The 56,045-nt window shown below is 64.0% G+C and carries 57 protein-coding genes (2 of these 57 cut by a window edge); 46 read left to right on the top strand and 11 right to left on the bottom strand.

Annotated features, from left to right (window positions below; genetic code table 11):
- The 13 genes from aspS to O0881_RS17190 form a co-directional block, all read left to right on the top strand.
- Nucleotides 1-836, top strand: partial view of an aspartate--tRNA ligase gene (gene aspS, locus O0881_RS17250; protein ID WP_180278639.1) — the 3' end only. The gene continues 967 nt to the left of window position 1, outside the view; the window shows 836 of its 1,803 coding nt (coding positions 968-1,803); the start codon falls outside the window, past its left edge; the stop codon is at nt 834-836.
- A gap of 87 nt (nt 837-923) precedes the next feature.
- The gene (gene nudB, locus O0881_RS17245) at nt 924-1,388 is read left to right on the top strand and encodes a dihydroneopterin triphosphate diphosphatase (protein ID WP_289912341.1); all 465 of its coding nucleotides are present in this window, start codon (nt 924-926) and stop codon (nt 1,386-1,388) included.
- Nucleotides 1,389-1,407: 19 nt separating this feature from the next.
- Entirely contained in the window at nt 1,408-1,701 is a 294-nt protein-coding gene (locus tag O0881_RS17240; RefSeq protein WP_289912340.1) for a hypothetical protein, read from the top strand.
- A gap of 69 nt (nt 1,702-1,770) precedes the next feature.
- Nucleotides 1,771-2,073, top strand: coding sequence for a hypothetical protein (locus O0881_RS17235; protein ID WP_289912339.1), 303 nt, complete (start codon nt 1,771-1,773; stop codon nt 2,071-2,073).
- A 71-nt stretch (nt 2,074-2,144) separates the two neighbouring features.
- Complete coding sequence (locus O0881_RS17230; RefSeq protein ID WP_251349339.1) at nt 2,145-2,966, top strand: endonuclease/exonuclease/phosphatase family protein; 822 nt, start codon at nt 2,145-2,147, stop codon at nt 2,964-2,966.
- A 9-nt stretch (nt 2,967-2,975) separates the two neighbouring features.
- Nucleotides 2,976-4,139, top strand: a complete 1,164-nt coding sequence (gene clsB / locus O0881_RS17225) for a cardiolipin synthase ClsB (protein ID WP_099665671.1) — start codon at nt 2,976-2,978, stop codon at nt 4,137-4,139.
- Nucleotides 4,136-4,525 carry an RNA-binding S4 domain-containing protein gene (locus tag O0881_RS17220; RefSeq protein WP_077398991.1) on the top strand — a complete coding sequence of 130 codons (390 nt, stop codon included), beginning with the start codon at nt 4,136-4,138 and terminating at the stop codon, nt 4,523-4,525. The genes clsB and O0881_RS17220 overlap by 4 nt, the downstream gene beginning before the upstream one ends.
- A 259-nt stretch (nt 4,526-4,784) precedes the next feature.
- Nucleotides 4,785-5,387, top strand: coding sequence for a TetR/AcrR family transcriptional regulator (locus O0881_RS17215; RefSeq protein WP_070278980.1), 603 nt, complete (start codon nt 4,785-4,787; stop codon nt 5,385-5,387).
- A 78-nt stretch (nt 5,388-5,465) separates the two neighbouring features.
- The gene (locus tag O0881_RS17210) at nt 5,466-7,256 is read left to right on the top strand and encodes an acyl-CoA dehydrogenase C-terminal domain-containing protein (protein ID WP_034753387.1); all 1,791 of its coding nucleotides are present in this window, start codon (nt 5,466-5,468) and stop codon (nt 7,254-7,256) included.
- 14 nt (nt 7,257-7,270) lie between these two features.
- Nucleotides 7,271-9,670, top strand: a complete 2,400-nt coding sequence (locus O0881_RS17205) for a 3-hydroxyacyl-CoA dehydrogenase/enoyl-CoA hydratase family protein (protein ID WP_289912338.1) — start codon at nt 7,271-7,273, stop codon at nt 9,668-9,670.
- Nucleotides 9,671-9,732: 62 nt separating this feature from the next.
- Entirely contained in the window at nt 9,733-10,179 is a 447-nt protein-coding gene (locus tag O0881_RS17200) for a YiiD C-terminal domain-containing protein (RefSeq protein ID WP_099665668.1), read from the top strand.
- Nucleotides 10,180-10,239: 60 nt separating this feature from the next.
- Nucleotides 10,240-11,436: an acetyl-CoA C-acyltransferase gene (locus tag O0881_RS17195; protein ID WP_035824191.1), complete on the top strand. Its 1,197-nt coding sequence runs from the start codon at nt 10,240-10,242 to the stop codon at nt 11,434-11,436.
- A 73-nt stretch (nt 11,437-11,509) separates the two neighbouring features.
- Nucleotides 11,510-12,289, top strand: a complete 780-nt coding sequence (locus O0881_RS17190) for an enoyl-CoA hydratase (RefSeq protein WP_289912337.1) — start codon at nt 11,510-11,512, stop codon at nt 12,287-12,289.
- Here O0881_RS17190 and O0881_RS17185 read toward each other — a convergent pair.
- A complete protein-coding gene (locus tag O0881_RS17185; RefSeq protein ID WP_289912336.1) occupies nt 12,286-12,885 on the bottom strand; it encodes a helix-turn-helix domain-containing protein in 600 nt (199 codons plus the stop codon). The genes O0881_RS17190 and O0881_RS17185 overlap by 4 nt on opposite strands.
- A gap of 41 nt (nt 12,886-12,926) precedes the next feature.
- Here O0881_RS17185 and O0881_RS17180 point away from each other — a divergent pair, with 41 nt between their 5' ends.
- Nucleotides 12,927-13,454, top strand: coding sequence for a dihydrofolate reductase family protein (locus O0881_RS17180; RefSeq protein ID WP_289912335.1), 528 nt, complete (start codon nt 12,927-12,929; stop codon nt 13,452-13,454).
- Here O0881_RS17180 and O0881_RS17175 read toward each other — a convergent pair.
- Nucleotides 13,451-14,308 carry a metallophosphoesterase family protein gene (locus tag O0881_RS17175; protein WP_289912334.1) on the bottom strand — a complete coding sequence of 286 codons (858 nt, stop codon included), beginning with the start codon at nt 14,306-14,308 and terminating at the stop codon, nt 13,451-13,453. The genes O0881_RS17180 and O0881_RS17175 overlap by 4 nt on opposite strands.
- Before the next feature lie 86 nt (nt 14,309-14,394).
- Here O0881_RS17175 and bla point away from each other — a divergent pair, with 86 nt between their 5' ends.
- Both bla and O0881_RS17165 read left to right on the top strand, forming a co-directional pair.
- Nucleotides 14,395-15,351, top strand: coding sequence for a subclass B3 metallo-beta-lactamase (gene bla / locus O0881_RS17170; protein WP_289912333.1), 957 nt, complete (start codon nt 14,395-14,397; stop codon nt 15,349-15,351).
- A gap of 265 nt (nt 15,352-15,616) precedes the next feature.
- On the top strand, nt 15,617-15,790 hold the full coding sequence (locus tag O0881_RS17165) for a hypothetical protein (protein ID WP_289912332.1): 174 nt from the start codon (nt 15,617-15,619) through the stop codon (nt 15,788-15,790).
- Here O0881_RS17165 and O0881_RS17160 read toward each other — a convergent pair.
- On the bottom strand, nt 15,787-16,590 hold the full coding sequence (locus tag O0881_RS17160) for a metallophosphoesterase family protein (RefSeq protein ID WP_289912331.1): 804 nt from the start codon (nt 16,588-16,590) through the stop codon (nt 15,787-15,789). The two genes, O0881_RS17165 and O0881_RS17160, sit on opposite strands and share 4 nt — an antisense overlap.
- Nucleotides 16,591-16,636: 46 nt before the next feature.
- Nucleotides 16,637-17,542 (bottom strand): LysR family transcriptional regulator, encoded by a 906-nt coding sequence (locus O0881_RS17155; RefSeq protein WP_289912330.1) that lies wholly within the window; start codon nt 17,540-17,542, stop codon nt 16,637-16,639.
- 119 nt (nt 17,543-17,661) lie between these two features.
- Between O0881_RS17155 and O0881_RS17150 the strand changes: the two genes are divergently transcribed.
- Both O0881_RS17150 and O0881_RS17145 read left to right on the top strand, forming a co-directional pair.
- On the top strand, nt 17,662-18,528 hold the full coding sequence (locus tag O0881_RS17150; protein WP_289912329.1) for a pirin family protein: 867 nt from the start codon (nt 17,662-17,664) through the stop codon (nt 18,526-18,528).
- Between the two features lie 53 nt (nt 18,529-18,581).
- Entirely contained in the window at nt 18,582-19,283 is a 702-nt protein-coding gene (locus O0881_RS17145) for an isochorismatase family protein (RefSeq protein WP_289905699.1), read from the top strand.
- 6 nt (nt 19,284-19,289) lie between these two features.
- Here O0881_RS17145 and O0881_RS17140 read toward each other — a convergent pair whose 3' ends face one another.
- A complete protein-coding gene (locus O0881_RS17140) occupies nt 19,290-20,021 on the bottom strand; it encodes a transporter substrate-binding domain-containing protein (protein WP_289912328.1) in 732 nt (243 codons plus the stop codon).
- A 252-nt stretch (nt 20,022-20,273) separates the two neighbouring features.
- Here O0881_RS17140 and pnuC point away from each other — a divergent pair, with 252 nt between their 5' ends.
- Nucleotides 20,274-20,864: a nicotinamide riboside transporter PnuC gene (gene pnuC, locus O0881_RS17135; protein ID WP_289905697.1), complete on the top strand. Its 591-nt coding sequence runs from the start codon at nt 20,274-20,276 to the stop codon at nt 20,862-20,864.
- Nucleotides 20,865-21,196: 332 nt separating this feature from the next.
- Entirely contained in the window at nt 21,197-23,764 is a 2,568-nt protein-coding gene (locus tag O0881_RS17130) for a TonB-dependent receptor (RefSeq protein ID WP_289912327.1), read from the top strand.
- Here O0881_RS17130 and O0881_RS17125 read toward each other — a convergent pair.
- A complete protein-coding gene (locus tag O0881_RS17125; protein WP_289912325.1) occupies nt 23,761-24,564 on the bottom strand; it encodes a response regulator in 804 nt (267 codons plus the stop codon). The genes O0881_RS17130 and O0881_RS17125 overlap by 4 nt on opposite strands.
- 349 nt (nt 24,565-24,913) lie before the next feature.
- On the opposite strand from O0881_RS17125, the gene O0881_RS17120 reads away from it, so the two are divergent.
- From O0881_RS17120 to O0881_RS17105, 4 genes are read left to right on the top strand one after another with little or no spacing between them, the layout of a single operon-like run.
- The gene (locus tag O0881_RS17120; RefSeq protein WP_099665656.1) at nt 24,914-25,444 is read left to right on the top strand and encodes a spore coat protein U domain-containing protein; all 531 of its coding nucleotides are present in this window, start codon (nt 24,914-24,916) and stop codon (nt 25,442-25,444) included.
- A gap of 45 nt (nt 25,445-25,489) precedes the next feature.
- Entirely contained in the window at nt 25,490-26,185 is a 696-nt protein-coding gene (locus O0881_RS17115) for a fimbria/pilus periplasmic chaperone (RefSeq protein WP_257218765.1), read from the top strand.
- Nucleotides 26,186-26,242: 57 nt separating this feature from the next.
- Nucleotides 26,243-28,591, top strand: a complete 2,349-nt coding sequence (locus tag O0881_RS17110; RefSeq protein WP_289912324.1) for a fimbria/pilus outer membrane usher protein — start codon at nt 26,243-26,245, stop codon at nt 28,589-28,591.
- The gene (locus O0881_RS17105) at nt 28,591-29,598 is read left to right on the top strand and encodes a spore coat U domain-containing protein (RefSeq protein WP_289912323.1); all 1,008 of its coding nucleotides are present in this window, start codon (nt 28,591-28,593) and stop codon (nt 29,596-29,598) included. The genes O0881_RS17110 and O0881_RS17105 overlap by 1 nt, the downstream gene beginning before the upstream one ends.
- Here O0881_RS17105 and O0881_RS17100 read toward each other — a convergent pair.
- A complete protein-coding gene (locus tag O0881_RS17100) occupies nt 29,595-29,831 on the bottom strand; it encodes a hypothetical protein (protein ID WP_289912322.1) in 237 nt (78 codons plus the stop codon). The two genes, O0881_RS17105 and O0881_RS17100, sit on opposite strands and share 4 nt — an antisense overlap.
- Before the next feature lie 254 nt (nt 29,832-30,085).
- On the opposite strand from O0881_RS17100, the gene O0881_RS17095 reads away from it, so the two are divergent.
- The 3 genes from O0881_RS17095 to O0881_RS17085 all read left to right on the top strand — a co-directional run bounded on the left by O0881_RS17095 (nt 30,086) and on the right by O0881_RS17085 (nt 32,295).
- Complete coding sequence (locus tag O0881_RS17095) at nt 30,086-30,643, top strand: helix-turn-helix domain-containing protein (protein WP_034753667.1); 558 nt, start codon at nt 30,086-30,088, stop codon at nt 30,641-30,643.
- A 161-nt stretch (nt 30,644-30,804) separates the two neighbouring features.
- On the top strand, nt 30,805-31,242 hold the full coding sequence (locus O0881_RS17090) for a CHRD domain-containing protein (protein ID WP_289912321.1): 438 nt from the start codon (nt 30,805-30,807) through the stop codon (nt 31,240-31,242).
- A gap of 99 nt (nt 31,243-31,341) precedes the next feature.
- Nucleotides 31,342-32,295: an AEC family transporter gene (locus tag O0881_RS17085; RefSeq protein WP_289912320.1), complete on the top strand. Its 954-nt coding sequence runs from the start codon at nt 31,342-31,344 to the stop codon at nt 32,293-32,295.
- Nucleotides 32,296-32,562: 267 nt separating this feature from the next.
- Here O0881_RS17085 and O0881_RS17080 read toward each other — a convergent pair whose 3' ends face one another.
- Entirely contained in the window at nt 32,563-33,216 is a 654-nt protein-coding gene (locus O0881_RS17080; RefSeq protein ID WP_289912319.1) for an FMN-binding negative transcriptional regulator, read from the bottom strand.
- Nucleotides 33,217-33,678 (bottom strand): OsmC family protein, encoded by a 462-nt coding sequence (locus O0881_RS17075; RefSeq protein ID WP_289912318.1) that lies wholly within the window; start codon nt 33,676-33,678, stop codon nt 33,217-33,219.
- 108 nt (nt 33,679-33,786) lie between these two features.
- Between O0881_RS17075 and O0881_RS17070 the strand changes: the two genes are divergently transcribed.
- The 11 genes from O0881_RS17070 (at nt 33,787) to O0881_RS17020 (ending at nt 45,168) form a co-directional block, all read left to right on the top strand.
- Nucleotides 33,787-35,262: a PLP-dependent aminotransferase family protein gene (locus O0881_RS17070; RefSeq protein WP_289912317.1), complete on the top strand. Its 1,476-nt coding sequence runs from the start codon at nt 33,787-33,789 to the stop codon at nt 35,260-35,262.
- A 38-nt stretch (nt 35,263-35,300) separates the two neighbouring features.
- Complete coding sequence (locus O0881_RS17065; RefSeq protein ID WP_251349315.1) at nt 35,301-35,864, top strand: DNA-3-methyladenine glycosylase I; 564 nt, start codon at nt 35,301-35,303, stop codon at nt 35,862-35,864.
- Nucleotides 35,864-37,495, top strand: a complete 1,632-nt coding sequence (gene mnmC, locus O0881_RS17060; RefSeq protein ID WP_289912316.1) for an FAD-dependent 5-carboxymethylaminomethyl-2-thiouridine(34) oxidoreductase MnmC — start codon at nt 35,864-35,866, stop codon at nt 37,493-37,495. Before O0881_RS17065 ends, mnmC begins: the two co-directional genes overlap by 1 nt.
- A 213-nt stretch (nt 37,496-37,708) precedes the next feature.
- Entirely contained in the window at nt 37,709-38,206 is a 498-nt protein-coding gene (locus O0881_RS17055; RefSeq protein WP_289912315.1) for a rhodanese-like domain-containing protein, read from the top strand.
- A gap of 19 nt (nt 38,207-38,225) precedes the next feature.
- Nucleotides 38,226-39,212: a serine O-acetyltransferase EpsC gene (gene epsC, locus O0881_RS17050; protein WP_289912314.1), complete on the top strand. Its 987-nt coding sequence runs from the start codon at nt 38,226-38,228 to the stop codon at nt 39,210-39,212.
- A gap of 7 nt (nt 39,213-39,219) precedes the next feature.
- Complete coding sequence (locus tag O0881_RS17045) at nt 39,220-39,444, top strand: helix-turn-helix transcriptional regulator (protein WP_034784364.1); 225 nt, start codon at nt 39,220-39,222, stop codon at nt 39,442-39,444.
- A 117-nt stretch (nt 39,445-39,561) separates the two neighbouring features.
- Nucleotides 39,562-40,491: a family 2A encapsulin nanocompartment shell protein gene (locus O0881_RS17040; protein WP_034753448.1), complete on the top strand. Its 930-nt coding sequence runs from the start codon at nt 39,562-39,564 to the stop codon at nt 40,489-40,491.
- Nucleotides 40,466-42,268 (top strand): family 2A encapsulin nanocompartment cargo protein cysteine desulfurase, encoded by a 1,803-nt coding sequence (locus tag O0881_RS17035; RefSeq protein WP_289912313.1) that lies wholly within the window; start codon nt 40,466-40,468, stop codon nt 42,266-42,268. Before O0881_RS17040 ends, O0881_RS17035 begins: the two co-directional genes overlap by 26 nt.
- Before the next feature lie 158 nt (nt 42,269-42,426).
- Nucleotides 42,427-43,146, top strand: coding sequence for a HAMP domain-containing sensor histidine kinase (locus O0881_RS17030; protein WP_289912312.1), 720 nt, complete (start codon nt 42,427-42,429; stop codon nt 43,144-43,146).
- A gap of 11 nt (nt 43,147-43,157) precedes the next feature.
- Nucleotides 43,158-44,888: a response regulator gene (locus O0881_RS17025; protein WP_099665642.1), complete on the top strand. Its 1,731-nt coding sequence runs from the start codon at nt 43,158-43,160 to the stop codon at nt 44,886-44,888.
- Nucleotides 44,872-45,168 (top strand): hypothetical protein, encoded by a 297-nt coding sequence (locus O0881_RS17020; protein ID WP_251349309.1) that lies wholly within the window; start codon nt 44,872-44,874, stop codon nt 45,166-45,168. The genes O0881_RS17025 and O0881_RS17020 overlap by 17 nt, the downstream gene beginning before the upstream one ends.
- A gap of 21 nt (nt 45,169-45,189) precedes the next feature.
- Here the strand turns inward: O0881_RS17020 and O0881_RS17015 are convergent, their stop codons facing one another.
- A complete protein-coding gene (locus tag O0881_RS17015; protein ID WP_289912311.1) occupies nt 45,190-45,900 on the bottom strand; it encodes a PhaM family polyhydroxyalkanoate granule multifunctional regulatory protein in 711 nt (236 codons plus the stop codon).
- A 149-nt stretch (nt 45,901-46,049) separates the two neighbouring features.
- On the opposite strand from O0881_RS17015, the gene O0881_RS17010 reads away from it, so the two are divergent.
- The 8 genes from O0881_RS17010 (at nt 46,050) to O0881_RS16975 (ending at nt 55,592) form a co-directional block, all read left to right on the top strand.
- Nucleotides 46,050-47,168 (top strand): DUF3108 domain-containing protein, encoded by a 1,119-nt coding sequence (locus O0881_RS17010; RefSeq protein WP_289912310.1) that lies wholly within the window; start codon nt 46,050-46,052, stop codon nt 47,166-47,168.
- A complete protein-coding gene (locus O0881_RS17005; RefSeq protein WP_099665640.1) occupies nt 47,169-47,933 on the top strand; it encodes a DUF3108 domain-containing protein in 765 nt (254 codons plus the stop codon).
- Between the two features lie 224 nt (nt 47,934-48,157).
- Entirely contained in the window at nt 48,158-49,528 is a 1,371-nt protein-coding gene (locus O0881_RS17000; protein WP_092608970.1) for a hypothetical protein, read from the top strand.
- On the top strand, nt 49,521-50,267 hold the full coding sequence (locus O0881_RS16995; RefSeq protein ID WP_077399077.1) for a hypothetical protein: 747 nt from the start codon (nt 49,521-49,523) through the stop codon (nt 50,265-50,267). Before O0881_RS17000 ends, O0881_RS16995 begins: the two co-directional genes overlap by 8 nt.
- A gap of 8 nt (nt 50,268-50,275) precedes the next feature.
- Nucleotides 50,276-53,107 (top strand): ATP-binding protein, encoded by a 2,832-nt coding sequence (locus tag O0881_RS16990; RefSeq protein WP_289912309.1) that lies wholly within the window; start codon nt 50,276-50,278, stop codon nt 53,105-53,107.
- Entirely contained in the window at nt 53,107-54,111 is a 1,005-nt protein-coding gene (locus O0881_RS16985; RefSeq protein WP_289912308.1) for a DUF4424 family protein, read from the top strand. Before O0881_RS16990 ends, O0881_RS16985 begins: the two co-directional genes overlap by 1 nt.
- Nucleotides 54,112-54,115: 4 nt before the next feature.
- The gene (locus O0881_RS16980; RefSeq protein ID WP_289912307.1) at nt 54,116-54,694 is read left to right on the top strand and encodes a nucleotidyltransferase family protein; all 579 of its coding nucleotides are present in this window, start codon (nt 54,116-54,118) and stop codon (nt 54,692-54,694) included.
- Nucleotides 54,695-54,782: 88 nt separating this feature from the next.
- Entirely contained in the window at nt 54,783-55,592 is an 810-nt protein-coding gene (locus O0881_RS16975) for a hypothetical protein (protein ID WP_289912306.1), read from the top strand.
- Between the two features lie 9 nt (nt 55,593-55,601).
- Here the strand turns inward: O0881_RS16975 and O0881_RS16970 are convergent, their stop codons facing one another.
- Nucleotides 55,602-56,045, bottom strand: the 3' portion of a protein-coding gene (locus tag O0881_RS16970; protein ID WP_289912305.1) for a hypothetical protein. Its footprint extends 75 nt past the window's final position; the window shows 444 of its 519 coding nt (coding positions 76-519); its start codon lies off the right edge, out of view; its stop codon occupies nt 55,602-55,604.

The following is a 56,045-nucleotide window of genomic DNA, read 5'->3' as shown; positions in this document are numbered from 1 at the left end:
TCGCCCTGCGCGTACCGCAAGGCGGCAGCATGCCCCGTTCGGAAATCGACGCCTACACCCAGTTCGTCGCCATCTACGGCGCCAAGGGTTTGGCTTACATCAAGGTCAACGAGAAAGCCAAGGGTCCTGAAGGCTTGCAGTCGCCGATCGTCAAGTTCCTGCCTGCCGACGTGCTGGCCACGATCCTGGAGCAGACGGGTGCGCAAGACGGCGACCTGATCTTCTTCGGCGCGGACAAGGCCAAGGTCGTCAACGACGCCATCGGCGCGCTGCGCGTGAAAATCGGTCACAGCGAGTTCGGCAAGAAAGCCGGCCTGTTCGAAGACGTGTGGAAGCCATTGTGGGTGGTCGACTTCCCGATGTTCGAGCACGACGAAGAAGCGGACCGCTGGACGGCGACCCACCATCCATTCACGGCGCCGAAAGACGGCCATGAAGACATGCTGGAAAGCGATCCGGGCGCCTGCATCGCCAAGGCCTACGACATGGTCTTGAACGGCTGGGAACTGGGTGGCGGTTCGATCCGTATTCACCGCGAAGAAGTGCAAAGCAAGGTCTTCCGCGCACTGAAGATCGACGCCGAAGAAGCGCAGCTGAAATTCGGCTTCCTGCTCGACGCCCTGCAATACGGCGCGCCACCGCATGGCGGCCTGGCATTCGGCCTGGACCGTATCGTGACCATGATGACGGGTTCCGAATCGATCCGCGACGTGATCGCCTTCCCGAAAACCCAGCGCGCGCAAGATTTGCTGACCCATGCGCCGTCGGAAGTTGACGAGAAGCAACTGCGCGAACTGCACATCCGTTTGCGCAGCACCGAGCCAAAAGTAGTGTAATGAAGCATGCGGCTGCCCAGGCAGCCGCTACCGTTTTACTTGCTGAGGCAAAAAAAGGCGCTGCGAGGCGCCTTTTTCATTCTTGATATGAGCCATAAAATTCCCGTTTCCGTGCTGGTCGTCATCCATACGGCTGACCTAGACGTCTTGCTGATCGAGCGCGCGGGCCAACCCGGTTTCTGGCAATCCGTGACGGGGTCCGTCGACGCCGTCGATGAACCGCTGCTGCTGACGGCCGCGCGCGAATTGGCTGAAGAAACCGGCATCGTTGTCGATGGGCACGATATCGTGCTGCGCGACTGGAACTTGTCGAATGTGTACGAGATTTATCCGATCTGGCGCCACCGCTATGCGCCGGGCGTGACGCGCAACACGGAACACGTGTTCAGCGTGCAAGTGCCGCGCGACATCGCCGTCACCCTGAGTCCGCGCGAGCATTTGCAGCACGCGTGGCTGCCGTATCTGGCGGCGGCCGACCGCTGTTTCTCGTCGTCCAACGCGGAAGCGATCTTGCAATTGCCGGCCATGACGGGTCTGGCGCGTCCTACCTGATTTCCCTAGAAAGCATTCCATGTTGAACTGGTTACATTTGACTACGCAGCAAAAACTGCTGGGCACCTTGGGCATCGTTTTTTGCCTGTGCTTTATCTTCCTGCTGTTCAGCTCCACCGTGCCCGGGCGCACGCCACCGATCGGCATGCCGCTGATGGCCATCGGCTGGCTGCTGCATCCGGGCGCATTTGCCAAGGGCAAGCGCACCGTGGCCTGGCGCGGCGCACCGTTGCTGGTGAAGATCGTCTGGGCGGCCGGCATTACCGCGCTGATCGTTAGCGTGACGGCGGGCATGGGACGCATGCTGGCCTGAGCCGCTGAAACTATTGTTATGTGGTATTATTGCTTTAATCGCAATCTCACTTCCTGACGAAAGGTGTCCATGCTGAACTGGTCTCAACTTTCTTTTCAGCAGCGCCTCTGGGGCGCCATATTTCTGTCCTGGGTCTTTGGCGCCCTGTATGCCGTGTGTTTTCCCGATCAGCCGCATGCCCGCCTGCCGCAGGCTGGCTTGCCCCTGCTGATGCTGGGATTTCTCCTGCACCCCCGCTGCTTTGCCGGCGGACGGGGCGCCTTCAGCTGGAGCAGCGCACCCGTGCTTGTGAAGGGCTTGTGGCTCATCGGCAGCGTGGTAGGCAGCATCAGCGCCGCCGATAGTTTGCTGGGAGCGATGGCAGGCAGATAAAGTGGGACTTGGGTGCGCACGCGCACCTACGCTGGCGCCGCGCGGGGCCCGTCTGGGAGTAGAATCAATGCATGAAAATCCGCGTAGCAACTTATAATATACACAAGGGTGTCTCCTCCGTGCGGGGCTTGCCCCGCGTGCATGCTTTAAAGCAGGCGATTGCCCTGTTTCATGCCGATGTTGTCTTTTTGCAAGAGGTGCAAGGCAAGCACGACCGCAACGCGGCCCGCTACGGCGCCGAGAAAAACGGCCACAAGCATTGGCCGGAAGCGTCGCAGCACGAGTTCTTTGCCGGCCCCGAGCACCATTCCGCCTACGGCATGAATGCCGTGTATGACCATGGCCACCATGGCAACGCCTTGCTGAGCAAGTTTCCCATCGCTTCGCAAACCAACCACGACGTGTCCGACCATGCCTACGAGCAACGCGGCATCCTGCATTGCGTGCTCAAGACGCCGCAGGCCGATGTGCATTGCTACGTCGTCCACCTGGGCCTGTTCGAGTCGGGGCGGGGCCGCCAGACGCAGGCGCTGATCGATGCCGTCATGGAATCGGCGCCGAATGGCGAGCCCGTCATCATTGCGGGCGATTTCAACGATTGGCGCAACACGCTCAGCGACAAGCTGCGCAATGCGCTTGGCGTGGTCGAGGTATTCGACCAGCGCGCGTCGAACTCGGCCCTGGGCGACCTGGTGCGCACCCTGGCGCGGCGCCAGACGAAAACGCCGATCCCCGTGCCGGCGCGTACCTTTCCCGCCGCCTTGCCGTGGTTCCGCCTGGACCGCATCTATGTGCGCGGTTTCCATGTGGAAGGCGCGCAAGTGATGCACGGCACCCTGTGGGCCAAATTGTCGGACCACGCGCCGATAGTTGCCGCTTTGAAACTCGCGTAGACTGCCGGCATGCGCACAGTCAATTTCATCGCCCACAACGACATCCAGCTGCTGTATTGCGGCACCGATTACTTCCCCGCGCTGATTGCCGCCATCGACGGCGCGCGCTCGGAAGTGTATTTTGAAACGTATATCTTTGCCGACGACGCCACGGGCGCCCTGGTGCTCGATGCGCTCAAGCGTGCGGCCGCGCGCGGCGTGCTGGTGTGCATGATCACGGACTGGTTCGGCACGGGCAACCGCCGGGTCAACGCCATGCATGCAGAGCTGGAAGCGGCTGGCGTGCACCACCGCATCTTCAATCCGTGGTTCCGGCGCGGCATCACGCGCACGCACCGCAAGATCTGCGTGGCCGATGGTGAAATCGCCTTGGTGGGCGGCATCAATATCAACGACGACATGTTTTGCGACTACGACCACAACATTAGCCTGGAAGCGCCGCGCTGGGATTTCGCCGTGCAGGTGAAGGGCCCGCTGGTGGACGCCATCCACGAGGAAGTGCAGGCGCAGTGGGCAAGATTGGGCAAGATGAACCTGGTGCGGCGTATCAAGCTGTACCGCAAGATGCGCGTCGTCAGCAAGGAGCTGGCGAAGAACCCCGTGGTGGCTGGCTTTGTCGTGCGCGATAACCTGCGCAACCGCCGCACCATCCAGCGCGCCTATCTGCAGGCGCTGGGCCAGGCGAGGAAAAGCGTGATGCTGGCCAACCCGTATTTCGCGCCCGGCCACAAGCTGCGCCGCGCCCTTGCCCAGGCGGCCCAGCGGGGCGTGGACGTGGTGCTGTTGATCGGCGTGGGCGAATTCCGCATGCAGGACGCCGTGGCGCACTCGTTTTATCCGAAGCTGCTGGCCGCCGGCGTGAAAATCGTCGAATACCGCAAGACGCAGCTGCACGCCAAGGTAGCCGTCGTTGACGATGACTGGGCGACGGTCGGCTCCAGCAATATCGATGCGCTGAGCCTGTTCCTGAACCAGGAAGCGAACGTGGTCATCAAGGACGTGGCGTTCGCGCAAAGCTTGCGCCAGCATATAGAGCAGGGCGTGGCCGACGGCATTGTGATTCACCAGGATGATTTCAAGCACATTGGCCGTTTCCGGCGCATCGGCTATGAAGCCGCGTTCCTCGTGTACCGGCTGGTGATGCGCATTTTTTCAGTAGGCAAGTACGCATGAACGAGATGACAACGGTAAGGCTGGACAAATGGCTGTGGGCGGCGCGCTTCTTCAAGACGCGCTCGCTGGCCAGCGAAGCCGTCGACACGGGGAAAGTCAAAGTGGGCGGCGAGCGCGTGAAACCGGCGCGCAGCCTGCGCGTGGGCGACGAGCTGGCCATCGACAATGGCGCGGAGACGTGGGAAGTGGCCGTGCTGGGCCTGTCCGACAAGCGCGGCGCGGCGCCTGTGGCGCGCCTGCTGTATGGCGAGACGCCGGCCAGCATCGCCCGCCGCGAGCAGCTGGCCGAGGAGCGCAAGCTGTTCCGCGAGCCGGGCACCACCATCAAGGGGCGGCCGACCAAGCGCGATCGCCGTCAATTGAGCAAGGCAGGCGACCTTTCCTGAGGCTCGCCTGATGTGGAGCGGCAAGGGCGCGCGACGCTTTTGCCCTCCTGAAATCGCTGTAAACACGCAGCCTGAAAATGCTGCGCTGCACCAATAGAACACCGGCTCTAAAGTTCCCGTTTGACTTTTACGTGGTAGTGGATAATAGTACGAGCGTTCGGATTTTTTCGAGGCGTGCTTTTTTTTTACCCTCGCTTCAGTCCGCCAAATCGGCAACATCACTTTTAGAACGGACCTCTTGAATACTTCAGTCAAATTCATGCGCAAGGGCGAACTGACCCGTGCAGCCATCCTCGACGTGGCGCTGGACCTGTCCAGCCGCGACGGCCTGGAAGGCCTGACCATTGGGTTGCTTGCGGACAAAATGAACATGAGCAAGTCGGGCGTGTTTGCCCACTTTGGCTCGCGCGAAGACTTGCAGATGGAAGTGCTGAAGCTTTACCACTATCGTTTCGAGCAAGAAGTCTTTTTTCCCAGCATGAAAGAACCACGCGGCATCCAGCGCCTGCAATCGATGTTTGCGCGCTGGGTCAAGCGGGTCAGCGTGGAAATCGCTTCCGGCTGCATCTATATCAGCGGCGCCGTCGAGTATGACGACCGTCCTGGTCCCATCCGCGAGGCCCTGGTGGCCATGGTACGGGCCTGGCAGGGCGCGCTGCTGCGCTGTGTCGAGCAATCGATCGCCACGGGCGACTTGAAAGCGGACACGGATGCCCAGCAGCTGGTGTACGAGATGTATGGCCTGATCCTGGCCCTGCATCACGATGCGCGCTTCCTGCGCGTGCCGGGCAGCATCGAACGGGCGCAAGCGGGCTTTGTCCGCCTGCTGGCGTCATACCAGAATTCCGTCACAAGCAAATAAGCCGTCAGGCAGTATCCGCAACAACGCACACGCACTTACAAGTACAACACTTTAGCTAATCGCCTTCAGGAGAAAATTATGGGTCAATACGTCGCGCCAATCCGGGATATGCAATTCGTCCTGCATGAGTTCCTGCAAGTGGAAGAAGAACTGAAGCAAATGCCGTCGTACGCCGACGTCGACGCCGACATCATCAACCAGGTACTGGAAGAGGGCGGCAAATTCACCTCCGAAGTATTGTTCCCGCTGAACCACTCCGGCGACCGCGAAGGCTGCCACCACGACCCCGTCACGAAAAGCGTGACCACGCCGAAAGGCTTCAAGGAAGCCTACAAGCAGTATGTCGAAGGCGGTTGGGCGGCCCTGGCGTGCGATCCGGAATACGGCGGCCAGGGCTTGCCTGTCGTGCTGAACAATTCGTTCTATGAAATGCTGAACTCGTCGAACCAGGCCTGGTCCATGTACCCGGGCCTGTCGCACGGCGCCTACGAGTGCCTGAAGGAACACGGCACCGACCACCAGAAGGAAGTGTATCTGCCGAAGCTGGTGTCGGGCGAATGGACGGGCACCATGTGCCTGACCGAACCGCACTGCGGCACCGACCTGGGCCTGCTGCGCTCGAAAGCGCTGCCTGAGGCGGACGGTTCCTGGACCATCACCGGCAACAAGATCTTCATCTCGGCCGGCGAGCACGACATGGCGGAAAACATCCTGCACCTGGTGCTGGCCCGCGTGCCGGACGCGCCGGAAGGCTCGAAAGGCATTTCGCTGTTCCTGGTGCCGAAATTCCTGCCGAACGCGGATGGAACTGTCGGCGAGCGCAATCCGATCACCTGCGGCGCCATTGAAGAAAAAATGGGCATCCACGGCAATTCGACCTGCCAGATGAACCTGGACGGCGCGAAAGGCTGGATCATCGGCCAGCCGAACAAGGGCCTGAACGCCATGTTCGTCTTCATGAACGCGGCCCGCCTGGGCGTGGGCATGCAGTCGCTGGGCCTGACGGAAATCGCTTACCAGAACGCGCTGATCTACGCCAAGGACCGCACGCAAATGCGTTCGCTGTCCGGCATCAAGAACCCGGAACTGCCGGCCGACCGCATCATCGTGCACCCTGACGTGCGCCGCATGCTGCTGACGGGTAAAGCCTACGCCGAAGGCGCGCGTGCTTTCACCTCCTATGTGGCGCTGCAGATCGACCGCGAACTGCACCACCCAGACGCCGACGTGCGCAAGGAAGCGGCCGATGAAGTGGCGCTGCTGACGCCTGTCATCAAGGCCTTCATCACCGACAACGCCTGGATCGCCACCTCGGACGCGATGCAAGTGTTCGGCGGCCACGGCTACATCTCGGAATGGGGCATGGAGCAGTATGTGCGCGACGCGCGCATCAACATGATCTACGAAGGCACGAACACGATCCAGTCGCTGGACCTGTTGGGCCGCAAGATCCTGGGCGACAACGGCGCCAAGCTGCGCAAGTTCGGTGAAAAGATCAAGGCTTTCGTCGAAGACAACGGTACCGATGAAGCGATGAGCGAATTCGTCACCCCACTGGGCGACCTGGGCGACAAAGTCACCAAGCTGACCATGGAAATCGGCATGAAGGCATTCCAGAATCCGGACGAAGTGGGCGCGGCATGCGTGCCTTACCTGCGCGTCGTCGGCCACATGATCTACAGCTATCTGTTCGCGCAGATGGCCAAGATCGCCCTCGAAAAAGAATCCAGCGGCGACAAGTTCTACACCGCCAAACTGGCTACCGCACGTTTCTACTTCGCCCGCTTGCAGCCTGAAACGGCAACCCTGATCCGTCAGGCGCGTTCCGGTTCGGCCAACCTGATGGCACTCGACGCAGACCTGTTCTAAGACTTGAGGAAAATATGACCAATTTCATCGTTAAAAAAGTAGCCGTCCTCGGCGCCGGCGTGATGGGCGCGCAGATCGCCGCCCATTGCATCAACGCGAAAGTGCCGGTCGTGCTGTTCGACCTGCCGGCCAAGGAAGGCCCGAAGAATGGCATCGTGCTGCGCGCCATCGAGAACCTGAAAAAGCTGTCGCCTGCGCCGCTGGGCAACAAGGATGACGCCGCGCTGATCCAGGTGGCCAACTACGAAGACAACCTGGACCTGCTGGCCGGTTGCGACCTGATCATCGAAGCCATCGCCGAGCGCATGGACTGGAAACACGACCTGTACCAAAAGGTGGCCCCGCACATCGGCCCGAACGCGATCTTCGCCTCGAACACCTCGGGCCTGTCGATCACCAAGCTGGCCGAAGGCTTCGACGCCGACCTGAAATCGCGCTACTGCGGCGTGCACTTCTTCAACCCGCCGCGCTATATGCACCTGGTCGAGATCATCCCGACCGAGTTCACCAAGCCGCAGATCGCCGATCAGCTGGAAGGCTTCCTGACCACCACCCTGGGCAAGGGCGTGGTCCGCGCCAAGGACACGCCGAACTTCATCGCCAACCGCGTTGGCGTATTCGGCATCCTGGCCATCGTGCATGAAGCCGAAAAATTCGGCCTGTCCGTGGACGTCGTCGATGATTTGACGGGCGCCAAGCTGGGCCGCGCCAAGTCGGGCACCTTCCGCACGGCGGACGTGGTCGGCCTGGACACCATGGGCCATGTGATCAAGACCATGCAGGACTACCTGCCGAACGATCCGTTCGCTGCCGTCTACAAGACGCCGGCCGTCCTGGCACAGCTGGTGGAAAAAGGCGCGCTGGGCCAGAAGAGCGGCGCAGGCTTCTACAAGAAGGTCGGCAAGGAAATCCAGCGCCTGGACTTCGCCACCGGTGAATACGTGGCCGGCGGCGCCAAGGCTGCCGACATCATCGCCCGCATCCTGAAGGAAAAGGATCCGGTCAAGAAGATGAAGGCGCTGCGCGAATCGACGAACCCGCAAGGCCAGTTCCTGTGGGCGATCTTCCGCGACGCTTTCCACTACATCGCCATCCACCTCGACACCGTGGCCGACAATGCGCGCGACATCGACTTCGCCATGCGCTGGGGCTTCGGCTGGAACGTGGGTCCGTTTGAAACGTGGCAGGCATCGAACTGGCTGCAAGTGGCCAACTGGGTCAAGGAAGACATCGACGCCGGCCACGCGCTGTGCAATGCACCGCTACCGGCATGGGTCTTCGAAGGCCCGGTCGCTGAAAAAGGCGGCGTGCATACGCCGGAAGGTTCGTATTCGGCCGTGTCGAACAGCTTCGTGCCACGTTCGACCCTGTCCGTGTACGACCGCCAGCCATTCCGCGCGCCAGTCCTGGGCAGCGGCGCCATCGACGGCAAGACCGCCGGCACCACCGTCTTCGAAGACGAATCCGTGCGCGTCTGGCATACGGGTGACGATGTGCTGATCATCTCGTTCAAGACCAAGATGCACGTGATTGGCGAAGGCGTGATTAACGGACTCAAGCTCGCGCTGGCTGAAGCCGAGAAGAACTTCAAGGGCCTGGTGATCTGGCACGCCGACGCAGCCGAAGGCGGCGCCTTCTCGGCCGGCGCCGACCTGCAATCGGCCCTGCCGGCGTTCATGCAAGGCGGCGTGAAAGCCGTCGATCCGATCATCGCCGAACTGCAGAACACCTTCATGTCGCTGAAATACGCGAATGTGCCGGTGATCGCCGCGGTCGCTGGCCTGGCACTGGGCGGCGGTTGCGAGCTGGCCTTGCACGCATCGAAGCGCGTGGCCTCGATCGAGTCGTACATCGGTCTGGTGGAAGTGGGCGTGGGCCTGATTCCAGCCGGCGGCGGCTTGAAGGAAGCGGCGCAGCGCGCCTACAAGGAAGCCAAGGGCAACGATATCCTGCAATTCCTGAAAACGGGCTTCACCAATGCAGCCACCGCCAACGTGTCGAAATCGGCGCTGGAAGCGAAGAAAATGGGCTACCTGAAGGAAGACGACGTGATCGTGTTCAACGCCTACGAGCTGCTGCACGTGGCCAAGGTCGAAGCGCGCGCCATGTTCGACGCGGGCTTCCGTCCGCAACTGCCGTCGCTGATCCAGGTGACGGGCCGTTACGGCTGGGGCACCATCAAGGCGCAGCTGGTCAACATGCGCGACGGCGGCTTCATTTCGGCGCACGATTTCAAGCTGGGCGAGATGATCGCCGAGATCGTATCGGGCGGCGACGTGGACCAGGGCAGCTTCGTCAGCGAACAGTGGCTGCTGGATATGGAACGCAAGGCATTCCTGGAGCTGTTGAACCATCCGAAAACCCAGGAACGGATCATGGGCATGATGCAGACCGGTAAACCGGTACGCAACTAAGCACAGCGTCGATGACGATCCTGTCCCTCGTTTTTAAAGTATTACTGCGCGTGAGGCCAAGCATGGTGTATGACCGTATCAAACAACAGATGATGGACACCTTGCCCTTCGTGCGGCTGCTGGGGATCAGCATCGACGACATCGGCGCCGGCACCTCGAAGGTGTCGCTGCCGGAAGATCCAAAACTGAATAATCACCTGGGCACGCAGCATGCGGGCGCCTTGTTTACCCTGGCCGAAACGGCTTCCGGCGCGGCCATGGCGGGCGGCTTCGCCGAGCTGATACTGGGCTTGCGCCCGGTGGCCAAGGAGTCGCGCATCCAGTACCAGAAGGTGGCCCGGGGCGCGACGCGCGCCGAAGGCCGGGTACCGGGCGACCTGGCTGCCTTGAAGGCGCAGCTGGCGCAGGATGGCAAGGTGGCGTTTCCCGTGGAAGTCGATATTTTCGACTCCGAAGGCACGCTGGCGGCACAGGTGACGGTGGACTGGTATTTGTCGCAGAAGCGATAAGCCTCTACCCCGGACATTCGACAGAACACGAACCTCGTTCAACATCTTTGAAAGAACAAAATGAGCAAACAACTTCAAGACGCGTACATCGTCTCTGCAACCCGGACCCCGATCGGCAAGGCGCCGCGCGGCATGTTCAGAAACACCCGCCCGGACGACCTGCTGGTGCGCGTGCTGCAATCGGCCCTGGCGCAAGCGCCTGGCCTGGACCCGGCGTTGATCACCGACGCCATCATCGGCTGCTCGTTCCCGGAAGCGGAGCAGGGCTTCAATATCGCGCGTAACTCGGTGCTGCTGGCCGGCTTGCCGAAAACCGTGGGCGGTGTCACCGTCAACCGCTACTGCGCTTCGGGCATCACGGCCATCGCCATGGCGGCCGACCGCATCCGCGTGGGCGAAGCCGACGTGATGATCGCCGGCGGCATCGAATCGATGTCGATGGTGCCGATGATGGGCCACCACCCGTCGATGAACCTCGACATGTTCAGCGACGAGAACATCGGCATGGCTTACGGCATGGGCCTGACGGCCGAAAAAGTGGCGCAGCAATGGAAAGTGTCGCGCGAACAGCAGGACGCGTTCTCCGTCGAATCGCACCGCCGCGCCATCGCCGCGCAGCAAGCCGGTTTCTTCAAGGCGGAAACGACGCCCGTGGAAATCATCACGCGCACGCCGAACCTGGCTACCGGCCAGGTGGATGTGACGCGCCGCACGGTCGACACCGACGAAGGCGCGCGCGCCGATTCGTCGATGGAGTCGCTGGCAAAACTGAAACCGGTCTTCGCGGCCAAGGGTTCCGTCACGGCCGCCAACAGCTCGCAGATGTCCGACGGCGCCGGCGCGCTGCTGATCGTCAGCGAAAAAATCCTGCGCGAGCACAACCTGACCCCGCTGGCGAAATTCTCGTCGTTCGCCGTGCGCGGCGTGCCGCCGGAAATCATGGGCATCGGTCCGAAATTCGCCATTCCTGCAGCATGTGCCGCCGCCGGCATCACGCAAGACCAGCTGGACTGGATCGAGCTGAACGAAGCGTTTGCCGCACAGGCGCTGGCCGTCATCGGCGACCTGGGTTTGGACCCATCGAAGGTCAACCCGATGGGCGGCGCGATCGCCCTGGGCCACCCGCTGGGCGCCACCGGCGCCATCCGCGCAGCCACCGTGATCCACGCGCTGCAGCGTACCAAGCAGAAGTACGGCATGGTCACGATGTGTGTGGGTGCCGGCATGGGCGCAGCAGGTATCTTTGAACGCGTCTAAGTTCGACGGGCTAAAGCAATAAAACAGGGCGCTGCGGGATTACCCCGGCGCCCTTTATCTTTTTGGAGACGACATGGATATTTTGTGCAGCAAGAGCGAGGGCATTCTGACCCTGGAATTCAATCGCCTGGAACGCAAGAATGCGATCACGGGCGCCATGTACCAGACCCTGGCCGATGCGCTGGTGGCGGCGGAGACGGACGACGACGTGCGCGCCATCCTGATCTGCGGCAAGCGCGAGATTTTCACGGCCGGTAACGACCTCGATGACTTCATGAAGACGGCGCGCCCGAAGGATGGCTCGCTCGACCATGACCGCCCCGTCTTCCAGTTCATGCGCGCCCTGTACGGCAGCAGCAAGCCCGTGGTGGCGGCCGTTTCCGGCCCGGCCATCGGCATCGGCACCACCTTGCTGATGCACTGCGACCTGGTCTACGCGGCCGACAATGCCAGCTTCTCGATGCCGTTCACGCAGCTGGGCCTGTGCCCGGAATTCGGTTCCAGCCTGCTGCTCACGCAACTGGCCGGCTACCCGCGCGCGGCGGAAAAGCTGATGCTGGGCGAGTCGTTCCCGGCCAGTGAAGCGCTGGAAATGGGCCTGGTGTCGAAAGTCGTGCCCTTGTACGAGCTGATGACCTTCGCGCAAGACCAGGCCGCCAAGCTGGTGGCTCTGCCAGCCGCCTCCATTCGCGCCACCAAGCGCCTGATGAAGCAAAGCCGCATGGAGCCGATGAAGGCCGCCATCGCCGACGAAAACAAACTGTTCAGCGCCATGCTGGGCGGCGCCGAGGCGAAGGAAGCGTTTACGGCCTTTTTCCAGAAGCGCAAGCCGGATTTCAAGCAGTTCAATTAAGCGCTTGTTTCAACACTGGCCTGCATGCCGGCCAGGATCAGGGCGACCGAGGCGTGCCAGTGCGTCTCGCCCACCGGCCGGCCCGCCAGCGCATAGCCGTGCAGGAAATCGACGAGCGCATCGCGCCCGTGCAAGCGGGTTTTCTTGCCCAGCGCGAGACCGTCGATGGCCAACTCGAACAGCGCCGTGAAGCGTTCGGCTACATCGGCTTGCTCCACCAGTCCGCGCGCCATCAGGCGCACGAAATACGGCGTGGCGCTGACCAGTTCCAGGTACAGCGCGCACAGCGCCCGCACCCGCCGTGGCGCTGCCTGGCGCCGCGTAAACGGCGGCTGGCGCGGGTCGAGCGCGGCAAAACGCTGCGCCATCAAGGCCAGCAACAATTCCTCTTTTCCCGCGTAGTAGTGATACAGGGCCATGGCGTCGACGCCCAGGCTCTGTGCCAGCGCGCGCATGGAAAACGCCTCGCCTTTTTCTTCCAGCAGGGCCAGGGCCGCGTGCAGGATGCTGGCGTTGTCCAGTGCGGGCAGGGAGCGGCGGGGACGACCCGCTCGGCGCACGGGAGATTCCATGGCTTGAAGTTTTGGGATTTTCATGGGCATAATTCTACACTGTAGAATTAAATCAAGGAGCACTCATGCAAAAACCTTTCGTCAGCGTTTTTCTCGGCATCAGCCTCGATGGCTGCATCGCCGGGGAAAACGGCGACCTGTCCTGGCTGGCCGAGTTGGCCCCCGACTCGCCCGACGCCACCGGCTACACGCAATTGATGGAGCAGCTCGATACCTTGCTGATCGGCCGCACCACCTACGACGCCGTGCTGGGCTTCGAGCCGTGGCCGTATGCGGGCAAGCGCGTGGTGGTATTGAGCCACCGCGACTTCGCGCCGCGTCATGGCGAGCAGCGCCGCGAAGGCAGCGTGCGGGAAGTGCTGCAGGGACTGGCAGCGGAGGGCTGCCGCCACGTGTACCTCGATGGCGGCGCCGTCATCCGCGCCGGCTTGCGCGATGGTGTCGTCGACAGCGTCACCTTGTCCGTGCTGCCCGTGGTGCTGGGCCGGGGCGTGCGCCTGTTCGAGGATGGCTTGCCGCGCAGCGACTGGCGCCTGGACGGCACGCGCGAACTGCCCAGCGGCGTGGTGCAGCTGCGCTATGGAAAACGTTAAGCCGCGCTGGCCAGGTCGACGATGAAGCCTGTGTCAAAACGTTCGTTCTCGGGCGTGCCGTCCGGCCGTTTGTAGCCGCAGGGGTTGCACACCACGCGGCAGTCCCGGATGCGGTAGTCGAGCGAGGCATGCATGTGGCCATGCACCCACAGGTCGGCTTGCGCCACCAGCGCGTCCAGCTGCGAGGCGAAGGCGGGCGAACCGAGGTTGTCTGCATACTGCGCTTCCACCGACAGCATCGATGGCGCCATGTGCGTGATGACGACCGTCTTGCCATCGAACGGTTGCGCCAGCTGCCGCTCCAGCCAGGCGCGGTGCTGCGCGTGCAGCTGCGCCGTGTCGCTGGCGCACAGCAGGCGGGGCGTGTCGCCGCCCGTGCTGATGCGCTTGTAATCGGGCATGTAGGCTTGCGCCGCGTTCAGCGCTTCTTCCCGGCGCTGCGCGCCGAACAGCAGGAAATCCGTCCATAGCGTGACGCCGAGGAAGCGCACGCCGTTCAGTACCACGGCGTCGCCGTCGAGCAGACGGATGTTGGCGCCGTGCGCATTCGCGCTGGCGCAGGCGTCGCGCACGGCGTCCTGCATGCGTTCGAGTTGGTGGCCGTAGCCTTCGTGGTTGCCGTGCACGTACAGCACGGGCAGGGCGCCGAAGGTGCGCGCGGCCCAGGCGACGGCATTGCTGCCCGTGTCGATGTCGCCGGCCAGGATCACCACGTCGGGGCGGCAGGCGGCAAGGTCGATGGCGGGCGTGTCTTCGCCCCAAACTTCCAGGTGCAGGTCGGACAGGATCAGCAAACGCATGGCATTGGGCGCGGCAAGGCGCACGGCAGTCAATGGGCCTCTATCGTAGCGCAAGTCGCCACGCCCGTCTGCTTGACCGCGCGAGGGTAGCGACGTTACCCTGTGGCATTAATTCATACTGCCTATCTTCCTGGAGCCGCATGCCGCCTTTCTTCTTTCCCAAGACCTTGCTCAGTATCGCGCTGGCCGCCATGGCGCTGCCGTTGACGGCGCATGCCGCCACCCCCGCCGTCGATCCTTTGACGCAGCCGATCGCCTCGCCGTATGCGGCGCAGTGGAACCGCCCGCAGCAACCGGCGCGCATCCATGGCGACACGTATTACGTGGGCGTGGGCGGCTTGAGCGTGGTGCTGATCGACACGCGCGAAGGCTTGATCCTCATCGATGGCGCATTGCCGCAATCGGTGGCCGCCATCAAGGAACATATCCTCGAGCTGGGCTTTCGCCTGCAAGACATCAAGTTCATCCTGAGTACGGAAGCGCATTTCGATCATTCGGGCGGCATCGCCGCCCTGGCCCGCGACAGCGGCGCGCAAGTGATCGCCAGCCCGCTGGGAGCGGAGGCGCTGCGCGCGGGAGCGGTGCTTGCCGCAGATCCGCAAGCGGGCGAAATCGATCCCATGCCGGCCGTGGAAAACGTGCGCGAGATCGCCGATGGCGAAACCCTGCAACTGGGCGACGTGACCATCACGGCGCGCCATACGCCTGGCCATACGCCAGGCAGCACCAGCTGGACCTGGGTGTCGTGCGAGGATGCGGAGCGTCAGGAATGCCTGAACGTGGTGTTTGGCGCGAGCCTCACGCCGGTGGCGGCCGACGACTTTCACTACTTGGGCGATGAACGCCATGCGGACCTGACGCCGGCCTTCCGCCGCGTCATGCAGGACTTCGCCAAGCTGCCGTGCGACATCCTGATCTCGGCCCACCCCGACCACTCCGGCGGTGACGTGAAGCTGACGCAACTGCTGGAAGGCGTCACGCCGAATCCCTTCATCGATGCGCAGGCGTGCAGCAACTACGCTGCCAAAAATGAAGCGAAGCTCGACGCCCGCATCGCCAAGGAACAAGCCATGGCCGGCGAGGCTGCGACAAAATAACAACGTTGGCGCATGCACCATGAAAATCGGTTGACGCACTGCAGCATACGGCGCAGAATCAGCGTCCGCAGTGCAGATTAACCAGATAAAGGAAAGGAAACCCATGTTCGAGCAGGCTGGCAGCAAATTGTACGACCACTAGCCCCGCGCATGACGCTCGGGGCCATCGGCAGCATTGCCGACCCCGAGCCGGTGTCCTTCAAACCCCGGTGAGGAAACTCGCCGGGGTTTTTTGTTTTGGACGACCGGATTGAAAGGAAATACCATGAAAATCAAAGTGAAAGCCACGCCCAAGCCGCGCAATCCGCTGGTGGCTGCCGCCAGGCTGCGCGGCGGCGCCGGCGCGCACCAGTCGGTAGCGTCGCCGCGCGCGGCGCGCCGGGCCGGCAAGCACCGCCTGCAGCAATGGCTGGCGGGCCGTCTCAAGCCTGACGATTAGCGGGCCGGCAGCTCGACGATGTAGTTCGGATCAAAAGCGGGATTTTGCGGCGTGCCGCTGCGCGTCCGGTAGCCGCAGGGGTTCGAGACGACGCGGCACGAGCCGATGCGGTAATCGCGCGAAGCGTGGATGTGGCCATGCACCCACAGGTCCGCCTGCGCGGCCAGCTCGTCCAGGCGCGAGGCATAGGCGGGCGAACAGCCTTCGCTGCCGTAGGCATCATCGACCGAGAGCAGCGACGGCGCCATGTGGCTGATGACGACGGTGCGGCCGTCACACGGTTGCGCCAGTTCGCGCGCCAGCCACGCTTTTTGCTGCGCGTGGAACATGGCCGTGTCGGCCGCGCGCAGCTTGCGAAAGCCCATGTTGGCCAGGCGGATGCGCTTGTAGTCGTTCATGACGGCTTCCGCGTCGCGCATGGCCGTCTGGCGCGTGTCGTCGCCCAGCAGGCGGAAATCCGTCCACAGGGTGGCGCCCAGGAAGCGCACGGCGTTACCCGCCTGGTCGGTGATGACGTGCGTGCCGCAGTCGAGGAAGTGCACGTTGTCCGTGGCGGCGCAGGCGCTGCGCAGCTCCTGGCGCACCTTGTCGAGGTGGTGGCCATAGCCTTCGTGGTTGCCATGCACGTACAGCACCGGCAGGCCCGCAAACGCGGTGGCGGCCCAGGCGACGGCGCGGGCGCCCGTGTCGATGTCGCCGGCCAGGATGACGGCATCGGGGCAGCTGAGCGCAAGGTCGCCTTGCGGCGCTTCGTCGCGCCACAGCTCATGGTGCAGGTCCGACAGGATCAATAAACGCATGCGGCATCCAGGCGATGGGAGGGTACGCCATCGTACCTGAAAACCCTCACTCTTCCTCCAGCGCGGCGAAGCCGTGCGCCAGGTAGTCGAGCAGCGCGCGCACGGCCGGCAGCAGGCCGCGCCGCGACGGGAACACGGCGTGGATGATTTCGCGCTGCGGCCGCCACTGCTCCATCAGTGGCAGCAGGCTGCCATCGGCTACCTGCTCGGTGATCATCATGGTCGGCAGCTGCACCACGCCCACGCCGGCCACGGCCGCGTCGCGCAGGGTCAGCATGTCGCCCGTGACGAAGCGCGGCACGTGGCGCAGCTGGGCGCGCGCGCCGTCCGGGCCATGCAAATCCCACTGGTAATGCTGTTGCGGCGTGCCCAGGGCCAGGCTGGGCCAGTCGGCCAGGTCGGCCGGTGCCTGCGGCGCGGGCGCGCCGGCGAACAGCAGCGGGCTGCCCACCATGCACTGGCTGCGCTCGGCCAGCACGCGCAGCACCAGGTCGCTGTCGGGCAGCGGCGGCGGGCGCACGCGGATGGCCACGTCGATGCCTTCGGCCACCAGGTCGACGCGGCGGTTGCTCGCTTCGAGCAGCAAGGTCACTTGGGGATGGTCGCGCATGAAACCGGCCAGCATGGGACCCACCAGTGTATGCAGCAGGGCGATGGGGCAGGACAGGCGCACCGTGCCGCGCGGCGCGGCCCGCGTCAACTCGATGGCTTCCTGCGCCGCCTCCGCTTCCACCAGCATGGCCTTGCAATGTTCGTAAAACGTCTGGCCCACGTCGGTGACGGAAAAATGCCGCGTCGTGCGCTGCAGCAGGCGCGCGCCGAGGCGCTCTTCCAGCAGGGCGATGCGCCGGCTCAGCTTGGATTTCGGCATGCCCAGCGCGCGCCCGGCCGGCGCGAAACCGCCATGGTCGACCACCTGCACAAAGTAATACAAATCATTCAGATCCTGCATGCTGCCTCCTTGATCGTTCTATTTTTAGAACGCTGATGGCATATTTTACCGTCTACCGCCTCCATTGTTGCAAGCGTATTCTGTCTTCATCGTAATGCAAACCCCAACAGGAGATCGAGATGAACACAGTCACAGGTATCTACAGCGCACCCCGCCAGCACTGGGTCGGCGACGGTTTCCCCGTGCGCTCGATGTTTTCGTATAACGGCCATGGCAAGCAGCTGAGCCCCTTCCTGCTGCTCGACTATGCCGGCCCTGCCGAGTTTGCGCCCGGCACCCGTCCGCCCGGCGTCGGCTCGCACCCGCACCGCGGCTTTGAAACGGTGACCATCGTCTACAAGGGCGAAGTGGCGCACCGCGATTCGACGGGCCAGGGCGGCGTGATTGGCCCCGGCGACGTGCAATGGATGACGGCCGGCGCCGGCATCCTGCATGAAGAATTTCACTCGCCTGCCTTCACGCAGTCGGGCGGCACCCTGGAAATGGTGCAGCTGTGGGTGAACCTGCCGGCGAAAAACAAGATGACGGCGCCCGGCTACCAGGCCATCACCAGCGGCACGATTCCCGTGGTGGCGCTGCCGGACGATGCCGGTTCCGTGCGCGTGATCGCCGGCGACTTCGACGGCCAGCATGGCCCGGCCCGCACGTTTTCGCCGATGCAGGTGTGGGACCTGCGCCTGGCCCAGGGCAAGCTGACGCAGCTGCCCGTGACCCGAGGCTGGAGCACGGCGCTGATCGTCCTGCACGGCACGGTGCTGGTCAACGGCGAGAGCGTGGTACGCGAAGCGCAGATGGCGCTGTTCGAGCGCGATGGCGACAGCATCAGCATCGAGGCGAACAACGACGCCGTGGTGCTGCTGCTGAGCGGCGAGCCGATTGACGAGCCCATCGTCGGCCATGGGCCCTTCGTCATGAACAGCGAAGCGGAAATCGCGCAGGCGTTCGAGGATTTCAACAGCGGCCGCTTCGCCCGCATCGAGAAGTAGTGTGTGCAGTACCCATGCCGCATCCCGCGGCATGGTTTTTTGAGGAGACCACCATGAGCACCCCCGCCAACTTCCAAGGTTTGCCCCCGATGATCGATCCCGATGACGCCGTCATGCTGCTGATCGACCACCAGAGCGGCTTGTTCCAGCTGGTGCGCGACATCGAGCAGCACGTGCTGCGCGGCCATGTCACGGCGCTGGCCAAGCTGTCGCGTCTGGCCAACATGCCGACTTTTACCACCGCTTCCGTACCCGACGGCCCGAACGGCCCCCTGATCCCGGAAATCCACCATTTCAACCCGGAAGCCGTCTACATCCCGCGCACGGGCCAGATCAATGCCTGGGACAATCCGGCCTGGGTCGATGCCATCGAAAAGACGGGCCGCAAGACCCTGCTGATCGCCGGCACGCTCACCAGCGTGTGCATGGCCTTCCCCACCATCAGCGCGCTGGCGGCCGGCTATAAGGTGTTTGCCATCATCGACGCCTCGGGCAACTGGTCGAAGATGGCCACCGACATCACCATGGCGCGCGTGACGCAGGCGGGCGCCGTGCCGATCGACACATATGCCGTGCTGGCGGAAGTGATGAGCACCTGGAACCGCGCCGACGCGATGGAATTCGCCGCCATCATGACGGACCATATCGTGCCGCCGTACCGCGCGCTGATCGAAAGCTACGACAAGGCGCAGGGCGTGCAAAAGAATGGCCGTGAAACGAAGCTGGAAATCCTGGAAGCGGCCAGCAAGGGCTGACCGCGGCTACGGTGCTTCGTAGCTGCTGCGTATCGCCGCCAGCGCGCCGCGCTGTTCCAGGCGCGTGATGGCGGCGTTCAGGCGCGCCAGGTCGTCGGCGCTGGTCGTGCGCGCATTGAGCATCAGGTGCACGGGGGCGCGCAGGATGAGGAAGGGCAGGGTGTTCAAGGCAACGCCCTGCAGGCGCGCTTCGTGGCGCACGGCCAGCACGTCGCCCAGCAGCAGGTCGGCGCGGCCCGCATCGAGCATGCGCACGCCTTGCTGGAAGCTGCCGAACGCATTCAGGCGGCCGGCCTTTTCCAGCGCCGGCCGGGCCGCCGCGTACTGCGCGCCATACCAGCCCACCTTGGGCGCCAGCAAGGTCGAGTTGCCGCGCATGAGCTGCGCGAAGCTGGCGATCTGGCGGTGGCCGGCGGGCGCGCCGGATTTGCTGAAGAGGCCCACGGCTTCGTCGCGATACGAGAGGGAAAAGCGGGCATAGGACTGGCGCTCCGGCGTCTCGGACGCGGCCAGCATCAGGTCCAGCCCCCCTTTTTGGAACAGCAACTGGCGCCGCGCGGTGGGCAATTCCGGCAAGGTGACCAGGGTGCACCGGGCTTCCTTGAAAATGGCTTGCAGCAACTCCAAGTCCAGGCCAGTAAAGCGGCCCCGGGCATCGCGGTAGATATACGGCGGCCACTGTTCCAGCGCCATCGTCATGCGGCAAGCCACGGCGGGCAGGGCAGTTATGCCGAGCATTGCCGCAAACAGGAGATGGCGCATGCGCATATGGAGGTTTCCAGGAGTTTCAACTTGATATTCAATTTGCCAGAATGGCCGCGGAAGTCAAGGGCTGAGGCTGCGGAAGGCGGGCCTGGTTCGCATTTCCTCGATGTTTGCGCGTTTTTTGCCGCTTTCCCCCATGGAAATCGCCTCCGGCTCGGCGAACACCGTGCAGTGTAATCGGCTATAGTGGCGCGGTGCCACCACTGCCCCGCAAAGGAAGACCGCTTGACTGCCCCGCTCGAGATCGCCGCCAATGTACTGATGACTGCCTCCATCATCCTGGCCGGACGCAATAATATTCATTCCTGGTGGATCGGCATGGTCGGCTGCGTGCTGTTTGCCGTGCTGTTTTTCCAGGTCAACCTGTACGCCGACGTGATGCTGCAACTGTTTTTCATCGTCACCTGCGTCATCGGCTGGCTGCAATGGCGGCGTGGCGCCGGCGGCAAGCCGTTGCCGATCACGCGCACGGGCTGGCGCAGCCTGGCGTGGGTGGTACCGGCCGGCATCGCCTCCGTGGTGATCTACGGCATGCTGTTGCACCGCTTTACGAATGCCTACGCGCCGTTCATCGATTCGGCAGTGTTGGTATTTAGCATCATCGCGCAATTCCTGCTGATGAGCCGGCGCATCGAAACCTGGGCTTTCTGGCTGCTGGTCAACACCGTGGCCGTGCCGCTGTACTACAGCCGCGGCCTGCACCTGACGGCCGTGCTGTATGCGGCTTACTGGGTCAATGCCGTGATTTCCTGGTACTGGTGGAGCGTGCAGGCGCGCCGGGCGGCGCTGGCGCCAGTGGCGCATGCCGATGCTTGAATGTTGTCAAACGACAAGTCCTTAGATTCAAATCGTATATACAATCAATTTTTAATTCGTTCACGCGATAAAGACACCGGGATATAGTGGCCTTTCCCCGCTTACCGGTGTCTTTTATGTTGCGTTCTACCCCTTCTGCCAGTTTTTACGCTACTTGTCATCAACTGACCATGCAATGCATGGCGCAGTGGATGCCGATGCGTGCCCGTCCACGCATCCCCTAAGTCACTCCATCCATTTCGTTGTCGTTTGCCCGCTGGCCCACCCGGTCCGCGTGCCCCTGCTCGGCCTTTTTTATCGGAAAAAGGCTGCAATCCCAATAAGAGGAAACCATGTTCAAACCACTCGCCATCAGTCTTGCCATCGCCGCTGCCTTTCCCGCTGTCACCACTCTTGCCCATGCCGAAGACGACATGCTGCGCGTGAATGTCACCGGATCGAATATCCGCGTCAGCGAAAAGGAGGGCGCCAGCGCCGTGCAGGTCATCACGGCCAAGGAATTGAAAGCCGGCGGCAAGACCAGCGTGTCGGACGTGCTGCGCGCCATCTCCGCCAACAGCGGCAACAGCTACAACGAACAATATACGGGCAGTTTCTCGGCCGGCACTTCGGGCCTGTCGCTGCGCGGCATCGGCCAGCAAAACACCCTGATCCTCGTGAATGGCCGCCGCGTGGCCAGCTATGCCACGGCGCAGGATTTGCAGCAGACCTTCGTCGACCTGAACAGCCTGCCGATGGCGGCCGTGCAGCGCATCGAGGTGCTCAAGGATGGCGCCTCGTCCGTGTACGGCTCCGACGCCGTGGCCGGCGTGGTCAACATCATCCTGTACAAGGAATTCACGGGCACGGACATCACGGCGCAATGGGGCGGCTCGACGCAAGGCACGGGCCAGCATGAAAAGAGCGCGGCGCTGCAAACGGGTTTCGGCAAGCTCGAGGAAGATGGCTACAGCGTGGTCTTCTCGGTCGACGCGCAGCAGCGCGACAAGCTGCAGCAAAGCGACGTGGCATGGCTGCGCGATGCCGATTACCGCAAGCAGCAGCGCGGCAGCCTGGGCTGGGCTGTCACGAATTACGCGGGTAACGATCCCACGCAGACCCTGGGCGGCGTGCGCGGCCCGCTGCAACTGGTGTCGTACAACGATATCAATCCCGATCGCAGCGGCCAGGTGCTGGCCTACAATCCGGCGCCGTATAAAACGCTGATTCCGGGCATCCAGCGCATCCACTCGTCGCTGCGCGGCACCCTCAAGCTGAACGCGGACACGGAAGCCTATGTCGACCTGCTGCACAGTTATTCGCGCGCCGACCAGACCTTCAGCGCGCCGTTGAGCGTGAATAACGCCACGCGCGTGTGGAACAACAGCACCAAGCTGCTCGACACCATCCCCGTGGTGCTGCCCGTGGGCCATCCGAACAATCCGGGCACGACGCCCTTGCCCTTCACGGCCACCCTGTTCGACCTGGGGCCGCGCCTGAAGCAGGACCGCGTCACCTTCTACCGCGCGCTGGCCGGCGCCAAGGGCACCTGGGCGGGCTGGGACTGGGATACGGCCGTGGCCCATTCCAGCAGCAAGCTGGAGGAAACGGTGCAGAACTTCGTCAACCGCTACGAATTCCAGAAAGTGCTGGCCGAAGGCAGCTACAATTTCTTTGATCAATCGCAAAACAGCGAAGCGGTGCGCAACCGCCTGCGCCTGTCGACCCTGCGCCCGGCCGAATCGACGCTCGACACGCTCGACTTCTCGGCGGCCAAGGATATCTGGGACTTGCCCGCGGGCCCGCTGGGCTTTGCCGCCGGCGCTCAATGGCGCCGCGAAAAGATGGATTCGCAAACCTCGACGGCCGTGCTGTCGGGCACGGAACTGCGCCCCGCGCTCAATATCATCAACGGCTCGCGCAATGTGTCGGCCCTGTTCGCCGAATTCAACGTGCCCGTCGTGAAGGATCTGTCCGTCAACGTGGCCGGCCGCGCCGACCATTACAGCGACTTCGGCAATGCATTTTCGCCGAAAGCCAGCGCGCGCTACCAGGCGGCGCCATGGTTGTTGCTGCGCGGCACTGTTTCACGCGCCTTCCGCGCGCCGTCGCTGCCGGAAATCACCGACAGCACGGCCGTCAGCTATACCAGCGTGATCGATGCCCGCGATCCGCTGACGCCGACGCAGGCGCGCGGCGTGACGGTGATGACGATCGCCAATCCGAACCTGCGCCCCGAGCGCTCGAAAAACCTGAACCTGGGCGTGGTGGTGTCGCCCACCAGCAGCTCGAGCATCGGCCTCGATTACTACCGTATCAAGCAGGATGGCGTGATCGGCACGGCCAGCGCCACCACCATCCTCGAGAATGAAGGCACGGCGCCGCAACAGATCACGCGCGGCGCCGATGGACGCATCACGACCCTGTACCGCCAGTTCCGCAACCAGGGACAGCGCGAAGTGTCGGGCATCGATATCGACCTGCGCCAGCGCTTTGTCGACAAGGACTGGGGCAAGCTGACCCTGGCAGGCCAGCTGAGCCGCGTGCTGCGCTTTGCCGAGCCGCTGTCCGATGGTGCGCCGCTCACCAATGGCGCCGGCACCAATCACTTCGGTTCCATTCCGAAATGGCGCGGCGTCACATCGGCCACCTGGGAACAGGGGAAATGGTCGTCGACCCTGACCTGGAACTATGTGGGCAGCTATGCGCAGGAGACGCACCTCGATGAATCGGTGGCCGCCTTCAGCACCTTTGACGCGACCAGCAGCTGGCAGGTGACGCCACAGGCGAACGTTACCTTCATCGTGCAAAACCTGGCCAACAAGCGCGCGCCCTGGGACTATGCCTCCACCGGCTTTGACTTTACCCAGGCCGACCCGCGCGGACGCGTTGCGGCGCTCAAGCTGAACTACAAGTTCTAGCCGCCCGCCGCCTGCCGCTGGCCCGTCTGCTCCTGCAGGCGCTGGCGGTAGGCGCTGGGCGTGACACCCATGCGCTCGCGGAAGGCCGTGGCGAAGTTGCCCGCGTTGTGAAAGCCGATCAGCAAGGCGATATCCTGCACGTCGATGTCCGTCTGCTGCAGCAATTCCACGCCGCGGGCAATGCGCGCTTCGCGGATGAAGGCGAAGACCGTCATGCCCGTCTGCTCGCGGAACATCAGGGTCAGCTTTTCGCGGTAGGTGCCGACGCTGCGGGCGATTTCGGACAGGTTCGGCAGGCTGCCCAGGTTGTCGAGAATAAGTTGCTTAACGGCATTAACGAAGACCAGGTCGGGATGCTGCAGCTTGTCGCTGATCGGCGTCGTCGCCGGCAGGGTACTGTTGCTTTTACGCATCAATCCCAGGTGGATATGGATGCGCGCGGCCAATTCTTCCGGCGTGAACGGCTTCGAAATGTAGTCGACGCCCCCCACCTGCAAGCCCATGATGCGTTCCTTGGCGGCATCGGCGCCGCTGAGGAAGATCACGGGTATCTGTTCCGTTTCGGGATTGGCCTTGAGCAAACGGCACGCCGTGTAGCCATCCATCTCAGGCATGCGCACATCGAGCAGGATCAGGTCGGGGTGCGTGGCCAGTGCCAGCTGGTAGCCCTGGTAGCCGTTGAACGCGATGCTGAAACGATAGGGCTGCTCGCTGAGCAGCTCCATCAGCATGCGCTGCTCGAACGCGGAATCGTCCACGAGCAAGATGTTCTTTTTGATGGTTTCGCTGGTCAATGGCATGGCATGGATGACTTAACCAAATAACAAGTTGTGGCTTATTATGCCTCGCTTTTTCTTTTTTTTCTGCTTTTCTCGTGTTTCAAAAGATGTTTCTCCGCCAGAAGAAGCGCGGATTTCCCAGATCGCCAATAATTCATTCGTGCATTGATTTTAAGCAATGTCGATTGCTAAAAAATCTGTTTTGCCAATGCTGCAAAAAGTGCCGGAGTCCCCGGGTTCCTGACTCCCGGCACCTGTATTTTGTCGTCCTGGTTTGCGTGCCCAAGAAAACGCCGGCAATACCGTGACTATCCTCGACGCCCCTCAAATTGGCGGGCTCATTAATGATGTTCCATCATCAGGAGGTATCATGTTGCGAGTTATTTTCCCCCGTCTTATCGTTGCCGCCAGCGTGGCTATTGCCGCCACGGCGCTTCTGCCACGTGGCGCCGACGCAGCCGTGTATCTGAATGGCAGCGCCAGCACCACCTTCGACGTCACCCTGAAGATCATCGCCAATTGCACCATCGCGGCGGCCAATCTCGACTTTGGCCAAAGTCAGGGTGTACTGGCTACTGCCGTGAACGTCAATACGACCGTGAATGTCACCTGCACCAATACCACGCTGTATAACGTGGGCTTGACGGCGGGAACGGGCACCGGCTCGACCGGCACGACGCGCTACCTGAGCGGTACCGGCGGCAACCTGGGAACGGTGCAATTCAATCTGTACCAGACGGCCGGCAGCACCTTGTGGGGCGATACCCAGGGCACGAATACCGTCGGCGGCACCGGCAACGGCTCCTCGCAGCCGATTACGGTGTACGGCAATATTCCGCCGCAGGCGACACCGGCGCCCGACACCTACAAGTCGACCATCACGGCCACCGTTTACTTTTAAGCCAGGCGCCGCGTGAAGGCCGGTGTTGTTTCCCTGATGAAATGCGTGCTGGCGCTGCTGGCTTGCTGCGCCGCGGGCGCGCACGGTGCCAGCCTGCAGATTTCGCCGGTGACGCTCAATTTGCGCGCGGCGCAGAATGCGGCCGGCCTCACCCTGCAAAACCTCGGTGACCAACCCATCTACGGGCAAGTGCGGGTATTCGTCTGGGATCAGCGCGATGGCGAGGAAACGCTGGCGCCGACGCAGGAGCTGGTGGCCAGTCCGCCGATCGTCGAAATCGCCGCCAACAGCCGGCAGACCATCCGCCTCGTGCGTGCCCAGGCTGGCCCTGTTGCGCAGGAAAAGACGTATCGCGTGCTCATCGATGAAGTCAGCCGCGAGGATGAGGCGGGCCGCAGCGGCGTCGATATCCGCCTGCGCTATTCGGTGCCCGTGTTCGTGCTGCCGGCCGGTGCGCCGGGCAAGGAAGTGCTCGACTGGCAAGTTTTCCGCGAACAGGGCGAGTGGATGTTGCGCATCAAGAACAGCGGCAATTTCCATGCGCAGATCGGTGCGATGACGTTGACGAACCCGGCGGGCAAGGAGTTTGTCATCAGCAAGGGGCTGTTTGGTTATGTCTTGGCGGCACGCATGCGCGTCTGGCGCCTGCCCGTTGCCAGGGAGGCCGAACTGGATGGGCCGTTGAGTATTGCGGTAAATGTGAATGCCAAGGCACTCATTGCCAAGACTTCGACACCTTGAACATGGCTGCCATGACGGGGCGGCCTGCTGCGCGCCCCGGGCGCAAGCGGCCACACCATGAAACGCGCACTGGCAGCGTGGCTGTTGCTGGTCATGGCGCCGCTGGCCAGGGCCGATGGCGCGGCGGGCCTGACGGGCGCCGATCCGGGTCCTGCCAGCTTGCCCAGCGATCCGGCGGCGCCGAATGAACTGTATCTGGAGGTCACTGTGAATGCTGAATCAACCGGGCTGATCTTGCGCTTTACCCAGGTGGGCAAAGGCTTGCGCAGCAGTGTGGCGAACTTGCAGCAGCTGGGGCTGGACCCCGCGCGCCTGGTCGCACCCGGTCAGACCGAGGTGGCGCTCGACGCGATTCCCGGACTCAGCTATGAATATGATGCGGCACGCCAGAGCGTGTCGCTGCGGGTGGCGGACGACTTGCGCTCGCCTTACCGCATCAGCGCGCGCACGGCGGCGCAGACGCCGCCATCGACAGTCACGCCCGGTGCCGTCCTCAATTACGAAGCCTATGCGGAACTGGGCCGGACGCGGCGCGCCGCCATCTTCAACGACTTGCGCTACTTCAATGACAGCGGGGTCTTCAGCAATACCGGCACGGTGAACCTGGGGTCGGACCAGCGCAAGTACATGCGCTTTGACACCTTCTGGAGCCACGCCGACCCCGACACCTTGCAAACGTGGCAAGTGGGCGACCTGATTTCTTCGTCGCTGAGCTGGAGCCGCGCCGTGCGCGTCGGCGGCGTGCAGTGGCGCAAGAATTTCCAGCTGCGCCCCGACTTGCTGACCTTTCCCGTCGCTTCCGTCGATGGCACGGCGCTCGTGCCTTCGTCGCTGAGTCTGTATGTCAATGGCGTGCAGCAATATGCTGCCAGCGTGCCCAGCGGGCCATTTGTGCTGAACCAGGTGGCCGGCATCAATGGCGCAGGGCAAGCCACCATTATCACGCGCGATGCGCTGGGGCGCAGCGTGACGACCGTGCTGCCCCTGTATGTCGATACGCGCATGCTGGCCAGCGGCTTGAGCGATTACTCGGTCGAGGCGGGCGCCGTGCGGCGCGACTATGGCCGCCGCCTGTTCGGCTATGAGCGGCAACTGGTTGCCAGCGCTTCCGGCCGCCACGGCGTCAGCGACAGCTTCACCCTCGAAGGTCATGCGGAACTGGCCGCCGGCCTGTATCAGGCGGGGGCGGGCGCGCTGGTGCGGCTGGGCCAGGCGGGCGTGCTGAGCGGTTCGCTGTCGGCCAGCGCCGGCCGCAGCCGTGGTGCGCAGCTGGGTGCCGGCTATCAATACATGGGGCCGCGCTTCAGCGTCGATGTGCAAAGCGTGCGCGCCAGCGCCGGCTTTGGCGACCTGGCCTCGCGCGACGGCAGCCCCGTGGTGCGCGCGGCCGACCGCCTCACCGTCAGCTTGCCATTGCCTGCAGGAAGCAGTATCAGCAGCAGCTATATCAGCTACCGCACGCCTGGCGCGCCGCCATCGAAACTGGCTACCGTGGGCTATTCGGCCACCCTGTTCCACGGCCTGTTCTTCAACGCCAGCCTGTTCCAGGACTTGCGGCAACGCGAGAAGCGGGGCTTTTACTTTGGCTTGAGCATGGCCTTCGACAACAATCTGGCCCTCAGCGTGAACAGCAGCCGGCAAAACGGCGAGAGCGGCCGCAGCGTCAGCGCGCAGCGCGCGGCGGACTTTGGCGGCGGCTTCGGCTGGAGCGTGCAGGCTGGCACGGCGGGCAGCAATGCCTACCGGCAGGCGCAAGTGGAATACCTGGGCAACGACGGCCGCGTGAGCGCGCGCACGCAAAGCAGCAGCATGGGCAGTGCCTCCTCGCTGGGCGCGGCCGGCGCGCTGGTGCTGATGGATGGCCATGTCGAGGCGGCGCGCCAGGTGGGCAACGGTTTTGCGCTGGTCTCCACGGGCGGCGTGGGTAATATTCCTGTGCTGCATGAAAACCGCCAGATCGGCGTGACGGGCAGGGGCGGTTATCTGCTGGTGCCGAATTTGAATCCCTATGGCAATAACCAGGTCAGCATCGCCACGGATGAGCTTGATGTTGATGCGCGGGTGCCTGTGAGCAATATCAATGTCGTGCCGCAATACCTGGCGGGCGTGCTGGCGGCCTTTCCCATCGAGCGCTACAGCGCGGCCACCGTCATCGTCCAGGATGCGCAGGGCAAGGCGCTGGCCACGGGCTTGCCCGTGTTGCACGTGCAAAGCGGCAAGCAGACGGTGGTGGGATTCGACGGCATCGTTTTCGTCGACGACCTGCTCGAACAAAACGAGTTGCAAGTCGGCGAAGGCGACGGCGCATGCACGCTGCGTTTTGCCTATGTGCGTCCGGCCGCGGGCGGCTTGCCCGTGATCGGGCCGTTGCGCTGCGCCGCTGCCAGCGCCGGGGCAGGCCGCTGATGCGCCGCCTGCTGCTATGGCTGACCCTGCTGCTGGGCTGCGCCTGGGGCAGCGTGGCGCAGGCGGCCGATACCTGCACGGTCAGCGTGACGAATATCGATTTCGGCACCGTCAGCCCGATTTCCGGCACCGATTACGTGGCGCAGGCCACGGGGACCTTCAGCTGCCTGTTTGCGTCGCTGAACCTGGGGCAGTTGCTCACGCCCAATGCACAAGTGTGCATTTCGCTGGGGCTGGGCACGAATTCCACGTCGGCCTTGCCGCGCAAGCTGGGCAATGGCAGCAACCGCATGGAGTACAACGTGTACGTGGACAATTCGTATGCGACGGCGAAGATCTGGGGCGGCGCCGGCGTGGCGGGCGCGCCGTCGACCTTCGGCATGATCCTGTCGGCCGGCTTGCTGGCGCCGCCCGGCACGTATTCCACCACCTTTACCGTGTACGCGAAGATTCCTGCCGGCACCGCCCTGGCCGCCGTGCCCACGGTCGCCAACGCCAATACCGTCTATACGTCGAGCTTTGCCGGCGTCGGCACCTACACCTACACCACGTATGGCCTCGTCAACTTGCAGGGTTGCACGGCCACCAGCGGCAGCTTCGGTTTCACGGTGAATGCCACGGCCGTCAACGATTGCACCATCACGGCCACGCCGATGGCGTTTGCGAACGCCTCGATCCTGACGGGCAACCTGCGCAGCACCAGCACCTTGTCGGTGCGCTGCGTCAATAACAACGCTTACCAGATTGCCCTGAACGGCGGCAGCGTGGCGGCCAATGTGGCCAATCGGCAAATGAAGAACACGGTGACCACGGACAAGGTCAGCTATTTGCTGTCCGCCACCCTCGATGGTGCGCCATGGGGCGATGGCACGGCAGGCACGAGCATGGTGACGGGGACGGGAACGGGCGCCAGCGTGCCGCTGACGATCTACGGCCGCGTGCCGGCGCAGGTGTCGCCGCGCCCTGGCGATTACAAGGACACGGTGACGGCAACGATTTATTTCTAGAACGTGACGGTGACGAGGTCGGCGCCCGATGGCGTTGCCTGCTGGTGCAGAAAATAGGGCGTGTTGTGCTGGCAGCGCACCTGGGCGCTGCCGCGCTGCGAGACGATGGTGCACGCATCGTGGACGACGAAGGTGGCCTGGAACGATGCGGAAGAGACGGTACCGGCGGTGGTGGTCTGGCAAACGGCAAGGGCAAACAGGGCTGGCAGTACGGCAAGCTTCAAAGGAGTCATCTTGGATGCATCTGGCGAAAAACGGGCGTGGTCAGCGACGCCGCAGGGCAAGGCTGACACCGTTTTTCGTACCGGGTTGAGGGGGACAGAACGAGCCATGATTGTACTGGAACAAGAAAAGTGTGAGTTTGTGCGTATTTTCAGGCCGCCATCATGGGGTGAGCGTAGCTTTCAAGATGATAGTAACTAAGTTTCCGTATTGCAACTTAAATACTTTTTCGATTGTTGTGTTGAATCAACGTGAGGAGATGGTCATGAAACATACCAACTTTAATAATTTGCCTTGCCCGATCGCACGCAGCCTGGGCAAGGTGGGCGAATGGTGGAGCATCCTCATCCTGCGCGAAGCGTTTTACGGCAAGACGCGTTTCGACGAATTTGAAAAAAGCCTCAAGATTGCGCCCACCATCCTGACGCGCCGCCTGGCCGACCTGGTGGAGGGCGGCCTGATGACGCGCCGCCTGTATTGCGCCAAGCCGCCCCGCTACGACTATGTGCTGACCAAGTCCGGGCGCGCCTTCAAGCCCGTCTTGCTGGCGTTTATTGCCTGGGGTAATGAGAACTTCGCGCCCGAAGGCGCCAGCCTCGTCATCGCCAGCCGCGACACGGGCCTGGCCGCCGATCCGGTGCTGGTCGACGCCACGACGGGCTTGCCCATCAACGACGAGTACTACGCGTTCGCGCCAGGGCCTGCCGCCAGTGACAGCATGCGCAGCATCATCCTCGATGCGGAAAAAAGCAGCGGCATCGCGCCCAAGCCGAAGGCGCCGGCCGCCAACCGCGGCTGGGTGGCGGAAGGCCACCTGGCCTGAACACGAGTTGGCAGGCGAGCAGCAAGTTTGGCGTACAGCAAAGCGGACACGGCGGCATGGCGTTACTGTCGCACTATGCAACTCAAGTGCGGCGTACGCCCGGCTCGGCTGTACGGGCAGGGCGCCATCCGTGATCCGATGTCCGTTGAGGGAGTATTGCGATGAGCACACTGCAACAACACGTACGCCGCGCCGCCAGCGTGCTGGCGCTGGCCGTCCTGCTGGGCGCCTGTTCCCACGGCCCGCATCACCCGGGCGGCCATGACGTCACCTTGACGGGCGCGCAGGAAGTGCCGGCCAATACCAGCACGGCCAGCGGCAGCAGCAATATCCGCGTCGCCCACGACCGCAGCGTCAGCGGCGGCGTGCGCTACACGGGCATGGTGGCCACCGTCGCGCACATCCATGAAGCGCCCGCCGGCGCCAACGGCCCCGTCATCGTGCCGCTGGTGAAAACCGCCGAAGGCATGTTTGCCGTGTCGGCCGGCACCATGCTCACGCCGCCCCAGTATGCGAGCTACCAGGCCGGCAACCTGTATGTGAACGTGCACAGCGCCGCCTATCCGGCCGGCGAGATCCGCGCCCAGCTCAAGCCCTAGCGGGCCGCCTGCGTTTTTCCGAAAACCTCCTTGGGCCGCGCGAGCGGCCTTTTTTTGCGCCAGGCGGCCGGCCAGTGCAGCGCGCTACAATGGCGCTCCATGCTGACCATCCTCGCCATCACCTTTCCCTTCTTCGCCCTGGTGCTGTGCGGCTACCTGGCCGTGCGGCGCAAGCTGCTGCCGCTGGCCGCCATCGGCGGCTTGAACAGTTTTGTCCTGTACTTCGCGCTGCCCTGCATGCTGTATCGCTTCGGCGCCGCCACGCCCATCGCGCAGCTGCTCGACGCCAGCGTGTTCGGCGTCTACCTGCTGTGCGCCCTGATCATGGTGGGCGTCACCACAGCCATGACCCTGAGCCACCGCATCGACTGGAACAACGCCGCCTTCGGTGCGCTGGTGGCGGCCTTCCCGAATACGGGCTTCATGGGCGTGCCCCTGCTATTGACCTTGCTCGGTCCCCGCTCCTCGGGTCCCGTCATCGTCACCATCGTCGTCGACATGCTCATTACCAGCTCGCTGTGCATCGCCCTGTCGCGCATCGGCAGCGGCGGCGCGCATGGCAGCCGCGCCGCCGTCATGAATGCCCTGAAGGGCATGGTGGGCAATCCGATGCCGTGGGCCATTGTGCTGGGTGCCCTGTCGTCGTGGCTGGAACTGGCCTTGCCCAAGCCTTTGATGCAGACGGTGGGCCTGCTGGCCGACGCCGCCTCACCCGTCGCCCTGTTTACCATCGGCGCCGTGCTGGCCCGTTCGCAAATGAGCACGAGCGACCCGGCGCCACTGGGAGAGTATGTGCCCGTGGCGCTGAAAAAACTGCTGCTGCATCCGCTGCTGGTGTGGGGCACAGGCCATGCGGCCATCGCGCTGGGCGCGCCGCTCGATCCGTTTGCGCTGACCTGCATGGTGCTGGTGGCTTGCCTGCCCAGCGCCAGCAACGTCTCGCTGCTGTCGGAACGCTTCGGGGCGAACACTGCGCGTATCGCCCGCATCATCCTCGTGTCGACGGCGCTGTCGTTTCTGACGTTTTCGGCGGCCGTCAGCTGGCTGGCGTGAGGGTGGACTCGTTGTCCCGGGCCGCGCCTCGCGCCTTGCGCATCATCGTGAGCACTGCGCGGCGCGCATCGCCCGCATCATTCTGGTCTCGACGGCGCTGTCGTTTTTGACGTTTTCGGCGGCTGTCAGCTGGCTGGCGTGAGGGTGGACGCGTTGGCCCGGGCCGCGCCTCGCGCCTTGCGCATCATCGTGAGCACTGCGCAGCGCGCATCGCCCGCATCATTTTGGTCTCGACGGCGCTGTCGTTTTTGACGTTTTCGGCGGCCGTCAGCTGGCTGACTTGACGTTGGCGGCGATCAGCGCGCCCAGGGCCTGCGCCGCGCCGGCTTGCGTGTCCAGCGCCAGGCCATGCGCCATGCTGGCCTGGTCCTGCATGCTGCGGTTCTGCCCCAGCTTCCATTTGCCCGTGATGCGCGTGAGGGGAATCTCGATGCCGACGATGGCTTTCAAGAGTTTCTCGATGTAGCCGGCCGGCGCATCGCCCACCTTCCAAGGCGCGGCTTGATCTGCCTCATGGCGCGCCGTCAGGCGCTCCACCAATGCCAGCAGCCACGCCGCGTCGTCGATGGCGCGCAGGGGGCCGTGCGCGTGCACGACCGCGTAGTTGAAGGTGGGGACTTCCTTGCCGCTGCGCTGCTTTTCCGCATACCAGGCGGGCGTGATGTAGGCATGCGGCCCCTGGAAGATCACCATGCAGTCATCGCTCCCGCCGGCCGCGCGCCACAGCGGGTTGGCGCGCGCCACGTGGGCGCGCAGGATGCCGAATGGTGCCTCGGGCGTGGGCGCGGCGATCTCGAACGGCAGGTGGTCGGCGCACAGGCCATCGGCGCCATGGCGCACCAGCGCACCCAGCGGATGCGCGGCGATCAGGCCATGCAGCACCTCGAGGCGCTCTTCGCGGAAGGTGGCGGGCGTGTACATTTAGTGCGCTCCTTCCACGACCACGTCGGCCGTCAGCGAATTGGCGATGTAGCAGCGCTCGTGCGCGTCGTGGTGCAGGGCGGCCAGCGCCTCGGGCGAGGGCGGCGATCCCGCGAAGACGATGCGCGGACGCAGCACGATGCGCGTCATGGCCAGGCGCCCAGCGGCATTTTTTCCCAGTTCGCCGACGGCGTCGTCGCGGTAGTCGTCGATGACGTAGCCGCGCTGCGCTGCCAGCGACAGGAAGAACAGCATGTGGCAGCTCGACGTGGCAGCCACCAGCGCTTCTTCCGGATCGACGTTTTCCGCCACCGACATGGGCAGCGGCACGGACAGGGGCGACGACGAAGCGGGTACCGTCAGGCCGCCGTCGAACTGCCATTCATGGCCGCGGCTGTAGCGCTGGCCGGCGAAATCCTGGCCGTCACGCTGCCAGGCCACGGTGGCGAAAAACTGATGCATGGGTGCTCCGCAAGAGTAGAAGGGGGATGCACCATCTTAGCGCCAGTCTTGGCTATTTAAAACAGCCAATAAGTGCTATCTTGAAGCTACCAATTTAAGAATGCCACCATGCCAGTTTCCCACCTGCACCAGGTTATCGCCGCCTTGCCGCTGCAGCGCGGCGCCAGCGAGCCGCTGTTTCGCCAGCTGTATGCAGCCATCAAGGCCGCCATCCTCGATGGCCGCATGAGTCCCGGCATGCAGCTGCCGCCCACGCGCGACTTTTGCCGCCTGCTGGCCGTGTCGCGCCAGACGGTGCTCAATGCGTATGCGCAGCTGGCGGCCGAAGGCTATCTCGATGGCGCCGTGGGGCGCGGCACCTTTGTCAGTCGCGACGTTCCGCTGCCCGTCCCTGCCGCGGCGCCGGGCTTGCTGCGGCCCCTGTCGGCGCGCGGGCAGGGCGTGGTGGCGGCCATGCGCCAGGTGGCGTTCCACCGGGGGGCGCTGCGCGCCTTTCGCGTCGGCATGCCGCGCATCGACCATTTCCCGTTCGACGTGTGGAACCGCCTGGAAGCGCGGCGCTGGCGCCGGCCCGATCACCATTTCGGCTACAGCGACCCGGCCGGCTACCTGCCGCTGCGCGAACTGCTGTGCGTGTACCTGAAGGCGTCGCGCGGCGTCCAGTGCACGCCGCAGCAGATCGTCATCACCTCCGGCTCGCAGCAGGCGCTGTTCCTGCTGTCGACCATCCTGCTGGCGCCCGGTGACGCGGCCTGGATGGAGTCGCCCGGCTACCGGGGCGCCAGCGGCCCGCTGCGCGCGGCCGGCGCGCGCGTCTTTCCCGTTCCCGTCGATGCGCAGGGGCTCGACGTGGCGTATGGCGTGGCGCATTGCCCGCAGGCGAAGCTGGCCTACGTGACGCCATCGCACCAGATGCCGCTGGGCGTGAGCATGAGTTTGCCCCGCCGCCTGGCCTTGCTGGCCTGGGCCGCGCAAAACAAAGCCTGGCTGGTGGAAGACGATTACGACAGCGAATACCGCTACACGGGCGCGCCGCTGGCGTCCCTGCAAAGCCTGGACCGGGCCGGCTGCGTGGTGTACGTGGGCACCTTGTCGAAAGTGCTGTTCCCGGGCCTGCGCCTGGGCTACATGGTGGCGCCGCCCGCGCTGGCCGAAGCGCTGGTGCAGGCCAAGGCCGTGATGGACCGCCACACGGCCATCGTGCCGCAGATGGCGCTGGCCGACTTCATCGCCGAGGGCCACTTTGGCCGGCATATCCGCCGCACGCGCGACAGCAATGCCGAGCGGCGCGACCTGCTGGTGCGTGGCCTGGCGCGCGAACTCGACGATCAGCTCGCCTGCGGCCCGGCCGACAGCGGCCTGGAACTGTGCGCGTATTTCCGCGGCAGCCATGACGAGGAAGCGGTGTCGCGCGCGGGCCTGGCACGGGGCATCGAATTGCGTCCGCTGGGCCACTATGCCGACCCTGATGCCAGTGCCGCCTGCGCCACGCCGCCCGGGCTGCTGCTGGGCTTTGCGGCGATTCCCCCGGCCGAGATGGCGCACGGCTTGCTGGAACTGGGGCGCCTCCTGCGCGGCCGATAAACTATACTGAGACTTGCCTGCACATGAAGAACACGACCATGAATATTACCCGCTGCGCCTGGGCCAATCCGGCCAATCCCCGTTATCTCGATTACCACGATACGGAGTGGGGCGTGCCCTGCCACGACGAGCGCCGGCTGTTCGAGATGCTGAACCTGGAAGGCGCGCAGGCTGGCCTGAGCTGGGAAACCATCCTCAACAAGCGCGACACCTACCGCGCCGCCTTCGATAACTGGGATGCGGAAAAGATCGCCGCGTATGGCCCGGACAAGGTGGCGCAGCTGCTGCTCGACCCGGGCATCGTGCGCAACCGCCTGAAGGTGGCGGCGGCCATCACGAATGCGCAAGCCTATTTGCGCCTGCGCGCGGAAGGGCAGACCCTGGACAGCTTCCTGTGGGCGTATGTCGATGGCCAGCCCATCGTCAACAGCTGGCAGACCGGCGAGCGTCCCGCCAGGACGGCCTTGTCCGACAAACTGTCGAAAGATTTGCTCAAGCGGGGCTTCAAGTTCGTCGGTTCGACCATCATCTACGCCTACATGCAGGGTATCGGCATGGTCGACGACCATGCGCCCGCCTGCTTTTGCCGCGCGGGGCATTGATGCGCCGCGCGCTGGTCCTGCTCGACACGGATTTTGACGGCGCCCGCTTGCGTGCCGTTTGCGCGGCGCATGGCGGCCGCCGCCTGCATTACATCGCGCTGGCGCCGCGTCCCGTCGACGCCAACCACTTGCCCGAGCAGTGGCGCGCGCAGTGGCCGCCCTGCGTGCCGGGCCTGCACCGCATGGTCTCGCACGATGGCCTCGTCACGCTCGATGTGCTGATCGGCGAGCCCGATGCCTGCCTGGCGCAATTGTCGGCGCGTGTCGACGAAGTGCACCTGGCCTGGGTGCCGGCAGCCACGCCCGTGCTGGCGCGCCTGATGGTCGATGGCGCCCGCCTGCAGGCCGTGCACCTGGACGAGGCGCAGCGCATGGCGCTGCAAAAGAACGGTTTTGTCTTCGACGAGAGCCGCTTGCGCGCCATGTTTTATGCGCGGCGCGCAGAGCAGGTGGCTGCCGTGGCGCCCGAGCGGCGCGCTATCGTCATCGGCGCGGGCGTGGCCGGTGCGGCCGCCTGCGAACGCCTGGCCGCGCGCGGCTGGAAGGTGACCTTGATCGAACGCCACGCACGGCCGGCCAGCGAGGCGTCGGGCAACCTGGCCGGCATCTTCATGCCGCAGCTGTCGAAGGACGACAATATCGCCACGCGCCTGGTGCGCGCCGCCTACCTGTACTCGCTGCGCTACTGGCAAGATTTGGGCGGCATCGGCAGCGCTTTTGATGGCGCGCAATGCGGCGTGCTGCAACTGGCGCGCGATGACGCGCATGCGCAGGTGCAGCGGCAGATCGCCGCCAGCGGCCTGTATCCGCGCGAATTCGCCCGCTGGCTGGAAGCGCCCGAGGCGGCCTCCATGCTGGGCGCGCCGGCGCCCGATGGCGCCTGGTGGTTCGAACAGGGCGGCTGGGCGCGCCCGTCCTCCGTCTGCGCCGCCATGCTGGACGCTTGCGGCGCCTTGCTCACGCGGCGCTTTTCCAGTAGCGCCCTGCGCCTGGAACGCGGCGATCAGGAATGGCTGGTGCGCGATGCGCAAGGCACCCTGATCGCGGCCGCACCTACCGTCATCCTGGCGGCGGGTACGGGGGCCGTGGATGTCGAGCAAGCGGCCGGCCTGCCGCTGGACGCCGTGCGCGGGCAGGTCACGCACCTGGCCGAAGGCAGCTTGCCTTCGTTGCCGTTCGTCGTCTGCCGCGAAGCCTATATGACGCCGGCGCACCAGGGTGTCGTGTGCGTGGGCGCCAGCTACGATGCGGACGCGGACACCACGTTGCGCCCATCGAGCCAGGAAGAAAATATCGCGAAGATCGCCGACATCCTTGGCGTGGCCCCGTTCGAGGCGCCGCTGGCCGGGCGCACGGGCTTTCGCTGCGTGGCGCCGGACCGTTTGCCGTTGGCGGGCGCCTTGCCCGATCCCGGCGTGCCGGGCCGCTGCGAGCGCCTGCGCGACGTGCCCCGCTGGCCCGGCCTGTTCGGCTTGCTCGCTTATGCCTCGCGCGGCCTGATCTGGGCGCCGCTGGCGGCTGAGCTGCTGGCTTGCCAGCTGGAGGGCGAGCCGCTGCCGCTGGAGAGTCAATTGGCCGCCGCTTTGGACCCTGCGCGCTTCCTGCTGCGCGAGCGCCGCCGGAACGCCTGAAAAAGCCCATGGCGTTGTTGTCCTGCCTCGCCGTACGTTCGTACTGTCTTCGGCACTCCGCCTGGCCCTGGGCATTTCCAGACGCTCCCCCTTCGATTTCTCCATATACGTTTTTCAGCTTTCCAAACTCTTTTTAATTTGTTTTCCGAACAACATAAGTTCGCTACAGTGGACTCGTGCTGGTTTTTGACGACGGAATAAAGAGGTGGAAAGATGGCTGCTGAAGAACTGATTTTCGATCCCCGCGCCGCGCACGGCGAGGCGGCGTTTGACGAAGTGCTCAATCTCGCGCGTACCCAGGCGCAGGCGCAAGGCTTGCCGTATGCGGGCATCGTCAGTGCGCAGGATGCATGGCAGCTGGTGCAGGCCGGCAAAGCCGTGCTGGTCGACGTGCGCACGAATGAAGAACGTACCTTCGTCGGCTACGTGCCCGCCTCGCTGCACGTGGCGTGGGCGACCGGCACGTCCATGAACCGCAATCCCCGCTTTACGCGCGAACTGGAAGCGAAAGTGGGCGGCAAGGACGCCGTCGTGGTGCTGCTGTGCCGCAGCGGCAAGCGCTCGGCCGCAGCTGCCGAAGCGGCGGCCAAGGCCGGCTTCACGCACGTCTTCAATATCGCGCAAGGCTTCGAGGGCGACCTCGACGAGCAGCAGCAGCGGGGCCACAGCGGCGGCTGGCGCTGGCATGCGCTGCCCTGGCTGCAAGATTAAATCTCCCTTCAGGATCACCATGAACCAGCGAGCCATCCCCCCCGCCTCCCTAGCCGCGCAGCCGCAGTGGGAATTGCGCCAGATAGTCGATGAATTGCGCGCCGTGCGCGAGCAGTGGCGCGAAGGATTGGCCAGCAACCAGGAGTGCGGCGCGCGCGAGTTCCCGTCGCGCCAGCATTTGCGCGACATCGTCGGAGCCCTGTGCGCGGCCCTGTTCCCCATGCGCCTGGGGCCCCTCGACCTGCAGCAGGAGAGCGAGGATTTCTTTGTCGGCCACACGCTCGACACGACCCTGACGGGCTTGCACGAACAGGTGCGGCGCGAACTCAGTTACCACGCGCGCCAGCATGGCTTGCAGCAGACGGTGTCCATCGAACAGCAGGCGCTGGCCATCGTGCAGCGCTTCGCCCGCGCGCTGCCGCGCATCCGTGCCCAGCTCGACACGGACGTGGCGGCCGCCTTCCATGGCGACCCGGCTGCGCACAGCGTCGACGAAGTGCTGCTGTGCTATCCGGGCATCCTGGCCATCATCCATTACCGCCTGGCGCACACCTTGTATGCACTGGGCGCGCCGCTGGTGGCGCGCATCATCGCCGAAGTGGCCCATTCGCAGACGGGCATCGACATCCACCCGGGCGCCATCATCGGCAGCAGCTTTTTCATCGACCATGGCACGGGTGTGGTGATCGGCGAGACGGCCATCATCGGCGAACGCGTGCGCATCTATCAAGCCGTCACCCTGGGCGCCAAGCGCTTTCCCGCCGGCGCCGATGGCGTGCTGAAAAAGGGACTGGCGCGCCATCCCATCGTGCAGGACGACGTGGTCATCTACGCGGGCGCGACGATCCTGGGACGGGTGACCATCGGCCAGGGCTCCGTCATCGGCGGCAATGTCTGGCTGACCCGCAGCGTGGCGCCCGGCAGCCATGTCACGCAAGCGCATAACCAGCAGGAGGCGCCGGAGTTGCCCGCGTCATCCCACCCCGCTTTTGCCCACCACCCATGAGGACAGCATGTTGATCAAACAGTTTGGACTGGCCGTGCGCCAGTTGCGCGAAGGGCATGGCTGGTCGCAGGAGCGCCTGGCCGAAGCGGCCGACTTGAACCGCTCGTTCATCGGCGAAATCGAACGGGGCGCCGCCACGCCGTCGCTGCTGACGGTGGAAAAACTGGCCGGCGCGCTGGGCATCGGCCTGGCGGGATTGATGGCGCGCTGCGAGCCGGAATTGGTGGATTAAAGCGGGTCGATTAAACGCCGCGTTGATGGCGATAGCATGTTGAGAGAAGAGGGGAGACGCTTGATACTTTATTTGTTTTTCAGATAAGCATATTCACTTTTCTCATCAGGAGTAGTCATGGCAGAAGCAACAGAGAGCCAGTTCGCGCTGGGCGACAACGCCGCGCGCCAGCTGGCCAATGCAAGCAAGAGCGTCCCCCAGTTATCCACGATCACGCCGCGCTGGCTCGTGCACCTGCTGCAATGGCTGCCCGTGGAAGCGGGTATCTACCGCCTGAACCGCGTGAAAAACCCGAAGGATGTGCGCGTGGCCTGCTCGCAGCGCGACGAGTCGGAACTGCCGCAAACCTTCGTCGACTACGACGACCAGCCGCGCGAATACTTCCTCAATGCCGTCAGCACGGTGCTCGACGTGCACACGCGCGTGTCGGACCTGTACAGCAGCCCGCACGACCAGATCAAGGAGCAGCTGCGCCTGACCATCGAAACGATCAAGGAGCGCCAGGAAAGCGAATTGATCAACAATCCCGACTACGGCCTGCTGGCCAGCGTGCACGACGACCAGCGCATCTTTACCCTGACGGGCGCGCCCACGCCGGACGACCTCGACGAACTGCTGACCAAGGTGTGGAAGGAGCCGGGCTTTTTCCTCGCGCATCCGCTGGCGATTGCCGCCTTCGGCCGCGAATGCACGCGCCGCGGCGTGCCGCCGCCGACCGTCAGCCTGTTCGGTTCCCAGTTCCTCACGTGGCGCGGCGTGCCGCTGGTGCCGTCCGACAAACTGCCGATAGAAGACGGCAAGACGAAGATCATCCTGCTGCGCGCGGGCGAACAGCGCCAGGGCGTGATCGGCCTGTTCCAGCCTGGCCTGGCGGGCGAGCAAAGCCCGGGTCTGTCCGTGCGTTTCATGGGCATCAACCGCCACGCGATTTCGTCCTATCTGATTTCGCTGTATTGCTCGCTGGCCGTGCTGACCGACGATGCGCTGGCCGTACTGGAAGACGTGGAGATCGGTAAATACCATGACTACCCAGACACCTACAAGTGATGGCGCGGCGGGCTTGCCTGCCGTCCCGTTTTTACCCGACGAAGCGACCTTGAACCGTCTGGCGGGCGAGTTTTTTGCCCGCCTGCCGGGCTTGGACAAGTCGCCCAGCCTCGGCGGTTCCGGCAGCGTGCTCGATGCGGCTTCCCGCTATGCGAACCGTCCGCCGCCGCAACCCGGTCCTGCGTTCGCCGCCATCGCTCCCGGCGTGGCGACGGCGCAGGTGCCGCCCGTGACGGCGCCCCTGGAAGCGCCGATCGCGCCGGCCCCCGCGTCCGTGCCGACGCCGCGCTTGTCGGCGATCAATGCGCCAGCCGCGCCGTCGCCGTATTATTTTATCGGTGGCGCGCATGGTTATCCCGCGTCGGGCAATGGCCTTGATGGCCTGGCGCGGCAGGGGCAAGGGCAGGCAGCGCCCGATGATGTGCGGGGCCTGTTTGCCACGCCGCAGCAGGCGCCCGCGCGCCAGCTGCCCGTCTCGCCAGCCAGTGGCCAGCCCGCGTTCTATTTCCAGACCGAGCTGCCCTCGGCGACGACGCCTGGCCAGCACCAGACGCCGGCGCCGTTCGATGTACACGCCGTGCGGCGCGATTTTCCCGTGCTGGCCGAGCGGGTCAATGGCAAGCCGCTGGCCTGGTTCGACAATGCGGCCACCACGCACAAGCCGCAGTCGGTGATCGACCGCGTGTCGTATTTCTATGCGCACGAAAATTCGAACATCCATCGCGCGGCGCACGCGCTGGCGGCGCGCGCCAGCGATGCGTATGAAGCGGCACGCGCCAAGGTCGCCAGTTTTCTGGGCGCCGCCTCGGCCAATGAAATCATCTTCGTGCGGGGCGCCACGGAAGGCATCAACCTGGTCGCCAATACCTTTGGCCGCAAGTACATAGCCAGCGGCGACGAGATCATCGTCTCGCAGCTCGAACACCACGCCAACATCGTGCCGTGGCAGCAGCTGGCGGCGGAAAAGGGCGCGACATTGCGCGTGATTCCCGTCGACGACAGCGGGCAGATCATCCTTGATGAATTCCGCAAGCTGCTCAACGGGCGCACCAAGCTGGTGTCCGTGACGCAGGTGTCGAATGCGCTGGGGACGGTCACGCCCGTGGCGCAGATCATCGCGCTCGCGCATGCGGCCGGCGTGCGCGTGCTGGTCGACGGCGCGCAGGCCGTGTCGCACCTGCACGTGGACGTGCAGGCGCTGGGCGCGGATTTTTACGTGTTTTCGGGGCATAAAGTGTTCGGCCCGACGGGCATCGGCGCCGTGTATGGCAAGGCGGATTTGCTGGAGCAATTGCCGCCATGGCAGGGCGGCGGCAACATGATTGCCGACGTCACGTTCGAGCGCACCGTCTACCAGGGCGTGCCGAACCGTTTCGAGGCGGGCACGGGCAATATCGCCGATGCCGTGGGCCTGGGCGCGGCCATCGACTACGTGCAGCGCATCGGCCTGGAAAACATCGCCGCCTACGAGCACGCGCTGCTGGAATACGCGACGCACCAGTTGCAAGCCATTCCCGGCGTGCGCCTGATCGGCACGGCGCTGGACAAGGCCAGCGTGGCCTCGTTCGTGCTGGCCGGTTACGAGCCGGCGGAAGTGGGGCGCGCCCTCAATGACGAGGGTATCGCCGTGCGCTCGGGCCACCACTGCGCCCAGCCGATTCTGCGCCGCTTCGGCGTGGAAGCGACCGTGCGCCCTTCGTTCGCCTTCTACAACACGTATGAGGAAATCGACCGCATGATCGTCGTGGTCAGACGCCTGGCGGGCGCGCGCCGCTGATCTTGCCGCCTTGTCAAGCCGATGCCGCCCCTGCGCCAGCGGGGGCGGCATTGTTGCGTCATGTCACGGACTTTGCGCCTGGCTGGCAGGCGCCCGCAGGCTGGCGGTATAATTTATCCTTGGCAATATTCAAGCCGCGGCCCCCAAGGAGATATCCGGTGGAAGATCAACACAGCTCGCCCGAGCTTTTCCTGTTCCTGGCGTCGACCGTGCACGACATGAAAAACTCGATCAGCGTTGTCAGCGGCACCTTGGAGTCGCTGCTGGCGGCCGAGCAGGCCAAGCCCGCGCCCCAGGCCGACCCCGCCTACCTGCAGATGGCGCAGATGCTGTACCAGACCAAGCGCCTCAACGATAACCTGATCCAGCTGCTGGCCCTGTACAAGGAAGTGGGCAAGCCCGGCTACCCCTTCGACGTGCAGCCGCAACTGGTCAGCCAGGTCATCGACCAGGTGGTGGGCCAGGAAAAGATCCTGCTGGCCTCGAAAGGCATCCAGCTGGAGACGGCCTGTCCGTCCGAGCTGATCTGGACCCTCGATGAAGACCTGGTCATCGGCGTGCTCGCGCATGCGATCAACAACGCCATCCGCTACACGAAAGACACGATTCGCCTGTCGGTCTGCGAGGCCGATGGCTTGCTCGAACTGCGCGTGGAAGACAATGGCGACGGCTATACGCAGGCCTTGCTGGACGCGGGCAGCGCGGCCATGGATGGCATGGCGGCCGGCGTGAATTTTTCCACCAACAGCACGGGACTGGGCCTGTATTTTTCCAGCGAAGTGGCAAAGATGCACAAGCACCGGGGCAGCAGCGGCAGCATCGCCCTGGAAAATGGCGGCGCGCTGGGCGGCGGCTGTTTCATCCTGCGCCTGCCCTGAACGAGGAATCCATGACGACAGACAGCCACGCCACCGCCGCCGAAGCGGGCAGCACCGACTGGGCCGATAAACATTATCTGCTGGTCGACGATTTCATCGGCATCCGCATCCTGCTGCGCGAATCGCTGCGCAACCTGGGCGCGCGGCATATCGACCAGGCGGCCAGCGGCGGCGAAGCCATGAAGCTGCTGGCCAAGACGCGCTACGACGTGGTGCTGTGCGATTACAACCTGGGCGAAGGCAAGAATGGCCAGCAAGTGCTGGAAGAGACGCGCGTGCGCAACCTGACGGCGCCGTCGAGCGTCTGGCTGATGGTGTCGGCCGAAAAAAGCGTGGAATCCGTGATGGGCGCGGCCGAGCACCAGCCCGACGCCTACCTGATCAAGCCGATCACGGAAGGCGTGCTGCTGACGCGGCTGAACCGCGTGTGGCACAAGAAGCAGGTGTTCCGCGAAATCGACCAGGCTTGCATGGAAAAGGATTATCTGCGCGCCGCCAAGCTGTGCGACGCGCAGATCGAGGTCAACAAGCTGCACGAGCTGGAATTGCTGCGCATGAAGGCCAGTTTGCTGCTGAAAAGCGGCGAGCCGGAAAAGGCCCGCGCCGTGTACGAAAAAGTGCTGGCCGAGCGCGATTACAGCTGGGCCAAGGCGGGCCTGGGCAAGATACGCATGAATAACGGCGAACACGAGGCGGCGCGGCAGATATTCCAGGGCGTGATCGTCGAAAACAAGTATTACATCGACGCCTACGACCAGATGGCCGTCGCCTACCAGCTGATGGGCCAGCACGAGGAAGCGTGCGGCGTGCTGGAAAAGGCGGCGCGCCTGTCGCCCAATTCCGTGCCGCGCCAGCGCAACCTGGGACTGGCGGCCCTGAAAGTGGGCAATGTCAGCATGGCGGAAAAGGCTTTCCGCAAGTGTATTTCCATCGGCGAGTTTTCCGTCATGAAGACGCCGGACGCCTACCTGGGATTGGCGCGCGTGTGCGGCCTGAAGAAGGATGCGAAGGAGGCGCTGCAGTGGCTGCTGCTGGCGCAGCGCGAATTCTCGCCCGAACAGATCGGCCTGCGCGCGAAGATCACGGAAGGCATGGTGCACCACGAAACGGGCGATTACCGGCGCGCGCGCAAATGCGGCGACGAGCTCGAAGCCATGCTGCTGGAAGACCCGGCGCGGCCCGAGAAGGCCATCTGCATGGAACTGGCGACCCTGCTGTTCGCCGTCGGCGTCAAGGATGCGCCGGCCGGCCTGCTGTGCTACGTGGTGAAGAACAACCACGACAACCAGGTGGTGCAGGACGAAGTGCAAAAGATTTTCGACAAGGCGAAGATGGGCGATGAAGGCACGAGCCTGATCATCGCCTCGCGCAAGGAAGCGTCGGACCTGATGAACAAGGGCGTGCTGCTGTGGAAGACGGACAAGCTCAACGAAGCGGTCGCCTGGATGCGCGCGGCGCGCGAAAAACTGCCAAACAACTTGCGCATCCTGTTCAATTCCGCGCAAATCATCGTTTCCTTCCTGCAGCAGCGCGGGTTTCAGGCCGATTTGGCGGCTGAAGCCATGGAAGTGTTGTTGTATGTGGACAAAATTGCACCAGGGCAGCAGCGCTTCGCGCAATTGATGGAGCAACTGGTGCAGCTGACGCCGCCGCCCGGGCCGGAAGACGCCGTCGCGGCGCCGGAAAATGCGCCGCCGGCAGCGGAAAAAGGGGGGAAAGCCGTGCGTGAGCGTGCCGGATGATAAACTAGGGGCCAGCGTGGGTTCGCCCGTGCTTGAGTTGCTTTACAACAATAAGGAAGAAACTATGCGTGATGTGGTCAATGAAGTATACAAAAAAATGAAGGTCGGCGCCGTTGCCTGGGTACGCCCGGTCGCCGCCAAGGGAGACACGCTGGAAACATTCCAGTCTTCGTACGAGCACGCCAAGGCGCTGGCCGACGAAGGCCTGATCACGATCGGTGACGTAAAACGCCAGGCCGACAACATGATCGAGGCGATCCGCATTCATCGTATCGCCTGATCATATTGCCGGCTTGAAACATCAGGCCTTGCCTGGTGCTTTGGCCTTGGGTGCTGCGCGTTTCGCGGGCGCCTTGCGCAGCGGGGCCTTGGCCTTGGCTGCCGTGCCTGCTTCGGCAGGTTTGGCCGGCTTGCTGGCCGCTGGCTTGGCTTTGCTCACGCCGCCAAAGCTGGCCGCTGCCGCGCTGGCGGCGTCGGGCGACATCGCTGTCGAGACGGCCTGCGTGAACTGATCTTGTAACAAATTCCACCAGGCACTTGGATTGGCCAGCTGGGCTTCGGCCTGGCTGCCGGCATCGGCGGGCGCCGCCGCAGCGGGTGGCGGTGCGGGCGCAGGCGCCGGTTTCGGTTCAGGCGCCGCAGGTGCGGCTTGCTGGAAAAACGCGGAAGCGTAGGGCACCGATTCAAACACGGATTTTTCGCTGGCGCCGGGCTGGGTGATGGCTGCCGCCAGGGACGCGCCCATCGATTTCAAGGTGGCGATGGTGCCGCGCTGCACTTCCAGCGCCTGGATACTGCCGCGCAGCATGCTGGTGTTGAGGTTCAGCCATGCTTCGACGGCCTTCAAGTCATTGATTTTCTTGTCCAGCTCTTCCACCGACATGGTGGGCGCCGTGATGCCAGGCATGCCCATGCCGGGCACGCTCATGCTGCCCCACAGGTTTTTGACGAAGTCGAGCGTATCGGTCACAACTGCTGCGCCCGGCATTTGGGGCATTTGCGGGTTTGCCATGCGAAATCTCCTGGTAGGTGGATAGCCTTAGCGTAGCAGATATCGGCTTGCAACTGACGCAATGCCGCCAACATTTTCTTACATAAAACATTAAGAGTTGAGCACGGGCAAGAAGCGGGAAGCGGGGCGGAAGCGTTACACTACGGCCTATGATGCCTGACTCCTTCTTTTCGCCACCGCGCCGCCGCACCGTCATCTTTGTCGCGGTCATCGGCGTACTGCATTACGTGGCGTTGGAATGGCTCACCTCGCGCGCCAGCATGGTGCCGCTGGGACAGAATCATGCGCAGATGGTCAGCATGGCCTTGATCGCCGAGCCGCCCAAACCCCTGCCGGTGGTGCCGCTGCCGCCGCCCGAACTGCGGCCCGTGCCCAAGCCCAGGCCGCCGCCACCACCGCCGCCGACGGAGCTGGCGTCGAGCGAAACGCCGCAGTTGACGGCGCCCGTCAGCGACGTGCCGGAAGGCCCGGCCACGAGCGAGCCGGCCGCCGTGGCGGCTCCGGCCATCACGGCGCCGGCGCCCGCCGTGGCCGCCGCGCCCGCGCCGGCCAGCGAACCGCCGCCACCGCCCGTCGAGCAGGCACGCCACTACAAGACGAACGCGCCCGCTTCGGCCCAGTTCGACCTGCACGTGGACCGGCGCGATGCGGACGGCACCAAGTGGCAGGGCGTGGCCGCGATGGCGTGGGAAAACCGGGGCGACACGTATCAGCTGAAACTGGAAGTGGGCTTGAGCATGCTGATCACGCGCATCAACCTGCTGGTGCTGACGAGCGAGGGCCAGATCGATGGCAGCGGCATCGTGCCCGTCACGGCCACGGAGAAACGCAAGGGCCGCGCGCAAACGGCCACGCATTTCAACCGCGACGCCAAGGCCATCACGTTTTCGGCAACGACGGCCACGGCGCCATGGCAGGAAGGGGCGCAGGACAAGGCCACCGTGCCGTTCCAGCTGGCCGCCATCGGCCGTGCCGACGTCAACCAGCTGGTGGGCAATATCGACATTCTCGTCGGCGAGGAAAAGGAAGCGACCGTGTTCCGCTTCCACCTGGTGGGCGAGGAAGAACTGGACACGAAAATGGGCCGCCTGGTGACGTGGCACCTGCGCCGGCCGCCGAAGCCCGGCACGTATTCGTCGCAGCTCGATGTCTGGCTGGCGCCGTCCATGCAATGGTATCCAGTACAAATACGCAATACCGAAGCGAACGGGGCGCTGACCACGCAAACCGTGACCAAGATCTCCGTAAATGAATCAACAGGAAAATAAATGACTACTTTGACTACCTTGAAACGCGTCCTGGCTGCCAGCCTGCTGGCGGCCACCCTGACGCCCGCCATGGCGGCGGACGAGCCCGTGGACCATCCCGTCATCAAGCGCCCGTACAAGCTGGCGCCGTCGGCCGACCTCGTCTATTCGATCAAGGCGAAGCAGCGCGGCATTGCGCTGTCCGGCGAATCGGTCAGCAACTGGCGCGCCGGCGACGGCAAGTACTCGCTGCTGGCCGAAACCAAGGCTGCCCTGTTCGGCAAGATCCTGGAACAGCGCAGCGAAGGCACGGTCGACGATTACGGCCTGGCGCCGGCGCAGTTCGTGGAAAAACGTTTCCGCAAGGAAGCTGCCACGACCACCTTCAAGCGAGACAGCAAGAGCATCGTCTTCAGCGAAGGCGATGAAACGTATCCGCTGAAAGGCGGCGAGCAGGACCGCAACAGCACCGTCTGGCAACTGGTCAGCGTGGCGCGCGCCACCCCGGAAAAATTCACGCCCGGCTCGGAATGGAGCTTCTTCGTTGCCGGCCGCCATGACGCCGAACCGTGGACCTTCAAGGTCGTCAAGCAGGAGACGGTCGCCACCGGCCAGGGTCTGGTGGAAGCCGTGCACCTGGTCAAGGCGCCGCCGCCGGACAAGAAGGGCCAGCAAGTGGACCTGTGGCTGGCGCCGTCGCTGGAATGGTATCCCGTGAAGGTAACGTTCGCCGATGAAGACGGCGATTACGTCGAGCAAACCTTGCAAAAGATCGTCAGGAAGTAAGTGTTCACTAATGGCTTGGGGCCAGGCATGCCGTGTTTGGCCCCCCATTTCATCGTCCTGGCCCGGCACGGCGCACCTGCCGTGTTGCGCCATGTCCGCACCGCCCCCTCCCATGCGCTAAATTGCATGTCAGAACTGATATACTGACGCCCCCGCCCCGCAGCGCCGCGTTAGCCCGCAGCGCCGCCCGCTGAACACTCATCCGGAAAAGAATGATTGATATAATGGCAAGTGCAGCCGTGGCTACGGATGCAAATCAGACAGAGCAAGAGCATCACGATTCCTTGCAGGCGCATTTCCAGCCCAATATTTCGGCCGATGAAATTGAGCAAGTTTTTCACTTGAAGCGGGCGCAGCCCCTGCTGCAAGTGTTTACGGCCCTGTTCCACGGCGGTTTCGATGGCGTGTTGGTGCGTCTGCTGGTGTTGCGCGAGCTCGCGTCCGATGCGGCCACGTCCGCTTATACGCGTGCCGATATCAATACGAAACTCGCATATCTGTTGCCGGAAAGCCTGGAAACGGTCTTGCTGCGCCTGCGCTCGAACCAGTTGCTGGCCTGGGATGCGCAGCAGGGCGTGTACCGCGTGACCCCGATGGCGCGCAATGTGCTGTCCGCCATCGACAGCTTGCTGGGCCTGGGGCAGACGGAAGATGAAGCGGAAATGGGTTTCCTGCTGTCGCAGGTGGCGGGCGCGCAAGCCGTCGGTGGCGTGTCGGTCGAGCAACTGCAGCATTTGCTGGGCCGCCTGGTGGACTTGACGGAAGAATTTTCCGACGCGATTGCCTCCGGTTCCGAATTCCGCCTGCGCACGGCGCAAGCGAAGTGGAACATGGCGTGCGACTGGGTCGAGAAGGGTTCCGAGATCCTCGTGGCCATCACCTCCGATGAAAACGCGGACAGCGCCACGCACAAGGCGGCGCAGGCGATCGGCCGCGCGCAAAGTAAATTGCTGAACATGCAAGGCATGTTTTCGCGCGCCCTGAACCAGATCGAGCGCCAGCGGGTCCACCTGGGCCAGTCGGGCTTGTCGACCACGGATATCAAGCGCTGGCTCTTGCTGCATGACGACCTGGCCAGCCTGGCCGAGGGCGCCATCGACCAGCCTGTCGTGCCCCTGTTCTCCACGCCGGCCGAAATGATCGACGTGGCCGAAACGGAACTGCTGTCCGAACGGGCGGCGGGTGTCATCAACACGGGCCTGCCCAGCGGCGAGGACGCGCCCACCACCATCAGCGACGGTCCCGCCATGCAACTCGAACTCGATGACTTGCTCGAACGCCTGTCGAACTTCGCCAGCCTGGGCAATTTCCCCAGCATCGGCGAAGAAGGGCCGAAATCGGTGCCCGTGCAGGATTCCCTGTTGCCGGCCAGCTTTGCCGTGGCTTCGTACCGCGCCTCCATGCTGCCGCTGCTGGGCGACGTCTCCGAAGCGAGCTTGCAGGGATCCACGGCCGAACTGGCCCGTTTGCCGATTACCTTTACACCGACCGACGAGATGGTCCAACTGACCGACCCCCACGTGGCGGCCATGTCGATCGCCTCGCTTTCACTGAATGTTTCACTTGATTTAGATAGCGGCACCGCCGATGAATGACGATTCCCAAATCCTGATTGCGCGCCTGCTCACGCATCAAACCCTGCGCCGCGACGACAAGCTCGTCAAGCGCGTGCTGTCCGACGAGCTGTTCCGCGCCGAGATCGATGCGCGCCTGCTGGCCTGCGGCTTGAAACTGCTCGACAACGTGTACGCCGACCATGTCACCCTGGCACTGACGCGCACCATCGAGCCGAAGATTTTCGGCGCGCGCGACGTGTGGCAAAACAACAACTTCGGCCTGGCCCGCGATGGCGTGGCCTTGCTGGTGGTGCTGTGGGCGCAGATCATCCTGCCCAAGCGTGAACGCCAGGAAACGCACCAGCACGCGGACGACGACCAGAACGACATGTTTGGCACGGAAAAACCGCTGCCGCGCGCGGAAGACGCATCGATCGGCATTTCCTACAAGGCGCTGTTGTCGGACTTCGGCGACAAGCTGGGCAAGAAGACGCGCATGGACATGAACCTGGGCACCCTGGCCAAGCTGGGCTTCATCGAGCGGCGCGGCGACTTCATCCTGGAAGGTCCGCTGCTGGACCTGATGATGGACACGGACGTCTTGAAAGAGCGCATCATCAACGGCGCCCTGGCCGACGTGTTCAAGCGGGCGCCGGCGCGCCTGGTGGCCGTCAGCGGCGATACATTGCCCGACGCCGACCTGGCGGACGACCTGTCCGCCGACATCGGCGACTTGCCCGACGACGGCGATGAGCCCGCGTCCGACCTCCCTCACTGAAAGCGCCCATGTTTCATATCAAATCACTTGAACTGGTGCACTGGGATTACTGGCAGCGCATCAAGAATATTCCGCTCGACGCGAAGATCATCACCATCGCGGGGCAGAACGGCTCGGGCAAGACCACCTTGCTCGACGCCTTGCGCACCCTGTTCGGCCTCGATTGCTCGATGGGGCGCACCTATAAACACTATGCGCGCCACTCTGGCCAGCAGACGGCCTGGCTGCGCGCCGTGGTCGACAACAAGAACGTGGGCAAGCAGCTGTCGAACCGTCCGTTCCGCAGTTCCGGCTTCTTCAGCGACGATGAAGTGACCCTGTTTTGCCAGATCCAGAAGAACGGCGGCGACTGGAAGCGCCAGTATCTGATGCGTCCGGGCAATGTGCAGATCGAGGACATCACGGACGCCAACGACTGGCTCGGTGTGGAAAACTACCGCAAGCGCCTGGCCAATGCGGGCCTCTCGCCCGCCATGTCGAAAGTGCTGGCGCTGGAGCAGGGCGAGACGGACAAATTGTGCGAATACGCGCCGCGCCAGCTGCTCGACCTCGTGTTCCAGGTGTTCGGCGACAAGGAAGTGCTGGACGCCTACGACGAAGCCAAGCGCCACCAGCGCGACACGGAAGTGGAGCTGAAGCGCTTCGAAACGGAACTGGAAGCGTCGAAGACCAACCTGGAAGGCTTGCGCCTGCGCGTGGCCAACTATCACCAGTGGGAAGGGCTGCATAAGGAGCGCCGCAACCTGCTGGAAGAAGTGCTGCCCAGCCTGCAGTACCACGAGGCGCGCGAAAAAGCGGCCACGGCCAGCCGGCAATTGCGCGATGCGCGCAAACCGATGGCGCAGGCGGACCAGCAGCTGACCGATAAACGCAATGCGCTGGCATCGCAGGCGAAGGCCCTGTCCGACGCGCAGATGAACGAAACCTTGCTGGAACAGGAATCGATCGGCTTGCAGAGCCGTTTGTCCTTGATCAATAGCAAGCTCAAACCGCTGGACAGCCTGCTGGAGCAGAAAGACCGTTTGCACAAGCTGGCGGCGGACTCGGGCAGCGACATCGCCGAAGTGGCGGCCCAGCTGGAACAGAAGGAAGCGCAATTGCTGCAGCAGCGCCAGCAGCGCGACGCCTTGGCGGCGCGCATCGCGGGCGAACAGGCAACCATTGCCGCGCTGCAAGGCAAGACGGCCATGCCGGAGCCGGACAACGTGCGCGGCATGCGCCGCGCGCTGCGCGATGCGGGCATTGGTCACGCGATGCTGTCGGATATCGTCGAAGTGACGGACAGCCGCTGGCAGGGCGCCGTCGAAGGCGTGCTGGGCGGTTACGCTTCGGTGGTGCTGCTGGACAAGGCCAAGGATGCGGCGGCCGCCTATCGTCTGGCCGAGAAGGAACGCTATCGCCACTTCATCGTGCCCGACCTGGTCACGGCGCCTGTCGCGAAAGACGAGAGCTTGCTGGCCGTGGTGAAATTTTCCGCGCCCGTACCCAGCTGGCTGATCGAGCAGCTGTCGCGCATTGCGCGCGTCGATTCCGTCGAAGCAGGTTTCAAGCTGGGCAACCACGAAGAGTGGATCACGCCCGAGGCGTACCACCGCGAACGCCGCGGCGGGCGCTCGCTGTTCGTGGAAGCGTCGCGCTACCGCTTCGGCCAGGCTGGCCGCAGCGGCCGCCTGGAAGCGCTGCTGCGCTCCCTGCCGGGCCTGGAAGGACAGGAAGACACCCTGACCCTGGCGATTTCGAAACTGGCGGCCGAAGTGGGCGCCTTGAAAGCGCGCATCGCCGGCGTCGACGCGGCCAAGGAACTCAGTGCCCGCCAGGAAGAGTTCGCCGAAGCGCTGCGCAATTCCAAGCCGCTCAAGGAAGAGCGCCTGGAAGTGGGTGGCCGCCTGGGCGAGCTGCAAAACCTGACGAAGAACGCCACCGTGGCGCGCACGCGTGCCGATACCGTGTGGCAAAACGCGCGCCTGGCCCTGTCCGAGGCGGAAGCGGGCTCGCGCCTCGGTTACAAGAAGCAAATCGAACAGCGCGCCGAGCATGCGCGCGCCTTGCTGGCCCTGCGCCATGCGTGGCGCCACTTGCCGAAAAGCTGGCGCCGTCCCGCACGCCGCGCGGCCCTCGTGGCCGAGCACCAGAATGCGCACCAGGTCGACTTGCGCGTGGCCAGCCTGCAAAACAGCCTGGCGCGCGACGACTGGGAACTCGACGCCACCGTCATCGACCAGCACCACCGCCTGTCGGACCAGTTGCATGGCCGCCAGTCGGAAACGGACGAACGCCGCTACCAGAACAACCGCGCCATCGAAGCGACGGGCAATGCCCGTGGCGCCTACATGGAGCGCTTGCGCTACACCATCAAGACCTACAGCAAGAACATCAAGGAGCTGGGCGAGCTGGCCGGCATCGAAGTACATGCCGACCCCGTGCGCCTGGAAAACGACGACGTGCAGCTGTCGCAGGCGGGCTTGCACGTGCGCTTCAAGTTCGACGGCAAGGGCGTCATCGGCATGAACGATGGCGAAGCGTCGGGCGGCCAGCAAGTGATGAAATCGCTGGTGCTGCTGATCGGCTTGCTGAAATCGGAAGACGGTTCCGGCGGCTTCGTCTTCATCGACGAACCGTTTGCCCACCTCGATATCCGCAACATTCAACTGGTCGGCGAATTCCTGAAAAACACGGAAGCGCAATACCTGATGACGACGCCGTTGACGCACAACACGGATGTCTACGATCCATCGGAACTGACCTTGATCACGAGCAAGAAGAAAAAGGATACCCAATGGGCGCAACCGATTTTCGTGCTGCAGCGCCGGGTCGATCCCGTCTCGGGCAGGGTGGCGTGATGCTGGTGCGCACCTTGCTGGCATCTGCCGCGCTGGCGCTGGCGTGTTCGGCGCCGGCCATGGCCAACGACGGCATCGGCTCCGTGAGCGCGGGAGGCATCCTGTTCGGCAAGACGGATGCCGTGGCCATGAAAAAGGAAGTGCTCAGCGTGAGTGCGGAATTGATCAAGGTCGAATACGAGTTCCTCAATGAGTCGAAAACGGATGTGGAAGAGACGATCTTCTTCCCGCTGCCCGAATACTCTTCCGGCTACCACGGCTCGCCCACGTATTATGGCCAGCCGCAGCAGTTTACCGTCGACGTTGACGGCAAGCGCAAGGACTATAAAACCACCTTCGTCGCCAAGCTCGACGCAGAGGACGTGACGGCCCGCTTGCGCCAGCTTGGCTTGTCCGATGCGCAAATTGCGTATTTCCCCTCGCACACGCCGTTCGACAAGAAAGTGGCGCCGCTGACGGCCGCGCAGAGCAAGATCATGATCCGCGAAGGCTTGCTGGCCCAGCTGTACGACGAGGAATGGGTGCCGGCCTGGACTGTGAAAGTCATCTACCTGTGGCAGCAGAAATTCCCTGCCGGCAAAGTCGTGCGCGTGCGCCATCAATATGCGCCGTTCGTTGCGGCCGGTCCCGGCGCGTCCTACCTGGGCGATGGCAATACATTTGAAAAGAAATACTGCGGCGACAAGGCCTTCTACAAGACGTGGAACCGCTTGGCGGCCCAGCAGGGCGAAAGCGGCTTCGTCAATGCCGTGTGGGTGTCGTACATTTTGACCACCGGCAATACGTGGAAGAATGGCATCGAAGACTTTACCTTGAACTTAATCAAGGGCAAGTCGGACGAGCTGGTCAGCCTGTGCTTCCCCGGTACGTTTACCAAAATCAACCCCACCACCTTGCAAGTCAAGCTGCGCAACTTCCATCCGAAGCAAGACCTGGACGTGTACTTCGGCAATGTCGAAGGCACGGTTAGCCACGACGGCGTGGCGCCGCAGATCCGGCCCTAGCTGCATGAGCAGGCAGGAAGCACTGGCGGCGCGCCTGCGCGCCATCGCCAGCGCCACGCCGTGGTGCATGCAAGCCCTGCACGCAGTGGCGCAGCTGGGCTTGCCCCATTGCTGCATCGGCGCCGGCGCCGTGCGCAACCTCGTGTGGGATGCCTTGCATGGCTACGCGCAAGCGTCGGCCTTGAGCGACGTCGACGTGGCGTATTTCGATGCCTGCGATATGCATCCGGAAAGCGAAACGCAGCTGCGCCAGCGCCTGGAAACCGTGCTGCCCGGCGTGCCGTGGGAGGTTTGCAACCAGGCGCGGGTGCACCTGTGGTTCGAAGACGCGTTCGGCTACGCCGTGCCGCCCCTGCTGTCGCTCGACGACGCCATCGCCACCTGGCCCGAGTTTGCCACCTCGGTTGGCATCTCGCTGCAGCCTGACGGCGGGATCGGCATCATCGCGCCGCATGGCCTCGACGACCTGTTCGATATGGTGGTGCGGCGCAACCCGGCGCGCATCAGCCTGGACGGCTATGTGCAGCGCCTGGCCAGCAAGGATTATGCGGCGCGCTGGCCGCGCGTCACCATCATCGCCTAGATAAAACGTGGTGTAAAACACAATTAAATGCACTGTGGATACAGATTGCCTATAATTGCCAATTTTCCAATAGTGTTTTCCTGATCCCATGTCCCTGTCGATTTCCATGCCGTTGCGCCGCCTCGGCCGCCTGTTCTGCCTTTCCTCCGTCCTCGTGGCGCCCGCCGCCTGGGCCGACAGCTATACCGATTTCCAGCAAGCCAGTGCCCGCCTGGAAGCGCTGATGGCCAAGGCCACGCTGCAAAGCGGCTTGCCGCGCCTCGGCGACCCTGAAGTGGCAGCGTTGATTGCCCGGATTACCGACGCGCCGGGCCTGTTCCGGGCGCCCGTCGCGGCGTTGCAGGACATCAACCCGAGCGTGGCCCTGTGCGAGCGGGCAACCAACATCGGCAAGGCGTATTACACGTTTGGCAGCGAGCGGCCGCTGCCGCTGTCCGGCGCCGAGTTGCAGCAGGCGCGCAATGACCAGGTAACGGAGAACCTGGCCAATTATGGCGATGAAATGAGTACTTTTTTTGCCTTTGGCATGCATTGCCATGCGCACTTGATTGGCTTGATGGAGCAGGAATTCAGTAGCCAGCCACTGCAGGTAGTGAGCGGTACGGAGCGCATGCGGGCGCGCGCCTTCAGCAAGGGCTCGACCACCCTGTATGTCGGCGTGGTGCAGTTCGTGCAAGTGCCGTTCTGGACCGTGGCGCAAAAGAAGCGCATGCTGGAAGCTGCGGCGCAGTACGCAACGCCGAACGTCGCGCTGATGGCGCCGCCGTTGCGCGAGCGTTTGCTGGGCAGCCTGGCTGATGCGGACAAGGACCTCGATCCCGCCCTGGCGCCGGCGCTGGCGACGATACGCCAGGCACTGTCGGTGACGACCTGCGAAGGCCTGTGCCAGTACTACTGACGGGATGACTTATTCGGGCGCCTGCAGCGGTTGGTTGCGCTGGCGCCAGCGCACCAGGCCCCACGCATACACGGCGTAGTAGCCGATGACGAGGCCGTAGGCGGCCATCGTCAGCGCGCTCTGGCCGAACGGTGGCGGCGGCACGGGCACGTCGGCGCGCGAGTTCAGGTAGATTTCCATGCCACGGTACAGCAGGCGGGCGATGAACAGCATCGTGATGGCCAGGCCCAGGTAGCGGTGCTGGGTAAAGAAAAAGTCCTTGCCGACCTGTTCGAAGCGCGTCAGCTTCAAGCCCAGCACCCCCAGCCAGCCGCCGGCCAGCGCGGCCGCGCCCAGGCTGGACAGGGGCAGGATGTCGAACTTCGTCGTCGTCGCCAGGAACAGCAGCAGCGCGGGGAAGGCGATCGCCACCGTCCAGTGCCGCCACAGCTGCGACTTCTGGCGCGCCACCAG

Source organism: Janthinobacterium sp. SUN100, from assembly GCF_030397705.1.
In the GTDB taxonomy this organism is placed as follows: Bacteria; Pseudomonadota; Gammaproteobacteria; order Burkholderiales; family Burkholderiaceae_D; genus Janthinobacterium; species Janthinobacterium kumbetense.
This window is presented reverse-complemented; position numbering and strand designations above follow the sequence as displayed.

Excerpts from the sequence above, each read along its gene's own strand:
- O0881_RS17110 (WP_289912324.1), top strand. The coding sequence starts at position 26,243 with ATGAAACGCGCACTGGCAGCGTGGCTGTTGCTGGTCATGGCGCCGCTG.
- O0881_RS17215 (WP_070278980.1), top strand. The coding sequence starts at position 4,785 with ATGCGCAAGGGCGAACTGACCCGTGCAGCCATCCTCGACGTGGCGCTG.
- O0881_RS17035 (WP_289912313.1), top strand. The coding sequence starts at position 40,466 with ATGACTACCCAGACACCTACAAGTGATGGCGCGGCGGGCTTGCCTGCC.
- O0881_RS17095 (WP_034753667.1), top strand. The coding sequence starts at position 30,086 with ATGAAACATACCAACTTTAATAATTTGCCTTGCCCGATCGCACGCAGC.
- O0881_RS16980 (WP_289912307.1), top strand. The coding sequence starts at position 54,116 with ATGAGCAGGCAGGAAGCACTGGCGGCGCGCCTGCGCGCCATCGCCAGC.
- O0881_RS17150 (WP_289912329.1), top strand. The coding sequence starts at position 17,662 with ATGAACACAGTCACAGGTATCTACAGCGCACCCCGCCAGCACTGGGTC.
- O0881_RS17070 (WP_289912317.1), top strand. The coding sequence starts at position 33,787 with ATGCCAGTTTCCCACCTGCACCAGGTTATCGCCGCCTTGCCGCTGCAG.
- O0881_RS16985 (WP_289912308.1), top strand. The coding sequence starts at position 53,107 with ATGCTGGTGCGCACCTTGCTGGCATCTGCCGCGCTGGCGCTGGCGTGT.
- bla (WP_289912333.1), top strand. The coding sequence starts at position 14,395 with ATGCCGCCTTTCTTCTTTCCCAAGACCTTGCTCAGTATCGCGCTGGCC.
- O0881_RS17010 (WP_289912310.1), top strand. The coding sequence starts at position 46,050 with ATGATGCCTGACTCCTTCTTTTCGCCACCGCGCCGCCGCACCGTCATC.
- O0881_RS17205 (WP_289912338.1), top strand. The coding sequence starts at position 7,271 with ATGACCAATTTCATCGTTAAAAAAGTAGCCGTCCTCGGCGCCGGCGTG.
- O0881_RS17080 (WP_289912319.1), bottom strand. The coding sequence starts at position 33,216 with ATGTACACGCCCGCCACCTTCCGCGAAGAGCGCCTCGAGGTGCTGCAT.
- O0881_RS17235 (WP_289912339.1), top strand. The coding sequence starts at position 1,771 with ATGCTGAACTGGTCTCAACTTTCTTTTCAGCAGCGCCTCTGGGGCGCC.
- O0881_RS17085 (WP_289912320.1), top strand. The coding sequence starts at position 31,342 with ATGCTGACCATCCTCGCCATCACCTTTCCCTTCTTCGCCCTGGTGCTG.
- O0881_RS17075 (WP_289912318.1), bottom strand. The coding sequence starts at position 33,678 with ATGCATCAGTTTTTCGCCACCGTGGCCTGGCAGCGTGACGGCCAGGAT.
- O0881_RS17065 (WP_251349315.1), top strand. The coding sequence starts at position 35,301 with ATGAATATTACCCGCTGCGCCTGGGCCAATCCGGCCAATCCCCGTTAT.
- O0881_RS16990 (WP_289912309.1), top strand. The coding sequence starts at position 50,276 with ATGTTTCATATCAAATCACTTGAACTGGTGCACTGGGATTACTGGCAG.
- nudB (WP_289912341.1), top strand. The coding sequence starts at position 924 with ATGAGCCATAAAATTCCCGTTTCCGTGCTGGTCGTCATCCATACGGCT.
- O0881_RS17190 (WP_289912337.1), top strand. The coding sequence starts at position 11,510 with ATGGATATTTTGTGCAGCAAGAGCGAGGGCATTCTGACCCTGGAATTC.
- O0881_RS17195 (WP_035824191.1), top strand. The coding sequence starts at position 10,240 with ATGAGCAAACAACTTCAAGACGCGTACATCGTCTCTGCAACCCGGACC.
- O0881_RS17220 (WP_077398991.1), top strand. The coding sequence starts at position 4,136 with ATGAACGAGATGACAACGGTAAGGCTGGACAAATGGCTGTGGGCGGCG.
- O0881_RS17105 (WP_289912323.1), top strand. The coding sequence starts at position 28,591 with ATGCGCCGCCTGCTGCTATGGCTGACCCTGCTGCTGGGCTGCGCCTGG.
- O0881_RS17125 (WP_289912325.1), bottom strand. The coding sequence starts at position 24,564 with ATGCCATTGACCAGCGAAACCATCAAAAAGAACATCTTGCTCGTGGAC.
- O0881_RS17185 (WP_289912336.1), bottom strand. The coding sequence starts at position 12,885 with ATGAAAATCCCAAAACTTCAAGCCATGGAATCTCCCGTGCGCCGAGCG.
- O0881_RS17025 (WP_099665642.1), top strand. The coding sequence starts at position 43,158 with ATGACGACAGACAGCCACGCCACCGCCGCCGAAGCGGGCAGCACCGAC.
- O0881_RS17180 (WP_289912335.1), top strand. The coding sequence starts at position 12,927 with ATGCAAAAACCTTTCGTCAGCGTTTTTCTCGGCATCAGCCTCGATGGC.
- O0881_RS17165 (WP_289912332.1), top strand. The coding sequence starts at position 15,617 with ATGAAAATCAAAGTGAAAGCCACGCCCAAGCCGCGCAATCCGCTGGTG.
- O0881_RS17230 (WP_251349339.1), top strand. The coding sequence starts at position 2,145 with ATGAAAATCCGCGTAGCAACTTATAATATACACAAGGGTGTCTCCTCC.
- O0881_RS17055 (WP_289912315.1), top strand. The coding sequence starts at position 37,709 with ATGGCTGCTGAAGAACTGATTTTCGATCCCCGCGCCGCGCACGGCGAG.
- O0881_RS17090 (WP_289912321.1), top strand. The coding sequence starts at position 30,805 with ATGAGCACACTGCAACAACACGTACGCCGCGCCGCCAGCGTGCTGGCG.
- epsC (WP_289912314.1), top strand. The coding sequence starts at position 38,226 with ATGAACCAGCGAGCCATCCCCCCCGCCTCCCTAGCCGCGCAGCCGCAG.
- O0881_RS17240 (WP_289912340.1), top strand. The coding sequence starts at position 1,408 with ATGTTGAACTGGTTACATTTGACTACGCAGCAAAAACTGCTGGGCACC.
- mnmC (WP_289912316.1), top strand. The coding sequence starts at position 35,864 with ATGCGCCGCGCGCTGGTCCTGCTCGACACGGATTTTGACGGCGCCCGC.
- O0881_RS17015 (WP_289912311.1), bottom strand. The coding sequence starts at position 45,900 with ATGGCAAACCCGCAAATGCCCCAAATGCCGGGCGCAGCAGTTGTGACC.
- O0881_RS17000 (WP_092608970.1), top strand. The coding sequence starts at position 48,158 with ATGGCAAGTGCAGCCGTGGCTACGGATGCAAATCAGACAGAGCAAGAG.
- O0881_RS17120 (WP_099665656.1), top strand. The coding sequence starts at position 24,914 with ATGTTGCGAGTTATTTTCCCCCGTCTTATCGTTGCCGCCAGCGTGGCT.
- O0881_RS17005 (WP_099665640.1), top strand. The coding sequence starts at position 47,169 with ATGACTACTTTGACTACCTTGAAACGCGTCCTGGCTGCCAGCCTGCTG.
- O0881_RS17200 (WP_099665668.1), top strand. The coding sequence starts at position 9,733 with ATGGTGTATGACCGTATCAAACAACAGATGATGGACACCTTGCCCTTC.
- O0881_RS17155 (WP_289912330.1), bottom strand. The coding sequence starts at position 17,542 with ATGCAGGATCTGAATGATTTGTATTACTTTGTGCAGGTGGTCGACCAT.
- O0881_RS17160 (WP_289912331.1), bottom strand. The coding sequence starts at position 16,590 with ATGCGTTTATTGATCCTGTCGGACCTGCACCATGAGCTGTGGCGCGAC.
- O0881_RS17130 (WP_289912327.1), top strand. The coding sequence starts at position 21,197 with ATGTTCAAACCACTCGCCATCAGTCTTGCCATCGCCGCTGCCTTTCCC.
- O0881_RS17100 (WP_289912322.1), bottom strand. The coding sequence starts at position 29,831 with ATGACTCCTTTGAAGCTTGCCGTACTGCCAGCCCTGTTTGCCCTTGCC.
- O0881_RS17045 (WP_034784364.1), top strand. The coding sequence starts at position 39,220 with ATGTTGATCAAACAGTTTGGACTGGCCGTGCGCCAGTTGCGCGAAGGG.
- O0881_RS16975 (WP_289912306.1), top strand. The coding sequence starts at position 54,783 with ATGTCCCTGTCGATTTCCATGCCGTTGCGCCGCCTCGGCCGCCTGTTC.
- O0881_RS16995 (WP_077399077.1), top strand. The coding sequence starts at position 49,521 with ATGAATGACGATTCCCAAATCCTGATTGCGCGCCTGCTCACGCATCAA.
- O0881_RS17210 (WP_034753387.1), top strand. The coding sequence starts at position 5,466 with ATGGGTCAATACGTCGCGCCAATCCGGGATATGCAATTCGTCCTGCAT.
- O0881_RS17145 (WP_289905699.1), top strand. The coding sequence starts at position 18,582 with ATGAGCACCCCCGCCAACTTCCAAGGTTTGCCCCCGATGATCGATCCC.
- O0881_RS17140 (WP_289912328.1), bottom strand. The coding sequence starts at position 20,021 with ATGCTCGGCATAACTGCCCTGCCCGCCGTGGCTTGCCGCATGACGATG.
- O0881_RS17040 (WP_034753448.1), top strand. The coding sequence starts at position 39,562 with ATGGCAGAAGCAACAGAGAGCCAGTTCGCGCTGGGCGACAACGCCGCG.
- clsB (WP_099665671.1), top strand. The coding sequence starts at position 2,976 with ATGCGCACAGTCAATTTCATCGCCCACAACGACATCCAGCTGCTGTAT.